Source organism: Psychrobacter sp. ANT_H3 (genome assembly GCF_027919975.1).
Lineage (GTDB): Bacteria > Pseudomonadota > Gammaproteobacteria > Pseudomonadales > Moraxellaceae > Psychrobacter > Psychrobacter maritimus.
This window is the reverse complement of record NZ_JAQISM010000016.1, coordinates 115,343-173,013: the sequence shown is the minus strand read 5'-3', so window position 1 is coordinate 173,013 and position 57,671 is coordinate 115,343. Positions and strand designations below refer to the sequence as shown.

The following is a 57,671-nucleotide window of genomic DNA, read 5'->3' as shown; positions in this document are numbered from 1 at the left end:
ACTTGCGATTTAGTATCGGTCTTGCTTTTACCGTCGCCCGTTTCTGCTTGCTGCTTTTCTTGCTCTAGTAGTTCAGGGACGAGCTCCGCAATCGCAGGCGTATAACGAATCAGCACCGCCTCTGCCAATACTTCCTGTTCAGAATTACTGGCGCGCATGGTTTCATAAAACACCAAAATGCCACCTACCGCTGCCAATAAACAAATCGGCAAAAATACCAATATAATCAGCTGACCATAAGCGCTACTGGTATCAAAACGTTTTTTGTAAGCCATGCTGGGTTTACTCTCCACTGATATTGGTGACAGATATTATTGGTGATAAATATTGTACGATGCGATTATGTGTTAATAATTGGCTAAACATTAAGGACAGGCCAGCAATTATAGCTTGAGATTATCTTAGCAGGATTCTATCAGGGGCGGTTAACCATTCGTTGGCTCATCTTCATTAACCAATGCTTATTAAGCAAGCGTTATTGCTCAACAAGCTGCGCCTCATATTTATGCTTAATAACTTATACATTAATGTAAATACACAAGGTTATAAACAAATAAGCTATCCTCAATAAAAATTTATGCATTAAGCGCAGCTGAAAACAAAATGATATAATGACGCAACTTTTTATTGCGTCACCCTCAATACCTGATAGTCATGAAGTACTGGCCTGTTAATGTCTTAGTACCTATCATTTAAACAGCGCCTATTAAAAACTTAATAATTAATAAGGATACCTTATGTCCGCTACGGCCCAGTCAAACGCCAATTTTATTACGCAAATCACTGACCTTGCCGATTGCGTAGGTCAGACGCCATTGGTTAAATTGCATCGTCTGCCTGAGCAAGAGCAGATTGCCAATGGGGCCGTGGTACTTGCAAAGCTTGAAGGTAATAACCCTGCCGGCTCGGTAAAAGACCGTCCAGCGTTTAATATGATTTATCAGGCTGAGCTGCGCGGTGATATTAAGCCGGGCGATATGTTGATTGAAGCCACCAGCGGCAATACCGGTATAGCTTTAGCCATGGTTGCGGCGATGCGCGGTTATCCGATGACCTTATTAATGCCAACCAACTCGACCCAAGAGCGTAAGGATGCCATGACCGCTTACGGCGCGACGCTAATCGAAGTTGATGAAGGTATGGAGGCGGCACGCGATATGGCGCTGCAGATGCAAGCGGATGGTAAAGGTATCGTCTTAGACCAATTTAATAATCCTGATAATAAACAAGCACATTATCTGACCACCGGCCCTGAGCTATGGGCGCAAACGGACGGTAAAATCACTCACTTTATCAGCTCTATGGGCACCACTGGTACCATCACTGGGGTGGCGCAATATCTTAAAGAGCAAAACCCTGCTGTTAAAATCATCGGTTTGCAGCCTGATGAAGAAGCGTCTATCGCCGGTATTCGCCGCTGGCCTGCTGCTTACATGCCGGGTATTTTTGAAGCCGACTTGATTGATGACATCATGGATGTCGATCAACATATCGCCGAAGTCTATATGCGCAAACTGGCCAAAACCGAAGGCATTTTTGCTGGTGTATCCTCAGGCGCTGCCGCATGGGCAGCCGTCGAAGTCGCAAAAGAAAATCCAGACGCGGTTATTGCCTTTATCGTTTGTGATCGCGGCGATCGTTATTTATCAACCGGCTTATATAATGTTATCGACAACGATGCTGACGACAGTAACGTGAAAGACAATGTAGATAGTGAAAAATAAAAAGTACGCAGTAGAAAGTCAGAAATAGAATGTACGCACAATGCAGCAGCATAAGCGAATAAATCATAAGCTCAGCAATGATAGTTTTATCAGTCATCAACCAAAGCCAATAGTTAGGTAGGATTATTTATGTCAAACGCTCTTTCGTCCAAACCTATCTTGGTCTTTGATATTGAGACGGTTGCCGATACCGAGGCTGCCCGCCGTATTTATCCGCAATTGGCTGAGCTAAACGATGCCGATGCCTTAAGCGCATTGACGGCGCTGCGACTCCAAGAAGCGGGACATGACTTTATGCGTTTGCCGCTGCAGCGTATTGTCTGTATTTCTGCCCTTTATATTAAAGACGGTCAATTTTCTTTATTTTCTTTGACGGCAGATAAGTTTAGCGAAAAAGACATTCTGAGCAAATTTTTCCGTGCATTCAGTGACCTTGAAAAGCTGCCGCAGCTGATTAGTTGGAACGGCTCAGGCTTTGATATTCCGGTGCTTATTTATCGCGCGATGCAGTATGACTTGGCAGCGCCGTGGTTATTTGAAGAAGGCGAGCGCATCAAAAACATGCGCTTTGATAACTATGTTAATCGTTTCCATACTCGCCATCTTGATTTGATGGACAGATTTAGCCAATACGGTGCCAGCCGCCGTGAAGCTATGGATGTCGTTGCCAGTCTTTACGGCTTACCCGGTAAGACCGATGTTGATGGCAGCATGGTTGGCGATCTGGTCAGCAATGGCGATTGGCAAACGTTGTCAATATATTGCGAATCCGATGTGATGAATACCTGGCTGATATATCTGCGCTGGTTACGGTTGACTGGTCAGTTATCCTCTCCAGATTTTGACGCGTGGCAGCAGCAAAGCCGTGATTATTTGGCAAATTATACCCAAGCAGATGGCAGCCCACGCCATCATGAGTTTATTGCCGATTGGTCATCTGCGCCTGCACCATAGCAGACATTTTTATATAACGGACGTATTTATAAAAACGTCTTTATAAAGATGGCTGTTTTAACAATTAACGTCTCACCCTCATTTATCGTTATTTATCATTTATCATTTATTACTTACTATTTATTATTTAAGGCAGGTTTATGCAACCCACCGATTCAAAAAACTCTACCATCTTAGATACCAGCCAACAGCCTAACGAGACTCAGACCATTACCATTCCGCCAAGTAAGAAAAAATCCAAGCCGTCATCAAAAACGCGGCGCCGTTTAAAAGATGCTGAGCCACTACCTTTTAATATCGATGGCTTGTCACATGATGGTCGCGGCGTTGCGGTATACGGCAATGGCTTTGGTGAAGCTGATGGCCATATCGAAGACAAGCATGGCAAAAAGATTTTTGTCAGCTTTGCGCTACCGGGCGAAAGCGCCTTAGTCAAAATTACCAATAGCCGTACCAGCTTTGAAGAAGGTGATGCGGTGAGCATTACTGCCAATCCAAACCCTGAGCGCGCTGTACCACCCTGCCCGCATTTTGGCGTCTGCGGTGGCTGTAATCTGCAACATTGGCAGCCAGAGGGTCAAATAAACTTTAAGCAATCTGTGCTTGCTGAGATGCTTATCCATCAAGCCAATGTCGAACCGGAGCATTGGCTCGCGCCGGTGGTCGGTGATCGTTTAGGTTACCGTACCAAAGCACGATTGGGCGTGCGTTATGTGGCCAAAAAAGAAACCGCCTTGGTTGGTTTCCGTGAGCGCTCAAGCAACTTTTTAGCAGAGTTAAATGAGTGTCATATCTTAGACCCACGGATTGGTTTTGAGATTGAAAACTTAAAAGCACTTATCAGCACCTTAGAGAGCCGTGACAAAATTGCCCAGCTTGAACTGGCTATGGGTGAAGCGATGCCGGAGCTACCCGATGGCAATCAGCCGGTTGCGCTTATCGTGCGTAATTTAGCGCCATTATCAGATGCTGATATCGAGAAGCTAAAAACGTTTTTTGCAGCGCGCAATTGGCAGTTGTATTTACAGTCAAAAGGCGCCGATAGCATTCAGCGTATTGCTTTGACGGAGAGTGACGATATGAGTGAGCAGTTTGGGCGCTTATATTATCAATTACCAGAGTATGATTTGACGTTTGAGTTTATCCCAACCGACTTTACCCAAGTCAATTTATCGGTAAACCGTCAAATGACCAAGCTTGCTTGTGATTTGTTAGACTTAAAAGCGGGCGAACGCGTGCTAGATTTATTCAGTGGTTTGGGCAACTTTAGCTTACCGCTCGCGCGTTTAGTTGGCGAAACAGGCTCGGTGGTCGGCGTTGAAGGCAGTGAAGCAATGACTGCCCGTGCGGCTGACAATGCTCGTCGCAACGGCATTAATAATACTGAGTTTTATAGCCAAGATTTAACCCAAGATTGCACCGATAAACCTTGGGCCAATCAAGGCTTTGATGCGTTACTTATTGACCCACCGCGTTCGGGCGCTTGGGAAATCATGCAATATCTACCGAAATTTAACGCCGAACGTATTGTCTATGTTTCTTGTAACCCTGCTACCCTCGCCCGCGATACCAAAGCCTTGTTAGAGCAAGGCTATCGTTTGACGCATGCAGGCGTGATGGATATGTTCTGTCATACCGGTCACGTTGAGTCGATCGCGCGCTTTGAAAAAGTTTCAGCTTAGCACTTGCTTTAAGCGACTAATCTTTCAAAGCATGGCTCTTTAAGCGTGGTTTTTCGAGCATGGCTTTTTAAGTGTGACATTTTAAGAAACATAACGCTCATTTTTAACCGCATCGCTTTATGCAAAAACGGATTAAGCGATAAGGTTAATAATGCTGTATGTTATCAACACCGACATGATCATTACAGAGCCTTGCTTGATTTGTCATTGCAAAATGAGATAATAATAACCAATATATTGAGGCCTTCTTAATCGAGATATCATGAGTCTTGGTACTCATGGCTCTATATGTTATTTATCTCTAACATTTTATAGCTGCTAGAAAAGGATTTTTAGCGGCTGAATTGATTTATCGCTGTTATTTGCCTATCGCAAAATTTAAGTCTGCGTGGCAAATGAGGCGCTAATCAATTTTGAATAGCTAAGAGGAGTGGGCTATGGTAAAAATTCGTGAAGGATTACCGCTGGTAGATGGACAAACCACGCAAGCCGATAGCGCAACATTGGCAGCACAACTGGTCGCGAGCCAACGCTCGCACCAGTCTGCCAATAGCTATGCCCAAATTCCACTCGATATCAAACATCAGCTTGCTACTCACAAGCTGCACACCACTTTTGATCGCTCTGCTCAGTATGCTTATCATAGCCATGACCCGAATCTTAAAGATGAGTATTTGGAAAATCAGCTTCTTGATGACAGCTCTACGCTTTCAGAAAAAGAGCTTGAAGCGATTGATTTAGATCAAATAAATATCGACGTCCCCACTTGGCTTGATAATGTCGCCAAGCGTATCGGTCAAGAGTCTGTACCCGATCTTGCCGCTGCTTGCGAGTTTATCCGCAGTCATATGAATACCAGTGAATCTGAGCGCTCAGGCGCTTACGTCACGGGTATTGCGATGACCGATATTTTGACTTACCTTTATCAAGATGAAGATGCGCTCGTCGCAGCGATGCTCTATCGTAGCGCCCGTAAATCGATTATCAGCTTAGCTGAAATTGAAAAAAAATTCGGCGCTGATATCTCAACCTTGGTCAAAGACACCTTGGCAATGGGTAAGCTGTCCGAGATTATCGAAAGCAATAAGCGCTTAGAAGATCACTTTGTTAATAACCAGCGTGATCAGCTATCGAATATTTATAGCATGCTTATCTCCGTCACCAATGATGTACGCGTTGTGCTGATTAAATTGGCTGAGCGGACTTTTGCCATGCGCGAATTGACCTTTTCTAATGAAGAGCGGCAACACCGTGTCGCGCGCGAGGTCATGACTATTTATGCGCCATTGGCTCATAGGCTCGGTATTGCTCAGCTAAAATGGGAGCTTGAAGATTTAGCGTTCCGCTATCTTGCTCCTGAGCGCTATAAAGAGATTGCTCGGCTATTATCAGAAAAACGTAGCGAACGTGAGTCTTACATTCAGCGTGTACAAGATAAGCTCAATGCAGCCTTAGCAGAAGCCGGTATCGAAGCCGAGGTTTCAGGGCGCGTTAAGCATATCTATTCTATTTACCGGAAAATGAAGCTCAAAGGCTTGTCCTTTGATCAGCTTTATGACATTCGCGCGCTGCGCGTTTTGGTCACCAACCCTTCGGATTGCTATCACGTTTTGGGATTGGTACATGGTCTATGGCGCTATATCCCTGAGCAGTTCGACGACTATATTACCAATCCAAAATCTAACGGTTATCGCTCACTACATACGGCAGTCATTGCCGAAAATAAATCGCTTGAAGTACAAATTCGTACGCATGAGATGCACTTTGAAGCCGAGCTTGGCATGTGCGCGCACGTCAACTACAAAGAAGGCCTGAAGAACAAAAAGGATAATTACCTTAACCAAAGAATCAGCTCATTACGGCAACTGCTTTCTATCAATAATGAGACGCGCAATCAGCCGCGTTCAGCATTATTAACCGGCGAAGAATTAGAAGAAATCGAGTTTGACGAAGAAGAGCAATTGGTTGATTTTGACGAGCTCGAGCGTATTTATATCTTTAGTCGTGATGGCGATATCACTGAGCTGCCAAAAGGCGCGACGGTACTGGATTTTGCCTATTATGTACACACGCAAGTTGGTAACCGTGCCCAAGCAGCGCGCGTCAATCAGCGTTATGTGCCACTGACTTATCAGTTAAAGACGGGCGAACAAGTAGAGATTATTACCAAAGCATCGCGTGAGCCGAACCGCGATTGGCTGGTCGCCTCGCTTGGTTATATTCATACCAACCGCGCGCGCTCAAAGCTGCGTCAATGGTTTAACAAACAAGACCGCGATAAGAATATTGAGATAGGTCGCCAAATGCTTAGCAAAGAGCTTGAGCGTTTATCGGTACATCCAAACAGTATCGATTTAAACGACTATACGCAGCATTTTAATGTCAATAATACCGATGATATTGTCGTCGGCTTGGTGACCGGCGATATCGGTCTTAACCAGCTGACCAGTCATATTTCTCGTCAGCTCCATCTAGAGCCGGAAAGACCTGAAGACGACTTTACCCCTAGCATTGACACTAGAGATGCCGGGAAACTTGATGCCTATAAAATTCATATCGATGGTTTGGATAATATCGAGATTAACCTAGCAGGCTGCTGTCATCCCGTCCACGGTGAACCTATCGCAGGCTATATTACTTTGTCACGCGGCGTCAGCGTTCATAATCGCGGCTGCCCTGAATATCTACGCTTGATTGAGCGCGACCCTGAACGCGAAATTGATGCTGCTTGGACCGTTAAATCGGGTCGTTATCAACCGGTAGATATTCATGTAGAAGCTTATGATAGACGCGGATTACTGCGCGATTTGACCCAAATTATTGATAAAGAAAACGTCAACATTCGTCAAGTTGAAACGTTAAGCAATGATGACAATATTGCCTTTTTAAAGTTTCATATTGAAGTCTCGGGGCTGGCCCATTTATCTAAACTACTGGCCAAACTTGAGCAGCAGCATGGTATATTACATGCGCGCCGCGCGGTTGCCTGACAGTTAAGCTAGCACAATTTTCCAAGAACACCTTTAATCCATAATAGAGTTTTCATAAGAAATACTATGCCTGAGTTACCCGAAGTAGAAACCACCAAAACCAGCCTTACGCCGCTATTAGGTCAGCAAGTCACCAATGTCAAAGTCTTCCAACCAAAACTACGCTGGTCGATGCCTGATGATTTGACTCAACTGGTTGATTACACTTTGGATAGCGTTGAGCGCCGAGCAAAGTATTTAATTCTGAACTTTATACCTCTTATTTCTGCGAATACCAACGCCTCTATCCAACCTGAGAACTTAGCCCCGCGTCAACTGTTGATTCATTTGGGTATGTCAGGTAGCTTACAGCAACACAGCTATGGCACTGATAAGCGTAAACACGATCATTTGGTAGTGACGTTCAGTGGTACTGATGATAGCCAAACACAGCTGCATTACTATGATCCAAGGCGCTTTGGATCGGTATTATGGTTTGATGATTATGGCCCTAAGCTACTAGATCATTTGGGTCCTGAGCCATTATCAGCAGAATTTACCGCTGATTATTTATATCATTTAATTCAACGCTCAAATAATCCAAATCCAACCCCTAATGACAGTATCGTTAATCAAAGCAGCAATAATCAAAGCAACCCTAAAAAAGCGACGGCCAATAAAACACCTAACAAGCAACCAATCAAACGCGCCATTAAATCCGTTATTATGGAACAACAAATCGTCGTCGGCGTTGGCAATATTTATGCGACTGAAAGTCTTTATTTATCAGGCATTCATCCTGCAACGCCCGCTCATCAAGTTTCTTATGAGCAAATAATGACTTTGGTTGACCATATCAAAGCAATTTTAAAAAAGGCGATAACCCTTGGCGGTTCCACCCTACGGGATTTTACCGTTGCTAGCGGCCAAACGGGTTATTTTCAACAAACCTTAAATGTCTACGGCAGGCAAGGCGAAACTTGTCCACACTGTGACACACTATTAGAAAACGTTAAGCTTAATGGACGTGCCAGTGTTTTTTGCCCTGCCTGTCAGCCAATCAATAGTAAATAATTCCTGCTTAATAAGACTATACAGGTTTAAAGCAATATCATTGCTTAGTTACTTTAAACTGCCTATTTATAGTCCTGCCTAAACTCATTTAGCATGACTCATAATAAAAAAACGCTCTGCTAATACAGATATCCTGCGCATTTTTGTTGCTTATTAGCCTACATCTTGCTTTAATAGTGCTAATATTTACATAAATAGTGCAAACCGTTTATTTATCTGTAATATTAAGAATAACTATCGTTGTCGCCTTATTTCTATAGGGAATTTGTCTCTGTGTGGAAATAGCAGCAGCTATTAATCATACTACTTATGAGTTTTAGGATATTATTATGAGTGCTCCAGCTAACATGAAACGCACCGCTAAATATAAGTTACTGACCATGATGGCAAGCGTAAGCTTAGTTTTTGCTAGCATGCAACCCGCTTTAGCAGCGATAGAAATTGATGAAACTGATTTTGGCCCTTCTTACGAGACCATGGCAGTAGACACGATTGTCGGTAAACCACTACAATTGGTAGCTGCGGTAGCGGGAACTGCCGCCTATATCGTAAGCTTACCCTTCTCGCTGATTGGAGGCAATGCAGATCAAGCACAGCAAAAGTTATTCGTTGAGCCATGGGATGCGATGGGACGCTGCTTAGGCTGTACGGTTGCTGAAGACAATTACTATAAATCACAAGTCGTTGATAATAATGTCGTGCGTATTGTTGTCGATCGTCCTTCAGAGATTCTAATTAATACCAATGACTATGTAGTAGTGACGCCATAAGTTATAAGCATCGGGCTTATCAATCGACAATAAAAAAGGCTAACTTCTCGTTAGCCTTTTTTATTGTCGTAAATAAATGATATGATTTTATTTTGTAATGTGAGTATTGCTCAGCTTAGCACTAATCTCACGAAGCAATTGCACCTCTTCTGACGGCTCTTCTATTGCTTCTTCTACCTCGTCTTCACGGCGTAATCTATTCACCATTTTGACCATCATAAAAATAATAAACGCTAAAATCAGGAAGTTAATCAATACAGTGATAAAACTACCATAGGCCAATACTGGCACACCTGCCTCTTTAAGCGCATCGTAAGTCATACCAACGCCTTCAGGTGCATCGCCTAACATGAAAAACATATTTTTAAAGTTGATTTCGCCGCCAGCAATAAAAGCGACGATAGGCATAATAATGTCTTCAACTAAAGAGGTCGTGATGGTCGCAAAAGCGCCGCCAATGATGACACCGACCGCTAGGTCCATCACATTACCTTTTATAGCAAATTCTTTAAACTCAGATACCATACTCATAATGTCACTCCTCAAAAGTCTTATCTATGTCAGATAAACCTATGGTCAGATAAACAGCCGAATAGTTAATCTCATTTAGAGACCGTCTCTTAAAAACCGTCTCTTAAAAGCTACCTCTTAAAAGCTACCTCTTAAAAATCACGTTTTAAGGGCAGCGTATTAAAAATGACGTAAGCAATTCTAAACAAACCAATCCAATTGATTAGCCGTATTATTATATATAAAAAACAGACATAAAAAAAGCAATATAAAGTGAACCATATTCGACTCACTCTATACTGCTGATTATAACTCTGACTTAATATAAATAAAGGAGATCTTTACCAATATCAAATACTTCTCTCAATTCTTAACAAAATGTATGATTAATATCATTTTTTGTCAATAATTAAGCACCTTTCTTACGACCGTGACGCTTACGCTCACTCTCAGTCAAGTAGCGCTTACGAAGACGAATGGCCTTCGGTGTTACTTCTACTAGCTCGTCATCTTGAATAAATTCAAGTGCTTGCTCAAGGGTAAACTTAACCGCTGGCGTTAGGGTTAGCGCTTCATCAGTACCACTGGCACGGACGTTGGTCAACTGCTTAGCAGTCGTTGGGTTAACTGCCATGTCATCGTTACGCGAGTTCAAACCAACGATCATACCTTCGTATACTTCTAGCTGTGGCTCAGCGAACAACTTACCGCGTTTTTGTAGGTTAAATAGCGCAAAACCTAGGCAAACGCCCTTCGCCATAGAAACCAAGACACCATTAGAGCGAGCACCAACATCACCAACTTTCTGTGGGCCGTAATGTGAGAAGCTTGACGTCATGATACCTGTACCTGAAGTTAAGGTTAGGAACTCAGAACGGAAACCAATCAAACCACGGGCAGGCATTGTCGCTTCGATACGCATACGACCTTTACCATCAAGCTCCATATTGGTCATCTCGCCTTTACGCAAGCCAACCTGCTCCATGATAGGACCTTGATGCGCGTCTTCGATATCAAAAACAACGTTTTCATACGGCTCTTGTAGCTTACCGTCAACTTCTTTAACGATAACTTCTGGGCCTGAAACACCCATCTCAAAACCTTCACGGCGCATGTTTTCAATCAATACAGACAGATGAAGCTCACCACGACCTGATACTTTAAATTTATCAGGAGACTCAGTGTCTTCTACACGTAGTGCCACGTTATGAATCAATTCACGCTCAAGACGCTCACGAATATTACGTGAGGTCACAAACTTACCTTCACGACCAGCAAACGGTGAATTGTTTACTTGGAAATTCATAGATACGGTTGGCTCATCGACAGTCAATGCTGGCAACGCTTCAACAGCGCTAGGATCACAAATTGTATCTGAGATATTAAGCGCATCGATACCAGTAATACAAACAATATCACCTGCTTGTGCATCTTCTACATCAATACGATCAAGACCATGATAGCCCATAATTTTTAGAATACGGCCATTACGAGTATCGCCATTTTTATCAATGACAGTTACTGGTGTATTGGTCTTTACTTTACCGCGCTGGATACGGCCAATACCGATAACACCAACGAAGCTGTTGTAATCAAGGCTAGAGATTTGCATACGGAATGGCGCTTCAGCATCAACTTGAGGAGGCTGAACCACATCAACGATGGTTTTAAACAGCGGCGTCATATCGTCCGCTAAGTTGTCTGCTTCTAAACCAGCAATACCATTCAATGCTGAGGCATAAACAACTGGAAAATCTAATTGCTCATCCGTCGCACCAAGGTTATCAAACAAATCAAAAATCTGATCCATTACCCAATCAGGGCGTGAACCTGGACGGTCAATCTTGTTAATAACAACGATTGGTTTTAGACCTTGCTCGAATGCTTTTTGAGTCACAAAACGCGTCTGTGGCATCGGGCCATCAACGCCGTCAACGACTAATAGTACGCAGTCAACCATTGACATAACACGTTCAACTTCACCACCAAAATCGGCGTGACCTGGGGTATCAACAATGTTAATACGGTATTCAGTGCCATCAGTATCATCTGTCCAGCGGATGGCTGTATTTTTTGCCAAGATGGTAATACCACGCTCTTGCTCAATATCACCTGAATCCATTGCACGTTCAGCAATGTTTGCACGATCGCCAAAAGTACCAGATTGATGTAATAGCTTGTCAACCAAAGTGGTTTTACCGTGGTCAACGTGGGCAATAATTGCAATGTTACGCAGGTGTTTGATATCGTTCGCCATATAAAATGCTCGTTTCGTCTTAAAAAAATGCAGTAGCAGTTAGCACCGCTGGATAAACTGTTACCACCAACCAAATAGACATGATTATTTTATGATTAAATGATTGCGCAATAGGCACAATCGATTAATATTATTAAAATCAAAGACCTATGCTGGTAAATCCATCGTACAGATAGCTATGCTAATGTACACTTTGTCAATTTACAAAGTGTTTGGGTCGTTAGTATAACATTATTGCATCATGATTTTATGCAATAACTTACTTTTCTCAACACATAAATAAAAAAAAGCCACCCAAAGGGTGACTTTTTTTGTAACTAATTACATTATAACATAATTAGTAGCTATTACTTATTGAACAACCATATCTTTAGTTTGTTCAACAGTCATGGTTTTGTCACCAGTGATGATGGCATATACACGACGGTTCATAGCGCGACCTTCTTCAGTGTTGTTGTCAGCGATTGGTTGGTCATAACCATAACCAACTGTTGATAGACGGTTTGGTGCGATACCAAATTCGTTAGTCAACATAGATTTCACTGCAACAGCACGGGCTTCAGATAGACGTTGGTTGTAACGTGCTGAAGGACCAGTTTTAGAAGCATGACCTTCTACGCGTGCTGTAGAGTTAGGATACTCACGCATCTTCTCTGCTACTTTAGCGATTTCTGGTTTGTATTGGTTTTTGATAGCTGATTTGTCGTTATCAAAGAATACACGTAGTTCCATTTTCAGCTCATCAGTAATATCTACTGGTACTGGGCAACCGCGCTCATCAACCACTACGTTCATTGGAGTGCCTGGGCATGCATCGATGCTATCAGGTACGCCATCACCGTCAGAGTCAAGATCAGACTCAACAACAACGATTGGTGGAGTTACTACGTTAGGCTCTTCCATTGGTGGAACAGCTACTGTAGGTGCTAAATGACCACCTAGTACAACTTCTAGACCGGCCAAAGCCATGCCTTCCCACCAGTTTTGGTCAAAGTTATGAATCGCACGAGCTTCACCACGTAAGCTTAGCGCATCATTGATACGATACATAGCACCTAGACCTAGGTTACCGATAGTATCTTTAGTACTTGTAACTTCGTTACCAGAAGCATCTTCGATTTCGATTTTAGATTGACCAGCACCAACTAATGCATATGGTTTAAATGCGTTATCAGTGTAGCCGCTGAATTCTTCAAAACCAATCAAGAAGTTACCAGAAATCATTTCTTGTTCTGTGTCTAAAGTTCTACCTAAGCTACTGATAGCATCAGTATTAGATACACCATACTCAACTTGGAACTGAGTAGAAGGCGTTAGTTCAATACCGAGTGCTGCACCAGTATATAAACCATTTTCTTTATAAAAGTTTTCGCCGCTTCCATTATAGTTTTCTAATAGCTCACGTTGCTCATCATCAGCGCCTTCGCTGTAATGATAACCAAGTAGTAATGGGCTAATAGTAACACCAGCGTTTGCTGCTAGTGGGGCCGCTGTGATGGCAAACAATGCCAAAGCAATTTTATTTAATTTCATGAACTTCCTCCAAAGGATAATTTTAGTAATGCGTTAAGCAAAACCGCTTCTCAAGATGGCTGAAAATAGACATCATTTACGAATTTGAAATTACAAAGCAAAACCAATTAAGAAGTAGCTTAGCGATTATCAATTCAGTTTACAACTTTTTTCGTTAACCAGCTACACATTATTACACGATAATGTCATAACTAAAACACATTAGCCAGCTTAACTTACTGAGAACTAACACACTTTACACTTTTTATCTTTTGTATGTTAGGTCGCAATAGGTGATGAAACGAATCATACCTATTGTTTGGCTTCATTTTAATACAAAACCTTAGTTTTCTCTATTGATAAAACTGCTCATTCACGAATTGAAACATTTTTTGACAGTAGACATATATTTAGTTTATATTTGCACTAATGAACATTTTTTCACTATTTAGCTAAGCACTTGAAGCTTAATGAAATATTATATACATCAATAATCTAGATTACGCATGATGCTGAATGTTAATAGTTAAGTATAAGCTGAACGTTATTATTGATATTAAAAATATTGATACTAGAAATCCTTGCTCAATGACCTCTCATATATTGCCATACCTCTTATATAGGTAGCAGTTCATCATGATGAAATCATATAAAGTCTTATCCGACAGACAAAAGCAATTTCAGCCAAAGAATGAGCGGGGTTTTACTTTATTAGAGCTGATAGTCACAATCGCAGTCTTAGCTATCCTAACAATGATTGCGACGCCTTATATCTTAGAGCAATTAGCTCGTATGGAAGCGAAACGTATTGAAAGTCAAATCAGGAATACGCTGACATTAGCAAAAGCTGAAAGTTACATAAGAAGACAAGACTTGCTGGTTTGCCTGTCTAACAATGGTGCTATCTGCGATAGAGACAGTTATAAGCAGTTATTATTATTCTTAGATAGAAACAATAATAAAAATTTTGATTTAGGGGTCGACGACTTGCTAGAAGAACAAGCCTTAGAGCCTAAATACAGTACATTATATCTACGTGTGGGAGATAAGCGCCATTACACTAAATTCTGGGGCGATAGCGGTAAGCCTCGCGGTCATTTCGGACATTTTAAATACTGTCCGACTTCTACCTACAATCATACCATGTATCAAATCTCCTTCAGTCAAGGTGGCCGTGTGACTTATAAACCTAATGCGAGCCACCCTACTGATTGCGGAAAGTAAAAAATGATAAGGTTAAAATAATTAAGCACTTTGATGCATAGCATTTTTCATCATAATCACCGCCTGCTCTAATCCAACAAAGACGGCATCGGCAATAAGCGCATGGCCGATATTTAGCTCATATATACCGTCAATTTGGGCAATTGCATAGACATTATCGCGCGTGAGGCCATGGCCTGCATTAATCAGCATATTGCTATTAGCATCTTGGGCAGTCCGCACCGCTTGCTTAATCCGCGTAAGTTCAGTATTCATTCGCTCGAAGTTACCGGCTAGACCTGCCTCAGCATAAGCACCTGTATGTAGCTCAATCGCATCGGCACCGCAGGTTACCGCTGCAGCAATTTGCTTAGCTTCTGGATCAATAAACAAAGAGACTTTAATACCGATTGCTTGTAACTTGGCAATATAATCCGTCAACCAAGGCATCTGCCCTGCAATATCAAGACCACCTTCGGTAGTCAACTCAGCACGCTTCTCTGGCACTAAGCATACCCAAAATGGCTTGACCTTGCGAGCAATCTCAAGCATCTCAGTCGTTGCTGCCATCTCTAAATTCATTCTTGTGGTCAGCTGCTCGGCAATCTCGTACACATCGGTATCTTGAATATGACGACGGTCTTCACGCAAATGAATCGTGATGCCATCTGCCCCTGCTTGCTCACATAACAGAGCGGCTACCAATGGGCTTGGATAGTTGACACCTCGTGCTTGGCGTAAAGTCGCTACATGGTCAATATTGACCCCTAATAGAGGTTTTTTTAAGCTGCTCTCTAAGGTTTGTGTTGAGTTAGCTGCCTGTACTGCCGTTATATTAGTCATAAAAAATCCTTTCAATAATATCCAGATCATTTACTAAAAAGTGGGGTATAAAACCTTTATAAACCCTAGGATTGATAGCGTTGTTGCTGCTGCCAAAGCAAACGACTTTGTAATGGTTGGTAGTCAAGCAGATGATCAATCAGTTGTCGATGTAAACGTGACCAAGTATTGAGAGTAACAGCAGATATGCCCTGCTCTACCATCACTAGAACCTCACTACCTTTAAAAACTGTTTGCGCTATTGCGTTTTCGTTATCATCATTATGAACAATCGCTACCAAGCCCACATCAGGCAAGAAGCGATACATGGCATTGGATTCAATAGGCTGATCTAGACTGTCATGTTTTAACGTTAAAGCAAAGCCCAACTCATTAAACAAATAGGTCTCAAACTGGCGCAAACACAAACGCAACTCGTCCGCAGTTAAAGGTTGCTTAAGCTGGTATAGGCTGTTTTGATAGTGTTGCCATAATACTGGCATAGGATCTTCAGTAGGTAATAGCCGCCATAATATCTCATTCAAGTAAAGGGCAGCATACTGATGTTGCCCACTAATACTCTCGTGGTGCAACGCTTCTGCTAGGTTTGCCTGACTGTCTTCTGGCGCTAAAAAATCTTGTGTTACAGAACCTTGAATTGAGCTTAATGGCGCAATATTAATCTGACTGAATGTTTTTAAATCGCGTTTACCAGTTGCAAAAAGTTGCAGTGGCATAAAGAGCGGCGCGCCTTTTTTGCCAATCCCGTGGATAACCCCATGTTGCTGAGAAAATAAATAGTATAAGGCGCGTTTTTCTTGGTAAGGACGCTGATGTAATAAATAACCGATTAACGCTTCATTACGCATGGATTATTACCTCAGCAATGATGATATAAATGCATGGCGACACAAATATATGACACCATGCCATTTCTGTTAAAGCGCTATTAATATCCTAAACTGGTCAAAGCACGCTCATCATCAGACCAACCACGCTTCACTTTTACCCACAGTGTTAACATAATTTTCTTATCAAACAGCTGTTCCATATCTTTACGCGCATCCATGCCCACTTGCTTGATACGCTGACCTTTATCACCAATGACGATTGCTTTTTGTCCACTGCGCTCGACATAAATGGTCGCATCGATAAAGGTACAAGCTTTACGGGGACGACCAGTTTTTGGGTCTATATGCGCCGCTTCGTCTTTAAAACCATCAATCTGTACCGTTAAATCGTATGGTACTTCATCGCCTGCACTACGCATGATTTTTTCGCGGATGATTTCACTGGCTAAAAAGCGCTCTGAGCGATCGGTAATTTGCTCGGTATCATAAATAGGATCAGCGATTGGCAAATGTGAGGCGATCACTTCTTGCAAACGATCTAAGTTTTGATTTTTTAAAGCGGAAACAGGGACAATATCAGCAAAATCGAAACTGTCACTAAAGGTTTCGATCAGTGGCAACACGCTGCCTTTATCTTTTAAAGTATCGGCTTTGTTAATTACCAATACCACGGTCAGATTGGTATCGCCAAGTTTTTGTAGTGTTAATAAGTCATCATCGCGCCATTGATCTGAATCAACAACAAATAAGACCAAGTCAACATCAACCAGTGCAGATACCGCGGCTTTATTCATGCGCTCATTGATAGCACGTACTTCATTGCGATGAATACCTGGGGTATCAACAAACACAGCTTGCATCTCATCGTTAGACAAAATACCGTGAATACGATGGCGGGTCGTTTGTGGTTTACGCGAGGTGATAGACAGTTTTTGACCCAACAAGTGGTTCATCAAGGTTGATTTACCCACATTCGGGCGACCAACAATGGCGACGTAACCAGTTTTAAAACCATCAGCCATATGGACATTGTTATTAGGTGAAAAGAACTCTTCAATAGCCGTATCATTTTCTAGCGCGTTGTCTTCTATTGCGTTACTTTCTAATGCATGGTTTTCTAACATAGCATCTTTTGTGCTATCAACATTTAGCTTAGTATCATTTAATCTAGCGTTATTTGATTCAGCATGGTTTTGGGTTGAACTGGTATTGGTGTTTTCGGTCATATTTTTGGCATTATCTTCATTATTTAATGGCAAGTCGTTGTGATTGCTCATGGGTTAATCCTATGGAGGTTGTCATCAGTCACGCCACTTAATTGCTGGTTTGAATTAAAGCGGCATAAATCTGATCGTGTTAAGAATATTTGGTATTTCGAATAATCATTTATTAAAACAAGCGAAAACTAAGTATTTAGGAAACTAAGTATTTAGAAAACTAAGTATTTAGAAAACTAAGTATTTAGAAAACTAAGTATTTAGAAAACTAAGTATTTAGAAAATGGACTTTAAAAATTTTGTTTGAAACACGTTTGAAAAATTAGCTATGAGCGTTTTTTAGGCTGACCTGGCAATTTATGCAATTGATTAATCATCAGCTCTGCCGCTTTTTGCTCAGCGATACGGCGACTTTCGCCCGATTCAGTAATATCAGGACAGTTATTAATATTTACCTGACAGCGCACCACAAAAATTTGATGCGGGGCATTGCCACGGGTTTCCATCAGCTCATAATGCGGCAAATCAAACTGCTTAGATTGCAACCATTCTTGTAAGCGGCTTTTGGCATCTTTGAGCGCTTTTTGATCATTAACATTATCAATGAGGTCACCATACCAAGACAGCACGCAATCACGGGTAATATCCATATCTTGGCTGTCTAGATAAATCGCCCCAATCAATGACTCGACGGCATCCGCTAGGATAGAAGCACGATTGCGCCCACCACCTTTACGCTCACCGACTCCCAATATCAATTGATTAGAAAGCTCTAGGTTTTGCGCAATAATAACCAGCGATTCTTGCCTGACTAAAGTTGCGCGCATACGGGTCAGACGACCTTCGTTTTGCGTCGGATAACGGTGATATAACGCTTCACCGACTATCATACCTAGTAGCGCATCGCCCAAAAACTCTAAACGCTCATAGTTTTTCTTACTATCAAACGAGCGATGGGTGAGCGCCAGCTTAGGCAGACTCAAATCATTAAATACATAACCCAACTTGCGCGTTAATATCGCTAACCGTTGAATAAATTCTGAGCTAATAATAAGCGTGTCATCAGACATGCTACTTTTTTGGTGATTAGGAACCGCCTGAGGATACTGCGAAGTTGGTTTCATGCGTGGTTTGTGATTATCCCTTTTGTTGCATTAATGAATATGAATTGTGACGAACTGGTGCTGCATTAAAATCTATTAAATTTCTTAAAAAAGTAAATATCAAGCAATAACCTTCACTTTTCTATGAAATAGAATGGTCATTATTCGGCTGTGGTTGCATCAATGTCGCCTTCGAAGCGATTAACGATATCGACATTACCAAAAAGTTTATTGGTGACTTCATACTGCTTATGAATAGCCAACTGCCCTGTTTTTTTATCTGTAAAGGTAAAAACCTCTTCTGCTTGCGTATCATAATTCGCATTAATAGACAGCTGTCTATTGACACGTTCAACAAACTGTTTGGCTGTTTCTTTATTGGCGTTGGATTCTTTAAGCTGCGCGCTTAACGTTTTAGTCAGCTGATAATCACCAATCTGCGCCGGTACGATAGCGACAATCAATTTTGCAGCCACACCCAAAACGATAATGATAAAAACAACACTAGTGACACTAGCACCGCGCTGCGAAGACAAACCAGATAATTGATGCACTATAATACCTCTCAAAGGGTAAATTACTTAAGTTGCTATAGATAAACCGCTAAACGTTCAAAAACTGTATTTTAATCTTACTTAATAACACCGTTTCTAAATCGATATATCTAAGTCAGTTAGCAGTTTATTAGATAGGCATAATATTAGCACAAACTATTATCGGTAAATCAATCTTTAGCGCATCGATGATATCAATCAATACTACCATTACGTTTAAAGGTCGGTAAGTTAAGACCGGGTGGCTTATGCATCCAGATATAGACCGCTTTACCGGCTAAATTGTCATCAGGAACAAAGCCCCAAAAACGCCCATCAGCACTACGATCGCGGTTATCACCCATCACAAAGTAATGACCTTCTGGTACGTTGATACGCCATTCTGTCCCTTCAGAACTTACTACTTCTGGCGATTCTTGCTGTAAAAATGGCGCATATTGTGCGCTATTCATATCTGGTAAGTAGCGAACCAAGTGTTTGTTATCCCCTTGAATCTCTTCAAAGTACTGCGCTGCGTTTTCTTCCTGTTGACCCATTTGTATAGCATTGTCTTCCGTCAAGACTTGGCCTGGTGCAATTTGTCCTGCTGGATATAACTGTGAGGTCAGCTCAGCATCGGCATCAAAATCTACCGCTTTGGTAGGAACTGGCGTGTCGTTAATCGCTAGCGTACCTTGATTATAACTGACGGTATCACCCGGCAGACCAATGACGCGCTTAATATAATAAATACTTGGATTTTCAGGATAGCGGAAGACCGCTACATCGCCATGTTCAGGCGCGCCTGTATCAAGCACCTTATTATAAGTGAGCGGCAGGCGCACACCGTAAGCATATTTATTGACCGCGATAAAATCACCGGTATATAGCGTTGGCACCATAGATGATGAAGGAATATTAAACGGCTCAATTAAGAATGAGCGCACAATCAACACCACCGCTAGCACAGGGAAAAAGTCATACGCCCAGCGCACCAGCAAGCTTTCTTGACCGCGGCCTCGTGTTTTACGTTGTTTGAGCGTCAGCTTGTCTAATAGCCAAATAATACCTAAACCAATGGTTAAAGGTACTAAAATCAAATTAAAATCAAAATCCATACTTATTTGCCTATTAGCGAGCTACTTATCTGCCAGTCTTTATGATTAATAAATGAGATATTAAAAAAAGATATTAAGACAGATGACGTTTGATCATTTATCGGTGATTTATTCAACTTGCAAAACGGCTAAGAAGGCTTCTTGTGGAATTTCCACATTACCCACTTGCTTCATACGTTTTTTACCAGCCTTCTGTTTTGAGAGCAGTTTTTTCTTACGCGAAACGTCACCACCATAACACTTGGCTAGCACGTCTTTACGCATGGCTTTTACCGTACTACGGCCGATAATTTGACTGCCAATTGCGGCCTGAATCGCTACATCAAACATCTGACGCGGAATCAGCTCTTTCATTTTGCCAACCAATGCATTACCACGGTAGCGTGCTTGGTCTTGGTGCACAATCATGGCTAAGGCATCGACTTTCTCACCATTAATCAGCACGTCAACTTTGACCAATTTATCCACCTGATAACGCTCGAAGTTGTAATCAAGTGACGCAAAACCGCGCGATACTGACTTTAGACGGTCAAAGAAGTCCATGACCACCTCGCCCATCGGAATATCAAAAATCAGCTGCACTTGACGGCCCATAAAACGCATATCAACCTGTACACCGCGGCGCTCGATACAAAGCGTCATCACGTTACCCAAGTAATCTTGCGGTACTAAAATCTGACAGCGGGCAATTGGCTCACGGAACTCTTCAATATTATTTGGCTCAGGCAATCTTGATGGATTATCCACATAGATTATTTCGCCGTTCTTCTTTTCAATCTCATAAATAACTGATGGCGCCGTAGTGATTAAATCCAAGTCATATTCGCGCTCTAAACGCTCTTGGATAATCTCCATATGCAGCATACCTAAGAAGCCACAGCGGAAACCAAAGCCGAGTGCATCAGAGGTATCAGGTTCAAAGAATAATGACGCATCATTAATCTGTAGTTTTTGCAGCGCTTCGCGGAATTTTTCAAAATCGCTAGAATCAACTGGGAACATACCCGAATAAACTTGCGGGGTAATCTGTTTAAAACCAGGAATACGCTCAACGTCAGGAGTTTTAGAATGGGTAATCGTATCACCCACGGGAGCGCCTGCAATGTCTTTAATACCGGCAATGATAAAGCCAACTTCACCGGCTTCTAAAATCCCTGTATCTAAAGGCTTCGGCGTAAAGACACCAATCGAGCTGACCAAATGCGCTTCTTTGGTCGATAAGATATAAATCTTATCGCCTTTTTTGACCGTTCCTTCACGGACACGTACGAGTGAGACCACGCCTAAATAACTGTCAAACCATGAATCGATAATCAATGCTTGGAGCGGCGCCTCACGATCGCCAGTCGGTGCTGGAATAAACTCGACCAAGGCTTCTAGCAGCTTATCGACGCCAAGACCAGATTTCGCTGATACGCGCGGCGCATCAACGGCATCAATCCCAATGATATCTTCAATTTCTTGAATCACACGTTCGGGCTCAACTTGTGGCAAGTCAATTTTATTAAGAACCGCCATTACCTCTAAGCCTTGATCAACGGCGGTATAGCAGTTGGCCACTGATTGCGCTTCTACCCCTTGCGCAGCATCAACGACCAATAGCGCACCTTCACAAGCGGCTAATGAGCGTGATACTTCATAAGAGAAATCAACGTGACCGGGCGTATCAATAAAGTTTAGCTGATAACGCTCACCGTTAGGATGGTCATAAAACAAGGTCACAGACTGGGCTTTAATAGTGATGCCGCGCTCACGCTCAATGTCCATAGAATCGAGGACCTGCGCCTGCATTTCACGGTCTTGCAAGGCACCGCACATCTGAATAAAACGATCGGCAAGGGTCGACTTGCCATGATCAATGTGGGCAATAATAGAAAAGTTACGAATATTGGCTAATGCAGTCACAAAGCGCCTACTAAATAATGGAGGATTGAATAACGAAAATAAATGCTGTCAGATAGAATCAATACAATGCTTACTCATACTTCGTATCAGCCAATACGCCAATAGTGTCGTAATAAGTAAAGAAATTATCGATGCTAAGGTAAAAGTTCATGGCGCTTATTACTACTTACTAACTCAATTGGTCAGTGATTAATACGCGCAGGCATGTGAGGGTATTCTAGCAGTTTTCCACTGTAAAGTAAGGCGATTTTATTAGCAAGATGTTGCGTGATACATGACGGCAATCAAGCATGATTAAAATACAAAAATACTTACTCATTGAGAAGTAAGATAAAGCCGCTGAGCTAGACGCCACTTGGCAAAAATCAGGCAAAAAAAAACCAATCACAGAATGATTGGCATTTTTAATACTGCTAGTCTTACTATAAATGGTGGCGATGAAGAGACTTGAACTCTTGACCTCACGATTATGAGTCATGCGCTCTAACCAGCTGAGCTACATCGCCATTTAAGGCTCGGTATAATACCGATAGAGATGACTATCGTCAACCCCTAATTATCGTTTTTTTGCAAAAAATAGGAATTTAATTCAAATTAATGGCAAATATACATAATACTAACGATAAAAACGAACAATAAAAAAAGTTGGTAGACCGATAAGCCGGGTTCTGTCGTGGACGATCATTCCTCTAGGCGTATCATCGCTGATACGCTCAAGCAACCTACCCGCATCGAACGCGGGCCGCGCCATGCCGATGCCTATTTGGTCTTGCTACGCGTGGAGTTTACCATGCCGTGAACTGTTGCCAGCCACGCGGTGCGCTCTTACCGCACCCTTTCACCCTTACCGATAATGTCTTGCGACACTAAAGGCGGTCTACTCTCTGCTGCACTGGTCGTCAAGTTACCCTGCCCAGCCGTTAGCTGGCACGCTGCCCTATGTAGCCCGGACTTTCCTCCCCTGCGCATCTGTTGCCAGTGTGCAGCGGCGATCGTCTAGTCTACCAAGCGCGCTAGTATAGCAAACCTAAAGGCTGCGTGGGAATGTCTTTTGTGCTTATTTTGAGTTTATACCAAATAATTCAAATAATGGCTTCAATAAAATGCTGCGGTAATATTAAATCACCATTTATTTCTTCTTCAAATTTATTTTTAGCTTGGCGTGACAGCTGTAACCAATGGGCATTTGGATAATCTTGCGCTAAGTGGTTTTTTAAATAATCAATCGTGCTATTAGCTATTTGCTTATCCGTCTGGGCAGCACTGTCATGAATATGGTTATAAATGACGCTATGTACCGTTAAGCCACGCGCGTTAATCGCCTCTAAACTCAGCAAGGTGTGATTGATACTACCAAGCCGACCTGATGTGACTAGAATAACCGGATAACCTTGAGTGGCAATATAATCTAAGGTTAATAGCTGCTCGGTTATGGGTACAAGCAAGCCACCTGCGCCCTCTAACAGCACCACATCGTAGTTTTTTTGTAATTGCTGCGTAGACTTAGTGATGACGTCAGGGTCTAAAACGGACTTGGCAATTTTCACTGCCAAATGCGGCGACGCTGGCTTCTCATAACGATACGGACAAGTGGTAAAGTCAAAATCACAAGGCTGTAGCGCTATATCCATTAATTGACGATGAGTAACAATATCATCGGCAATATTCATCTCACCAGTATCACAATTGACGCTAACACCTGTTTGTACCAGCTTTTGAGTGATGACGTTAATGCCTTGCTGCATCAGAGCTTTTGCTATCATGCCTGTGGCATAGGTTTTACCAATATCGGTATCAATACCGGAGATAAATAGCACTCTCATAGCGAGGCTCTATTGGTGGTAGAAGTTTGATTCAAATAAGCAGTGACGACGGTTAGTAGCGCTTGGCATAACGTCGCCAGCTCATCATCGGTAATGACGTAAGGTGGCATAATATAAACCAATTTACCAAACGGTCGCACCCAAATACCATTATCAATCAACAAAGATTGGAAAACTGGCATATCAACGGCTGTCTCTAGCTCAATCACGGCAACGGCGCCCAAACAACGTACTTCTTTAACGCCATCTAATGTCTCTGCAGGGGCGAGCTGTTGTTCCATCACGGCGTGCATATTTGCCGTACACGCTTCGATATCGTAGGACAGAATTAAATCAATCGATGCACAAGCAACGGCACAGGCTAGCGGATTACCCATAAAAGTTGGGCCATGCATGAGCGCCGGATAAGCACTGTCATGAATGGTATCAGCGACTTTGCGCGTACATAAAGTCGCCGCAAAAGTCATATAGCCACCTGTAAGCGCTTTACCAATGGTCATAACATCAGGGCTAATATTGGCATGTTCGCAAGCAAACAGCTTGCCACTACGACCAAAGCCTGTCGCGATTTCATCAGCAATCAGCAGCACGTTATGCTCATCACACAGCTGGCGCAATAGTTGCAGATATTCCGGACTATAAAAGCGCATCCCGCCTGCGCCTTGAATAATAGGCTCAATAATAAAACCAGCAAGCTGATGGCTATGTTTAGCAAAAAATGTCGTTAATTCATCACGCTCATTTTGTGTTAGCTCACGCTCAAACCCTAAGGGCGGTGCAGGCACGAAATGCTGCAAAGGCAATTGTTTACCATACAGGCTATGCATGCCAGCAAGCGGATCGCAGACACTCATTGCGTGCCAGGTATCACCATAATAGCCTGACTGGGTCGAGGCAAACTGGCACTTTTGCGGCTGCTGAGCAGCAATTTGATATTGCAGCGCCATTTTTAATGCCACTTCGACGGCAATGCTACCGCTATCGGCATAAAATATCGCATCGAGTCCAGCAGGAACGATAGCAAGCAGTTTTTTACCCAAATCTATGGCTGGCTGATGGGTTAACCCGCCAAACATCACATGCGCCATCCTACCCAACTGCTCAATCATCGCTGCATTTAACTTGGGGTGATTATAGCCATGTACACTCGCCCACCATGACGACATACCGTCAATCAGGCGTGTGCCATCTTTAGTGACGATATAAATACCTTCGGCATGGTCAATAACGATATTTGGATAGGTGGGCGGTAAACTGGCATAAGGATGCCAAAGGTGTTGCTGGTCGAAGTCGCTGGTAGCAGTATTGACAGTCATAGTACGCTCTCAAACGACAAGCATTTATTTTTAAAAAAGCGTATGGCAAGTTGAATATCCGTATTCGTCATATTATTCCTAGTGTTTAACACTTTCGTATATCGATAGCATAATCTGCAACGCATTACTGACCGGTAATGCGTTTGTATTTGGCGAGCAAATCACTCTCATTTTCGACATGGTTTGGGTCATGAGGAATGCAGTCAACCGGACAGATGACCACGCATTGCGGCTCATCAAAGTGACCGACGCATTCGGTGCATAAATCAGGGTCAATGACATAGATATCATCGCCCTCTGAGATAGCTTCATTGGGGCAAGCAGGCTCGCAGACATCACAATTGATGCATTCATCGGTAATTAATAACGCCATAAACTGCTCCTTATTTGCTAGCAGCTGATAATAAATGAGTACATTCGTTGTTTACTACTAAACTCAATCTTTAACATTCAGCCAATATTGAATGCTCACTTAGCGAAAGTTCATTTAGTAAACGCTCAACTTAGTAAGCACTTAACTTAGTAAATATTCAGCTAAATACTAACTACTGAGTTTTTGTATAAAGGCTTCTGAGACGCATGGTGGCACAAACTTGGTCACATCACCGCCAAGCTTGGCGATTTCACGAATCATCGTCGATGAGATAAACGAGTAATTCTGTGATGGCGTTAAAAATACCGCTTCAAAGTTTTCATCAAGCTCGCGGTTCATATTGGCAAGCTGAAACTCGTATTCAAAGTCTGACATGGCTCGCAAGCCGCGCAATACCGCCGTGGCGTTCTTTTCGCGCATAAAGTCGACCAGTAAACCTTCAAAGCCAATCACCGACACTTGCGGTAAATCAGCAAATACGGTCTCGACCAAATGAACGCGCTCCTCAAAATCAAACAACGGCTTTTTATGATGTCCTGAGGCAACCGCGATGACCACCTCGTCGAACAGTTTCGTCGCCCGTTTAACCAAGTCTACATGACCATTGGTAATAGGATCGAAGGTACCAGGGTATAAAATCTTAGTATGCAGTTTTGATGAAGTAGCAGAAAGGCTCATAACAGGACTAATATGGTTAATGGTAATGCCCCATATGCTAGCAAATTTTACTCAAACTTAATACTTATCTGCTACATTTGTCCTAACAGTCGATTTACCTTTTCGCCGTCTGCTTTGCTACAATAGTCGGTTCGACTCATCCCTTTTGCTCCGCTTGATTTGCCATGCTTGATATGACAAACCAGCATGACAAAAAAAATCCCTATTAAAGGGTTAGGATGAGGAATAGTTAGACCGGGACACTGTATGTTGAAGCGATACGAGAACAAGATATCCAAAAACAATATATTAAAGTCCTTATGGAGAAATTATGTCAAAAAAATCAAAAAAACCTGACAATCAAATTTGCGCCAATAAAAAAGCTCGTCATGAGTATTTTATTGAAGAGACGTTTGAAGCAGGTCTATCGTTACAAGGTTGGGAAGTGAAGGCCATTCGCGCCGGTAAAATGACCATTACTGAAGCGTATATTATCTTTCGTAATAATGAGGCGTTTTTGTTTGGCGCCCATATTCAGCCGCTGCTCTCAAGCTCAACGCATGTGAGCCCTGATAGCATTCGTACCCGTAAGCTGCTGCTCAATCGCCGTGAAATCGAAAAACTCATGGGTGCGGTCAATCAAAAAGGCTATGCTTGTGTGCCGTTATCTTGCTACTGGAAAAACTCTTTGGTGAAATGCCAAATTGCCTTAGCCTTAGGTAAAAAACAGCATGATAAACGTAAAACCCTTAAAGACCGCGACTGGGAACGTGATAAGCAGCGTGGCTTTAAACAGCATTTAGATTAAAAGACGCTATCAGCGATTGATTTTAATCTAATGTAAAAAGGACGATTCAGCATACTGTTGAATCGTCCTTTTTTATTTGGCAAATAAATTAAATCAATTTAGTGCATCTATTTTCAAATTGTTTGGGCTATTTTATTAAACTGCGACTGCTTATGAGCGCGGCGTAGTTGACGGATACCATGCACAATTAAGCAAGCTATACCCAGCCATATCAAACCATAGCTATAAATCATCGCTGATTCAAAGGGATTGCCCAATATCGTAATGGCCAAGATAAATAATAAAGCGGGCTCTATATAACTCATCATACCGTAGACATTGACGGGGAGCATTTGACTGGCATCGACATTGGTTTTCATCGCAATCACACTAAGCACGCCCAGTCCTGCCAGCATCATGATAAAAAAGCCAGAACCGCCAACTATTTCTAAACTGCTCGGTGCGAATAACCATAGATAAGCTAAAGCAAAAGGTGCAAAGATGGTCAAATCAACCAACAATCCAGTAATCGCGCCAATACCTTGCAAGCGGCGCAAAATATAATAAATAGGATAGCTGCCGCAAACCCATAACGTCGCCCACGATATGCTTTGGGTGCGCACAATCTCACTGCCCACACCGACAGCGGCAAATGCAACCGCCAACCATTGCAGACGGCTTAATTTTTCACCAAAAAGAACACATCCAAATATAACCATCATCAGTGGAAACAGAAAATAACCCATTGCCGTTTGTACGCCTTGGCCATTTACTGGTGCCCACATAAACAGCCAAAACTGACTCAAAAATATCGGCGTTGGCAATAATAACCAAGCCCACTGCTTAACGGTTTGGAGTGTTTTTAACTTATTAATATGCAAACCCAAGCGCCCACTAGTCACAAGATAGCCGATTAGCGCGGCCCACATTGCCAGCATCCGCCAGATAAAAACTTGCGTACCAGATAACGGCGCTAAAAAACTGCTATAGGCATAAAGCACACCAAACAACAGATTTGATAATATCGCCAATGCCACGCCCATAATTAGCGTGCGCTGTTGTTTGCTGCCAGCTGTCCACACCGCAGGCAATGGCAGACGCGAAACCGTATTTTCTAGCGTATTAGCAAAAACATGAGATAGCGTTGAGTGAGACATAGTAAACACCGTAAATATAAATAAACGTTAGATAACCCAACTGCTTTTTATTTTGCTTGCCGGTTTGGATTGATAGGGTGTATTTTACGGTGGCATAAAGAGAAATTATCTCTATATAGACATATTCGTGAGTAAAACTATCTATTTTATGATTAAATTATGACTATTTTCTTATATTCATAATTTATAACGATAATATTTATAATAGATTTTAAATAATTATGATTTTTTAGAGCTAAATGCTATGAGCCATATTTTAGACGATACCGATAAAGCCATTTTAAATTTGCTACAGGACGATGCGAGCTTACCGTTAAAAACGGTGGCAGAACGCGTGCATGTCTCTATCGCTACGGCTCAGCGCCGCATTCAGGCATTGATAGATAACGGAATAATTACCAAACAAGTCGCTATCGTTGACCCAAATAAGGTGGGTTACGGGCTTACGGCGGTGGTAATGATAGAGATGTCGCGCTCCAATACCTCGATGCAGCATCGATTTGAGCGCTTAATGCATGATCAGCCACGGGTGATGAGCTGTTATGAAGTGTCGGGCGATGCGGATTTTATGTTGATGGTTAATGCTAGAAACATGAATGACTATCATGAATTTACGCGTAATTTGCTGACTTACGAGAACAATGTGCGTAGTTTTAAAAGCCAGTTTGTGATGAATTTCACGAAGAGTGGGACAAAGATTTTGTTGGATTGATAGCGATTAAAAAATGAATAGTAAGGTTAGCTTTTAATCGCTCTTAAATAAAGCAAATACGGCACAGCAAAAATAACAGCCAATAGCCCATAGAACGATATAATTAATAAGAATGAGCCGAAATCAATACCGCCTTTACTCAAATTCATCAAATACTCAAATGTAATTAACGCCATTCCAGCTACTGGGGAAAAAAGCGCCACTAAAAGATGTTTGACTGTGAATGATTTACTTCGATATAAGCTGTTTCTTTGAAAACTGACCACTGCTATCAAGTGAATAATGGATATTAACGGCATAAAAAATACCAATAACAGCATCGCAAGCATGATGTTTCCTCATCAAGCGGATTATTAATGTCTACTATATCGCAGTTTTTACTACGTGTTTAATTTTATTGTCTACTATCAATTACTTATCTTCTTATTAGTACTAATCAGCACTCACATCCTGAGCGTAATTCATGTTAAAATGAGCGCTTTTAAATGAGCCGTTGTTAATGAATAACAATAACGGCTATTTTTTAGTGCCATTTTTCTAATTAACAGGTCCGCTCATGTCTGCCGATACCATCGCCCGTACCGCCTTTAAACAAGGCACCAAACCACTTTACGACTACGACAAACATTGGGCGAGCTGCTACGAGCCTGCGCCTTATTTGCCGATGAGCCGCAAAGAGATGGACGATTTGGGCTGGGATGCCTGTGATGTCATCATCATCTCAGGCGATGCCTATGTCGACCATCCAAGCTTTGGCATGGCGATTATCGGCCGCTTATTAGAAGCACAAGGCTTTCGTGTCGGTATCATTGCCCAGCCAGATTGGAAGAGCAAAGACGCCTTTATGGAGCTTGGTAAACCGGTTTACGCGTATGGCGTGACCGCTGGCAACATGGACAGCATGATTAACCGATATACCGCTGACCGCAAAATCCGTAGCGATGATGCGTATTCGCCGGGTAACGTGGCTGACAAACGCCCTGACCGCGCAGCCATCGTTTATAGCCAGCGTTGCCGTGAAGCTTACCCTGATGTGCCAATTATTTTAGGTGGCATCGAGGGCAGCTTACGCCGTATCGCCCATTATGACTATTGGTCAGATAAAGTCCGACGCAGTATTTTGATCGACGCCCGTGCCGATGTCTTATTGTATGGTAACGCTGAGCGTGCCATCGTCGATGTGGTACATGGTCTCTCAAAAGGCTATACGTTTGAGCAAATGAGCAAACTGCGCGGTACAGCGTATTTATTGACCCCGACTCGTCGCCATTGGCAAGCAGGCATGACCGAAGTTGCCAGTAATGATGTCGATACCGTCGGTCGCGTCGATCCAATTATCAATCCATACGTGATGACCGAAGACGTTGATAGCTGCAAAATTGAACAAGAAAAGCCATCTGACTCACCGGTCGGACAAGCTATGACAGGCATGTCCGCGCAGTATCAGGGCTTTGTTGCAGAACCTGTGACCAATAAAGTATTGAATGCTGAGCAAGTGGACGAAGAGACGCAAGTGGTACAAATGCGCGGCTTTAATAAGCCGATGACGGCGCGTAAGCATAAAATTAAAATGCCGCCGCGTGAGCAAACCGTTATTCGTCTGCCGGATTACGAACACGTCAAATCTGACCCTGTTTTGTATGCGCATGCCAGCCGTATCTTACACCTTGAGACCAACCCCGGTAACGCGCGGGCTTTGGTGCAGCGTCATAGTAGCGGTGCCGGTAATTCGCATACCTCGATTGACGTTTGGCTCAATCCGCCACCGATTCCGCTTTCAACCGAAGAGATGGATTACGTCTTTGATTTGCCGTATGCACGCCTACCGCATCCAAGCTATGGCGATGCGCGCATCCCTGCTTATGACATGATTAAATTTTCAGTCAATATCATGCGCGGCTGTTTTGGTGGTTGTACGTTCTGCTCGATTACCGAGCATGAAGGTCGTATTATTCAAAACCGCTCAGAAGAATCCATCTTGCGTGAAGTCGAAGCGATTCGTGATACTGCGCCGAACTTTACCGGTGTCATCTCTGACCTTGGTGGTCCAACGGCCAATATGTATCGCCTGAACTGTAAAGATGAAACGATTGAGAAAAACTGCCGCAAGCCGTCTTGCGTCTATCCTGATGTTTGCGAAAACCTAATTACCGATCACAGTAATTTGACTCAGCTATACCGTAAAGCACGTGATATCAAAGGCGTGAAGAAAATCCTTATCGCCTCAGGTTTGCGTTATGACTTGGCGATTAAAGACCCTGAATATGTCAAAGAATTGGTCAGTCATCATGTCGGTGGTTACCTAAAGATTGCCCCTGAGCATTCAGAAGAGAACGTTTTATCAAAAATGATGAAGCCGGGTATGGGCAATTATGATAAATTCAAAGCCATGTTTGAGCAGTACAGCCAAGAGGCTGGCAAAGAGCAATATCTGATTCCTTACTTTATCGCTGCCCACCCCGGCACCAAAGATGAAGATATGATGAACCTTGCGCTTTGGCTAAAAAGCCACGGCTACCGCGCTGACCAAGTACAGGCGTTTTATCCAAGCCCGATGGCGACCGCGACCACCATGTATCATACCCATAAAGACCCGCTGCATAAAATCAGCCGTGACGAAGGTGACATGGATATCGTCAAATCTGGCAAGCAACGTAAATTACATAAAGCTTTCTTACGCTATCATGATCCAAAAAACTGGGTACTATTGCGTAAAGCGCTGCAAGATATGGGACGCAGTGACTTGATTGGTAAAAACCGTGGCTGCTTAATTCCGCCATTTAATGCCAGTTTAGAGGGTCGCGATGCGGCGCAAGACAGCTATCAATCGGCACGTAAAAAGAACAGCCGCTTGGGTAATGACTCAGTGAAACGCAGCAATAATAGTCCTAGCGCTGCAAAAAATGCCTCAGGTAAAAACACTTCTGGTAAGAATACCAAGAAAGTGAGCAAAGGTAACTTTCAAACTCAGCATACTGGTCTGCCACCGCGTAAGACTAAATAAATTAAATAGCTGTCAGTTAAATAGCTATTAGTAATTGCTGCTAAATAAGTTAGAAATTTTTAGTTAAGCTCAAACCAAAGCGCCTATCGGCTCAGCAGTCGATAGGCGCTTTTTTATATTCTTGATATTTTATATTTTTGATAAAAGTCGGCTGACTTCTTCGCCTATTTCCATAGCTATATATTTGCCGCTTCACTAATTTAAGCTTAGCTATTTTACAAAGGCTGTTAAGTGCAGCGTTACATTAGTCAGTGTTTTAGTAACTTAGTGAACACGTAACAAACAATTTCTAACATTATGCGGAAAGCCTTTTCGATAACATATGCGCTATATGCTTAACGCATAGTGAAAAAATACATTGTTCAAAAAGCATAGTTTAAAAAAGTATAGGTAAAACGCCTAGTTAAAAATAAATACATTATAAATTATATAATTTTGGAGAAAACCATGAATACATTAACCAAATTCGCTGTTGCCCTACCTACTCTTGCTCTACTAAGCGCATGTGCGACTACCGCGCCTACTACCCCAAATAAAACCCCAGCTTCAGAAAGCGTGACCGATGTCGCTTATGACCGTATGGCGCCAGCACCTTATACTTGTACTGATGGCAGCAAAATCTTGGCAAAACAGTCAATCAATAAAAAACAAGTCATGCTAGACGCGACGTTGCCTAAAGTGAACTGGGCAAATCAGCCAATTATCCTAAATGGTGGCGTCCAAGGTGATACCGCAAGCTATGTCAACGAATCAAACTCTGAAGTCGTCTATGCATGGCATATGAAAGGCGACAAAGGTATCTTTGCGATGAAATGGGCTGACGGTAAAGAATACCAAGTAAACTGCCAAATCTAAGCAGCTGATATAGACATTAAAACTAAAGCATAATAATTATTAAACAGTCATCAAACGGTGGCTGTTTTTTTATGGCTGTAAGCTTAAAAACATCCTTGCCAATACGTTTTTTTTATCCCAGTTGTCTCTCGTTTGATAATAATAAGAAATAGCCTTTTGCAGCATTTAGCTAGAGAAGCACGCTGAAAGCTGTCAAAATAGCCCATCTATAAAAATAGCTTATGACTCATAAATAAAGAGGATAACTCAATGATAAAGCGTTTATTAAGTATGATGATAATGGCTAGTGCGGGTATGTTGGCGCTAACAGGCTGCGATAATAGCGCTGACAATTCTAATAGCACTGATAGCGTTGATAGTTCTGATAAAACTTCTGTAACAGCAGCAACATCTGAGGCGGCAAAAGTTAATACTATCGATTGGTCATTGGTCGCAAGCGGCGAAAAAGCTGTTGACCCTGCCAATTATAAATATCCGTTTGCGCTCGATAGCCAAAACGTACGCGACTATGCGGAATATTTCGATGTGGATAATGCCACCGCGCAGCACAATCTGACGATAAGTATGGCAAGCAATGAAGCGCTGTCAAAGCTGCTCGATCAGCTTAGCGATAGCTATACCTCACATGAAATCATTGATAGTAAAGAGATGAAGCTTGTCATCCATACCACGCCTGATGTCGCTGCCAGTCGCTATGATTATGTACTGTCAGATGACTTTGCGAAAGGGCTAGTATTGCCGATTGAAATTAAGCCAGATGGTAAGAAAAGTGATGTGAAGGGGCATGGAGAGGTGCAAGAATAGTTTAATTTGTAGGGTGCGCCCTGCGCACCGATAAAATATCAAAATTCATACGGCAAATACAAATGTCACAATACATCCGCTCACACACGAAAGGCGCTACTTACTTTTTTACTTTGGTGTCATACAATCGAAGAAACATACTGTGCGAAGATGACTTCTTACAAGCATTTAAGAAAAGTATCAAACAGGTACAACAACAATATCCTTTTGAAATTATTGCATGGGTGCAACTACCCGATCATCTACACTGTATTTGGAGAATGCCTACTGACGAGGCCAATTATAGTATGCGTTGGTCGCAGATCAAACGCTTAACCACCCAAGCTTGTCCGCAATATCATTTACCAATAGATGATTTAAGCCGTTCAAAAGTTAAAAGAAACGAAAGAGGTATTTGGCAACGGCGATTTTATGAGCATCAGATAAAGGATGAAGTTGATTTTATAAGACATATGGATTATCTACATTTCAATCCTGTTAAACATGGATTGGTTGGTAAAGTGTCGGAGTGGCCATACTCAAGCTTTCATCGTTATGTGAAGCAAGGTGACTACTTAGTAGATTGGGGCGACAATGATCTTGAATTTTCATTCAGTTTTGTTGATAGGTTAGAGTGAGCTATATTTAATGGTGCGCTAGGCGCACCCTACACTAACTGCTGCGTGGGGCGAATTATAATCAGCTGTCTCGACTGTAGCCTTAATATTTTGGCTCTACCAATAATAAATCTTTCTCAGGATCGTCGAAACGTCCAAGAGTTAAAGTAGAAGATACCTTTTTCGCATATAAAAAATCTAGAATTTGTTCAGGCATTTGCATTGGTCTTTGACTTTCATATTTCCAACCCTCAGATATAAGTAAGCTCAAATCTTGTGTTATATCATGATTACTGTTTACAAGGTAATATCTGTCAGTAGATATTAAAGTATCAATTAGATCACAATGACGCTGGAGATCAAATTTTAACCAAAAGAACCCATGTATTACATTTTTATCAAGAATATAATTCTCACCCTTATTTGGAATAGTATAATCACTGATAAGTAATTTTAATGCTTCTTCTTCCCATGTTTTATTCTTGAGTAGCCATACTTTGGATTTTCTATTTACTATTTCTGAACGTGAAAATAATAAGTAACTCTGTAATAAATCAGGAGATGCACTTAGGAAGTTTATAAGATATTGCCACAAATGCTTTCTACTATTTCTATGTAACTGATTCGCAAATAAAGTTCCTTTAAAACTTTTTTCTTCATTACAATCAAGGATGAAGTAGTCATTAGATAAACAAATATTGTTTATATGAATAGGCATAACTTTCATTCCAGTATTAATACTATATTTCTTTTTTTGGGTTAGCTTTATCTGGTGCGCTGGATGCACCCTATTTTACTTACAACTGAATCGATGACATATCATTAAAGTTTCTTCATCAGGTTCATACTTATACGTGGTGACTATCACGTTAGGTTTGTTTAGCTTTATTTTGAAAGTATTCATATCGCTACTACCGGTAATTGATGCATTATGAACCACTATATCATTACTTTGAAATAATACTTCGACCGATGGTTGTATTTGATTTTCTAGCTGATTACTAAGTGCTATATTTTGAATATGATCTTCAACATAAAAGTCTACACTTGCATAAGACCATCTTATTAAATAGTGTTCATTTTCACACTCTTTAATGATCATTTGCATAGGTTCATCACCTAAAATCAATATTGGGCGATTATTGACTGATATTTTATCGATGTATTCAGTAATTTCACAGGATTTATCATAGTCTGAATCCGCTTCATCAAATTGTGACCCCTCCGTACCTAACCATTTGTTCAGATACTTTTGATCTTCAATAACAAAAATCTCTCCTATTGGTTGTGACCAAGTCATTTTTTCTCCTTACTTGATGTTTAAGTAGTTGTAGGGTGCGCCCAGCGCACCAATGCATGAATATGAAAAATTGGATTAAATGCAATTATCTACGTAAATTATTTAACGTTCGATTACTCATCATACAATACTTTAAACTCGGAAATCCGTTTCTTAAGGGTGCGCTGGGCGCACCCTACTCAAAAATATAAAAAGTACTTATTCTTGCGCGAATCAGTAAAGCAACCGTAATTCTCTGCTAAAGCTTAAGATGAAAACTGTACGCGAGGGACGAGCGCCGAGTGAACCATTAAAGAAAGACGGCTCATGACCCGCATATTTGCCCACTATTAAAGCAAGCGATGCTGAGGCCATGCTTTTCCGTTTCTGTCTTTTTCCTCTTTTAATGGCAAGGACTTGCCCTACTCCCTAACCAACGCCAAAAACTCTTCTTCACCCACTACTTTCACACCCAATTTTTCAGCTTTAGCCATCTTCGAGCCAGCTTTATCACCTGCCAGCAGCGCAGTGGTTTTTGCTGAGATACTACCTGAGACTTTGGCACCGAGCGCTTGCAGTTTGGCTTTGGCTTCATCACGCGCCATGCTATCAAGCGCGCCCGTAATGACCCACGTTTGCCCATCGAGCGGCAATCCCTCTGACACCACTTGCTCAACCTTATCCCAGTGCACGCCCGCTTCACGTAATGCGGTGATGACTTCGATATTATGCGGCGCGCGGAAGAATTTATAAGCAAGCTCAGCGGTGATTGCGCCAACGTCAGGCGTTTGTAGGAGCTTGTCGATATCTGCTGCCATTAGGCTATCAAGGTCGCCAAATTGCTGCGCCAAATTCTGTGCTGTTGTCTCACCGACACCGCGAATACCGAGCGCATAGATAAAGCGTGCCAGCGTCGTCTGCTTACTCGCTTCAATGGCGCTGAGGATATTTTGTACCGATTTCTCCCCTAGTTTTTCAAGCGTAATCAGCTCGTCTTGATGCTTGTGCAACTGATAGATATCGGCGACGGTCTTGACCAAGCCGTGCTCAAAAAAGCTAATCAGCCAACTTGCGCCTAAGCCATCGATATCCATCGCTCGACGTGAAACAAAATGAATAAGCGCTTCTTGCTGCTGCGCAGGACAAAACAATCCGCCCGTACAACGTGCCAACGCTTCACCTTCAGGCAATACCACAGGCGAGTCGCATACAGGGCAAGTCGATGGCAATTTAACAGATTCTGAATCTGCTGGACGCTGATCTGTCCAAACGCGGGTGACTTTGGGGATGACATCGCCGGCACGGTGGACGCTGACCATATCGCCTGCGCGCACATCTAAGCGCAGAATTTCACCAAAGTTATGCAAGGTAACATTGCTAACGGTAACGCCGCCGACTTTGACTGGCTCTAACTTACCAACTGGGGTGATTTGTCCGGTGCGTCCGACTTGCCATTCGATATCGTTTAGACGCGTCATCACCGTTTCGGCAGGGAATTTATAGGCGGTTGCCCAGCGCGGCTCACGCGATAAAAAACCAAGCTGTTGCTGCAATGCCAAGTTATTAACCTTGATGACCATGCCATCAATTTCAAACGGCAGTTTAGTACGTGTTTCAATCATCGACTCATAATAGGCTTGTGCTTCGCGTGGGTTTTTTACCACTCTCACCGCGCTGACGCTAAAACCAATGTCACCAAGCCAAGCCAATGCGGCTGATTGGGTATCGATAGTCTCAGGTAGACCTTGATTGACTGAATAGCAGTAAAATGCCAGCGGACGGCTAGCAGCAATAGCGGGGTCAAGCTGACGTAAGCTACCAGCGGCGGCATTACGTGGATTGGCAAAGGTTTTATCGCCTTTTTCTTCCGCTAGGCGATTCAGACGCTCAAAGCCGGCTTTTGGCATCAGCACTTCACCACGCACTTCTAACAACGGAATATCGCTTGCCGCAGTAAGCCAAAGCGGCAGATTGCGAATGGTTTTGGCGTTTTGGGTGATATCCTCGCCCGTTTGCCCATCACCGCGCGTCACCGCTTGGGTAAATTGCCCATAAGCATATTTGAGTGACACCGCCAAGCCATCAAGCTTTAGCTCCATCTCATACTCAGGATTTTTCTGCGCGTCATTAAGCCGATCATTGACGCGGCGCATAAAGGTATGCAGCTCGTCATAATCAAAGACGTTGCCCAGTGACAACATCGGAATATCATGGGTAACTTGGGTAAAGGCTGACAGTGGCATATCGCCAACTTGATTGATTGGGCTATCCGGCTGTATTAAATCGGGATACTCTTCTTCAAGCTCTAATAAAGAGCGACGCAACTGATCGTATTCGCTGTCTTCTAAAATCGGATTGTCGAGCACATAATAAGCATAATTATGCGTCTTTAAATTATCAATAAGCGTGCGCATTTGGGTGACGATAGCAGCATCATTGCTTGCAGATTGTGCAGTATTACTGTCTTTATTCATCTCGTTATTCATGTCTTTAGAGGTAAGCGGTGCGATAGGATCAGTCATAGTCGGCGTCTTTTTTTTGCGATTCAAGATGCCGATATGATAGCAATTTTGTAGGATGCTCGGATATGATTTTGTAGAAAACTAATTCTGTTGGAAACCAATTCTGTTGAAAACCAAGTTTATAGAAAATCAGGCGAATGAAACGCTTATAAACCAAAAACTAAAAAAGGCAAATAACGTCAATCGCTATTTGCCTTTAGAAGTAATTTTAACTGTTTAGACTTTAACCTTCATAATCGCGAACTTGGTTACGCAATTGCTGCTTGTATTCAGGGGTGATTGGTTCGTTCTCTTCATCGAGCATAACGGCGTCCAAATCACTTGCCATCATATACGCGATGCTCATCATACTATCGAAGCTACGCAGCGCTTGTGGATGCGGCAAGGATAAGAAAACCACCACGCCGTTATAAGTATTGGTCGCGACGCTATGCGGGTCAAAAGGTGCGATACCACTATCAGTAATGCCCATCATACTAAACCACAGCATGCCAGTGCCGTCTTTTTGCTCATAGCGATGGAACATATTCATCGCGCCATAGCGTAGACCGTATTTATCAATTAACGCTAGTAAATCGCGACCACGGATAATTGCGGCTGGGCGGTCACGGTATTGGTGCGGCAAGATAGTAATATTGATGTTGTCTTTGGCGTTGATTAACGGACCGTTTTGCGCTTCATCAACCGGCTCTGAGAGATGCTGATCGAGTATCGGACTATTATTATCAAAGCTTGGCTCGTCTGCGGTATCAATCACTGGCATCAGGCTGTCGGTTGCAGAGACCAAGCTTGAAAACGCATCTGGCTCTTGTTCGATATTCATCTGCTCAGCAGTAGATACAAACTCGCTATCATCGGCATGCTGCTGCTCATTTTGCCAGCGCGCATAGTCGGCGTCATCTATCACGTCGTTATTAGCGTCATTAACATCATGGCGTTCAGCCGTTAGCTGTGCATCGACATGGGTATGAGACTGGGTCAAAGGTTCTTCTTCAACGACTGCATCCAAATAACTGCGATCAGGGCCGATGCTGGTTTCGCCCGCGACGGTGTCGTCTAAGTCTGGCTGATCAACGATATTGCGCTCGTGGCGCGGTATGATTGGGATACCGTTTTTATCATAATTGACCGCGGCAGCCTCAGCAGTTCTGCGACGCTTAAAGCTGCGAATGACCATAAATAGCCCTGCAAGCACGATAAATGCGGCAATGGCGATTAATATAAACTGGATAGCGGTCATGAGAAATACATCCTAATATATGACAAAAGGGAAGATATAAGAGTGAATAAATGGCAATAGTCTAGCATGGCTGATTAATATCGTCACCATATAGTCATCGTTTATCATTAGCCCGAAATATTTGCGTGACTTTATATTCTAGCCCTAACTATACCACTAGCAATGGCTGCCAGTTATCAATTATTTTATTACTGGGCTGATCTTAATCAGAAAGGTAACGCGCGGCTTCATCGAGCGAGACGCTGACCAAGGTAGAAATACCTGCGCTTGGCATGGTAACACCTTTTAGCTCATCGGCAATCTGCATCGTCAGCTTATTATGACTGATAAAAATAAACTGTAAGTCGTCTGCTAACTCATGAATGAGGCTAGTAAAGCGGGCGACGTTGGCATCATCAAGCGGCGCATCGACTTCATCAAGCACACAAAACGGGGCCGGATGCTGCTTAAATATCGCAAAAATCAAGCTTAGCGCGGTCAAGGTTTTCTCACCACCTGACAGCACAGCAAGGCGACTATTGCGTTTGCCCTTTGGTTGCGCCATTAAAGTCAGCCCTGCCCGCCACTGCTCTGACTTTGGCGCATTAGCAGGCATATCGTCAGTATTGAGCGTTAAGCTTGCTTGCCCGCCACCAAAGACTTTGGCAAATAAATTGGCAAGCTCGCTATTGACCGCCTCAAGCGTCTGCATAAATAGCGTCTTGGTGGTTTCATCAATCGAGGCAATCGCCTCCGTTAACGTCTCCATACTAGCAGCAATGTCTGCTGTCTGCTGCGCGAGTGGCTCTAAGCGCTCATTAACTTCTGCCAATTCTGCTACTGCAGCGAGATTGACCGCGCCAATTTTACTGAGCTGCTGCTCAAGCTTTGCGCGCTCAGATTCTAATTCTGCGATTTTGTCTGGACGCACACGGCGATCATGAGCGATAAAATCCGCCAATAAGTTTGAGACGCTCATCACTTGTTGCTGATGCTGGGGCTGCTGCGCTATATCCGATTGCGCTTTATATTTATGGCTGACTTTATAGTAAGCATCTAGCGCTTCTTGCGTATGAGTACTGGCATCGTCTAAACGCGCCGCACTTAAGGCCAGCTCGGTGGCGAGGCGGGCAAGCTCACTTTGCTGCATTTGCAAGGCGTTTTGCAAACTGTCTAGCTCGACCTGTTGCTGACTATATTCTTGCTTAAGCACCGTTAATGCTGCCTCGCGTGTCGTTAATACTACTTGCTGCTCATCACGTGCTTTCTGTGCTGTTTGCAATGCTGCTTGTAGTGCGGGCAGTTTGTTTTGCTGCTGCTCATGACGCGCTTTTAAACTGTGCTCGCTTTGTAGCGATTTTTCATGCTGCGCAGTTGCCCGTACAAGACTACTCACACTATGTTCTAGACGCATCTCACTTTTTTGAATACGAAGTCGCAATGCTTGCCAAGCGTCATCATCCGTTTGGCGCGCACGATTTAGCTCACTACGCTCAGACTGCAATTGCTGACTTAATGCACGAGCGTCGGCTATTTGCGGCGTCAGCGCTGCTATCTCGCTTTGGATCTGCTGCTGCTCATGATTTAGAGCCTGCTTCTCTTGCTCTAATTCTTGTTGTTCTTGCTCAAGAGCGACTTTATCAGCATTTAGACGCTGGCTGTCCGCTTGGATGCGCTCAGCATTGGCGCGCTTAGTGGTGAGCTGTTGCTGATATTTATGTTTATCGCGGGTTAATTGCTCAGCTTGCGCGCGCGTTTCTTCTAAGCTGACCGTCAGAGCATCATAGTTGCGTTGATTCTCAGCAATAGCCTTTTGCTGATTTTGGATTTTGATCTCAAACTCATCAAGCAGATTTTCTAACGCTTGCAAACGGCTGCGCTGCTGTAAACGCTGGCTTAAGAATTGGCTATTGCTCTCATTTTGACCATTTTGCGCATCAGCAAATTTACTGAGATTAATCGTACCCTGACGACTGATAAGCCAACCGTCCGAGGTTAGTAAAATGGCTGATGATGGCAGTGCTTTTAAAATCTTAGCCAAGTCTTCTAACGTTTGCTGAGTATTCGTTTTAGATTGCACAATATATAAATAGCATTGCTGCCAAAGCGCTAAGTTAGGGGCAGTAATCAGCTCTGATAAAGGCAGTATTTTATCAATTAAAGTATCTGGTAATTCGCTAATAAATAAATGGTCTTTAATCTCGCTTTGCTTAGCAGATAGCCACAAGCTATGACCAGTTTCTACTAGAGGCCTCTTTTTCGTACTACTATGCGCATTTTGCGCAGTCTGATAAGTAAATAAATCTGTTAAGTCATGCTCAAGCACTTGCCATAAGCTGTGCGGTTTCTCAGAATCATCACTCACGTTATCAACGCTTGGCTGCATGGTTTGGTTAGAAACCAGCACATGACTATCCAACCATAATGCCAATACGCTATCGAGTAACTCGGCATGCTGTTGCCCTTTTGCGCTTAGCTCAATCTGCTCACGTAAGGTGGTAATTGCCAATTCGTTATACTCGCTGGCTATTTCGCCCTCTAAATCACTTTTAGCATTAGCAGTCTTTGTATTAACAAGCGGTTGCGATTTTGGGAGTGGTTTAGGATGTAATATCTGATGTAGAGTATCGTACTCACCTGCTAAGACTGCGTGACGTTTCTCATCCTCGCTTAACTCGCGCTGCTGCGTGTTTAGACGCTGCTGTAAATCATGCGCTTGCGGTAGTAGCTCAGACAGGCGTTCATCCACGCTGTCTTGTTGGCGTTCAATCTGTTGCAGCTGTTTATTTAGCTCAGTAACTTGTGTCTCTAATGTGCGCTGTAAATTGTTCGCATCTGTATTACCTTGTAAACCAGCGCTCTTAACTGGTGATAGAAACTGTTGTAATTGCTGCCATAAATCCTGCCAATTTTGCTGGCGACGCTGCCATTTCTCATGGTTTTGCTGCTGGCGTTTTTGCGCTTGGTTATTAATGGCTTGCTGCTGCTCAAGCGTACGCGCATTATCTTGCAGGCGTGATAGCTTATTTTGCGCGTCATGGTAGGCGCGCTGTAATGGTTGCTCGTTGCGTTTATGCGAATCGCGTTTACTATTAAGCTCATCTAGTTGCGGGCGCAGCTCTTCTAGCACATTATGCTGCTCAGCCTGCTCGCTTTTTAAGCGCTCAATCTCAGCCATCGCTTGCTGACGCTGCTGCTCTAAGCTGGCTAGTTGCTGTGCGATAATGTTTAGTTGTAATTTGGCATCGCTAAGCTCATGCTCAGCTTGTTGATAGCTTAGCTGCTGCTGATAATGGCTACTTTGGGCATCGTCTTTGAGCCACTGCTCTTGATTGATATGGGCAGAAAGCTTATCTTGCTTAGCTTTTAGAGTCTCATAGCTGGCTTGTAGTGTGGCGACTTCATTAGCGCTACGCTCATGGGCGATTTTTTGCTGCTGCTGATTATGCTTTGCTTGATATAACTGCTGAATGGCAAGTTGTTGTTTAATATCAGCAAGTGTTAACGCTAACTCTTCGTAACGCTCAGCACTGGCCGCTTGCTTAGATAAGCGTTTTTGTTGGCTGACCAGCTCGCTTTGCATATCATGCAGACGTGCTAAATTGTCCTGCGTCTTCTCTAGCTTTTTTTGCGTCTCGTCACGGCGCGCTTGATAGCGTGAAACCCCTGCCGCCTCTTCGATAAACTCACGCAGCTGCAACGGGCTAGATTCAACAATACGCCCAATCATGCCCTGCTCGATGACCGCATAACTGCGCGCGCCAAGCCCAGTTCCCAAGAATACGTCGACCACATCACGGCGACGACAGCGCGTACCATTGATAAAATAATCCGAGCGCCCCTCCAAATTCACCTGACGGCGGACGGACAGCTCTTGATAGAGATTAAACTCATGGCGAATACCAGTCTGCTCGTCTTGCGTATGCTCAAAGGTCAGCTCAACACTGGCGACACTTTTGGCCGCTTTATCTTGCGTACCGGCAAAGATAACATCACTCATCGCCCCGCCGCGTAATTGCTTGGCGGAAGTTTCGCCCAGCACCCAACGAATGGCATCGATGACGTTGGATTTGCCGCAGCCGTTCGGCCCAACGATGGCGGTGATGCCATGGCGGAAAGTAAAAGTCGTTGGATTGGCAAAGGATTTAAAGCCTGCCAGCTTGAGAGATTTTAGACGCATGAAGGATCAATAAACTTAGCAAAAACAGGCGGCTATTCTACCTCAAATTGTGCTAAATTTTTAGGGTTTGTGACAGATGCTATAATATGGCTTAAAATCAATATCATTAATTTAAACACTAAAAATTAAGAGAATTAAAATGACTGATTATAATCCGCAAGAACTACAACAAAAATATGAAGAATGGTGTGAGCTACATCGTAAACAGCTTGAGGCGCAGCAGCAGTTTTTGCAAGCTGAAACCTTGCTAAATGAGCTGAAAGATTACTATCTAAATCCGCAATGGATGGCGGATCGTGAAGCGGATCTGCCAATTGAACACTCAGGTAAAGAGCACTCTATCTTTAGTGAAGATGCGCTATGGAATATGCTCACTGACCGTGACGAGCTGGCACGACGGTGGATGCGTTTAGGGCTAGATGCTATTGATAAGAAATAGGCAGCTATTTCATCTAAAGTCGTAATGAGCTTTAGAGTTAAAGTCATAAGTGCATAAACGATTTTGATTGAAGACTTTGATTAAATCCTCGCAATAGTTTTTGCTCGACTTGGCAAACCTCATTTTCATTCAAATAATGATTATTAAACTCAATCAGTGACTGCCAAGAGATACTCGCAACTTCTAAATGGGCAACTACTTCCAATAAATCAGGCTGTAATAAGTGTTGGTATTTTTCTGGCTTGCTTTGACACATAGCTATTTCTTGATTAATTAGGCTTTGCTTATCCTCTTTTATAATACTGCCGCCGATAAACAGTAGTAAAAACTTTGCACCTTTATCAATGAAGCCTATTTCTAATAAATACTTGTACATTAAGCAGTATTTTAATATTTGGTCAGCGTTTTTCTTGCCATTAAGCTTCAATTCATTGGCGATCAATATATTCGCCTGATGATTGTAAGACAGATTATCCATGAACATAGCTTTCAGTTCAGTACTAAATTCAAAGATGCCGCTATTGCCGTGTGTTGACCATGAGCCACATTGTTCAAATTTAATGAATTGCCCATAAAATAGGTTTAGATAAATGTCACTACATAAACTGAGAAAAATATCGAACTCTTTATTTAGATAATCCTCAGAAAAGAACTTTACGCGGCGCACCGCTTCCCTAGCATTACAAATACCTATCGTTTGCGTTGAATAAGTCTCTAATTGCTCAGACTCACTCATTTTTTGATTCAAGTTTTTACTAACAGCTTGCTCGATTTCTTGCAAGCTCTTATCTTTCAGCTCTGGAACCATTGTCCATTCAATAATCTGTCTTACATATTGCTTTTTGCTAATACCAAGAACACGTTGCGGTTCCCATACTAAAAACTCTACCATATTAGATAAACCAGTTGTCCATGGTATTTCATCCTTTAGATGGCTGATTGAGCCAAATACACGGCGATATTTTTCTGCAGCTTTCATCCAATAGTATTCCTAAGTTGGCGTTCTAATTTCTATTTGAATTTGAGACTATTAAATCACCCCAATTCCACTTAACAAAAGCTGCCCGCCCGCAAACAATAGCAAAACGCCAAAGGCACGCTTAAGCGTTAGCGCAGGTAATACATGAGCAAGCTTGGCACCAACTTTTGCCATCGCAAAGCTAGCAACGGAAATGCATAAAAATCCTGTGATATGGACAAAGCCTATCGTACCCTGAGGCAAATTGACCACGTCTTGACCGAACCATGCAAAGCCTGCCGCGCCAGCCAACGCAATAGGTAAACCACAAGCAGCTGAAGTGCCGACCGATTGTTTCATCGGTAGCCCTGCCCAATTTAAAAACGGTACGGTCAAACTGCCACCACCAATCCCAAAAATAGACGATGCCATACCAATGCCCGTACCCGCGCCAAACTGCACACCAGCGGACGGTAACGGCTTACCCAACTGCTCTTTGTTAGAGAAGAACAGCATTTTTAACGCGACCAATAACGCGCCGACACCGATAATCGCTTGCAATACCTTACCGTCAATCATATCGGCAATGCCTGCCCCAACCAAACTACCGATAACCAAGCCCAATGCCATTTTGCGCCATACTTCCCAGCGTACACCGCCGCGCTTATTATGCGCAGTTAATGAGCTGATCGAAGTCACTACAATGGTCGCAAGTGATGTGCCAATCGCCAAATGCGTCACCACTTCAGGAGGGAAATGATACGCAGTAAAAATCCATACCAATGCTGGCACGATAATCATGCCGCCGCCGACGCCAAACAAACCTGCGCTGACCCCAGCAAACGCCCCTGCAATGACAAACCACACATACAACATCATAGTACTACCTTTTATAATGGTTATTTTTAGATGATAATAACCAGCGCCTGCGCGTCATTAGTATTTAAGTCGTGACAATTCTGCCGATGGCTGTCATTTTTAAAATTGCCTTAGTATATCAAATGCTATCTTAAAGACTCGATTAAACCTTATATGAACTACAGCGACTAAATTTATGCCGTTATCTATATCTATGCCGTCACCAGTCAATTATTCTGTCCATTTGCCTGAGCTTACCCATCGTCATGTGACCAGCAGCGCTTCTACCAATAGTGAGCTGATAGACGCTGTGCAAGATGCTACGCTTGACGCTACTGAGTTGCATCTATTAACGGCTGAGACCCAAAGCGCAGGGCGTGGACAGCGTGGTCGTTCATGGCAATCACCGCGCGGCAATGTTTATCTGTCGTTATATCATCCAGTACACATGCCCATTAGCGGTTTATTATCGTTAATTATCGGCGTCGAGTTGGCAAAAATGCCTATTATCCAAAGGTTAAATGAACAATTACGCGCGCAAAGTTTAACCCCTATCGGCGTAAAATGGGCCAATGATTTGGGCTTTTATCAAAATTTACCTGAAGCAGATAAAGCTGAACCAGACACACAAATTATTCAACTTAATAAGCTTGCTGGTATTTTAATTGAACCTGTGTGGAAGGCAGGAAAATTGGTCGGCGTGGTCATGGGCGTTGGATTGAATGTACAAGCCACGCCAAAGCTAACCGCACAAACTTGTGAAGGCATGAGCTATCAAGCCATTAGCTTACAAGATATTTATGGAATGCTGGTGTCAGATAACGCGAACAGTCTACCAACCTTACAAACGCTTTATCAACAAATTAGTGAAGCGTTACTGGCGGCTATGTCCCGCTTTGAGCATTTTGATATCGAAAGGCCAACTGGGCATACTTACTATTTAGATAGCTTTTTGCAAGAGTTTGCGACGATGGATGCACTGGCAGGTCTGCGATTACGTGTCAGCCAAGACCATGATGATAATTTGCATGTCATCACTGGTGACGCCTGCAGTATTGATACAAACGGCTGTTTGCAATTGCGTGAAGATAACGGTAAGATTTCTGCGCTTTTTACCGGTCGTATTGATGTGATTCGTGAAGCTTAAACCACATACTTAACGATCACCATATAAAGGGATTTTTATGCTCTGGTTAGATCTTGGCAATACCCGTCTTAAATACTGGCTCACCGATGATATCGGGCAGATAGTCGCGCACGATGCCAAGCAGCATTTGCAAGCGCCTGCCGAATTACTCATGGGTTTGACCGATCGTTTTGAGCGTTATGCGCCCGACTTTATCGGCATATCATCTGTACTGGGTGACGAGTTGAACGTAAAAGTATCAGAGACTTTGAGTCGTCTAGATATTCCGTTTGAGTTTGTCCATGTTGATGCGGCACACCCATTGATGCGTAGCGCCTACAATGACAAGCAGCTCGGCTGCGATCGTTGGCTACAAATGCTGGGCGCAGTTGATAAGAAAAAGCGTCAATGTGTGATTGGTTGCGGTACAGCTGTAACGATTGATTTGATTGATCACGCTGAGCATTTAGGCGGTTATATTTTCCCAAGCATCTATCTGCAACGTGAATCACTATTTTCAGGCACCAAGCAAATCACCATCTCTAACGGTACGTTTGATAGCGTCAGTCAGGGCACCACCACGCAAGATGCGGTCCATCGTGGGATATTATTATCCATCGTTGGTGCCATCAATGAGATCAGTAACCGGCATCCCAACTTTGAGCTCATTATGACTGGTGGTGATGCTCATATCATTGCGCAACATATTAATCGTTCAGTGCGCCTGCGCGATGATTTATTATTAAATGGTTTGGCACGTTATTTTGACCATAGTAAACAGACATAGTGTTTTGAGCGTTTGTATAAATAAAAAAAGCAGTACGTTTTAAGCGTACTGCTTTTTTATTATGGCTTATTTGACTCAAAACCGATATAGAGTGCTAATGGGTTGAGTTTTTCGCAGCCTCTTTCACGCCTGCGAACAGCAAGTAAGAAAAATTTTGCCCATTAGCACGAGGATATTAATGTATCCATTTTATTTCGAATTTACTATCTAACGAACCCTCAATAATTTTTACTTGGTCTCGTTAAACAATTCACGACCGACCAACATACGGCGAATCTCACTGGTACCCGCGCCGATTTCATAGAGCTTAGCATCACGCCAGTAACGACCAAGTGGATACTCGTTGGTATAGCCATTACCACCAAAGATTTGAATGCCCTCGCCTGCCATCCATGTGGCTTTTTCGGCACACCATAAAATCACACTGGCGCAATCTTTACGTACTTCTCTACTATGACCAGCACCGCGTTGATCGAGCATATCCAAATTCTTGCCAACGGTGTATAAGAAGCTACGACCTGCTTGCAGGATGGTATACATGTCCGCGACTTTACCTTGGATGAGTTGGAACTCACCAATCGCTTGACCAAACTGCTTACGATCATGGATGTAAGGAACGACATTGTCCATCACTGCTTGCATAATACCGATAGGACCAGCGGCTAATACTGCGCGCTCATAATCAAGCCCACTCATAAGTACTTTGACGCCTTCGTTTAGACCGCCTAAGATATTCTCTTTAGGGACTTCAACATTATCAAAAGTCATCTCACCAGTATGACTACCGCGCATGCCGAGCTTATCGAGCTTTTGCGCTGTACCAAAGCCTTTCATGCCTTTTTCCACGATAAATGCCGTCATGCCTTTCGCGCCCATTTCGGGATTGGTTTTAGCATAAACCACCATCACGTCCGCATCAGGACCATTGGTAATCCACATTTTGCTACCATTCAACACGTAACTGCCATCTTTTTCTTCGGCTTTTAGCTTCATACTAACGACATCTGATCCCGCACCGGTTTCGCTCATCGCCAGCGCACCAATGAATTCACCACTAATGAGCTTAGGCAGATATTTTTGTTTTTGTTCCTCTGAGCCATTACGTTTGATTTGGTTGATACACAGATTAGAGTGCGCACCATAGCTCAGCGCTACAGAGGCAGAAGCACGGCTAATCTCTTCCATCGCCACCATATGAGCAACGTAACCCATGTTAGAGCCGCCGTACTCTTCAGGAACCGTGATGCCATGTAGACCTAAATCACCCATTTTTTGCCATAAATCCATTGGGAACTCATCGCTGCTGTCAATCTCAGCGGCACGCGGGGCGATTTCTTTTGCTGCAAACTGCTGCACCACATCACGTAATGCGTCGATATCTTCGCCAAGCTGAAAATTCAATCCAGGTAAACTCATAACCATTCCTTGTATTTTGATGTTTTAAATTTTGAATTTTGAATTTTAATCTGTTTTTTTAAAGCCACTGTGTTTTTAATGCAATTGGTTAAGCCTGACGTTTATTGATGATAGCACGCGCTACGCTTGACCCATTGCGGCGACCGAGAAAGTCACTAATACGCTCGCCAGCTACGACAAGTCTATCCAAGTCAATACCGGTGCTAATACCCATACCATGCAGCATATAAACGACGTCTTCAGTTGCGACATTACCCGTTGCGCCTTTGGCATACGGGCAGCCGCCAAGTCCAGCCACTGAGGTATCAAATTCACTGACGCCCATTTGTAAAGCGGCTAAAGTATTACTCACGGCTTGACCATAAGTATCATGGAAATGACCTGATAGCATGCTGATATCAGCGTATTCCAGTGCGGCTTGTAGCGCGCGCTGCACTTTGAGCGGCGTACCAACACCAATGGTATCAGCAATACCGATCTGCTCTGAACCAATCTCAACCAAACGCTTAGTGACATAAGCCACTTGGCTAGGATCAATCTCGCCTTCATAAGGGCAACCGACCGTGCAAGAGATAACGCCTCGCACTTTGATACCTTTTGCTTTTGCAGCAGCGGCAACAGGTGCAAAACGCTCAATACTTTCATCGATACTGCAATTGATGTTTTTTTGGCTAAAGGTTTCACTGGCTGAGCCAAAAATTACGATTTCATCAGGACGATGATTGATCGCATTTTCAAAACCACGCATATTGGGCACGAGTACCGAATAACAAACATCGGCATGGCGTGTGGGCTCTAAAGCTTCGAGCAGTGCGCTATTGTCGCCCATTTGCGGCACCCACTTTGGCGAGACAAAGCTGGTCGCTTCGAGTTTTTTGATGCCTGCTGCGATTAAATCGTTGATCAGCCTTTGTTTAACCGCAGTCGGTACCGTCATTGCTTCGTTTTGCAAGCCATCACGTGGACTGACATCAACGATGGTGACGTGCTCTGGATACGAATGGCTCATGGTTATTATCCTTTCATTGTTCTTATACTTCAGTTGTTAAGCTTCGCTAGCTACTGTGTCAATACGCAGTAACTCATCACCATCAGCAACCGAGTCGCCCGCCGCAAATAACAACTCTGCTACCACGCCATCAGTCGGTGCGGTAATGGTATGTTCGATTTTCATCGCTTCGATAACGGCAAGTGGCTCGCCTTTTTTCACGCTATCGCCGACAGCCACTTTAAAGGCAACGACCTGCCCTGGCATTGGTGACTTCAAACTACCGACCGCTGCAGACTCTTCGCCCACATGTGCCATAATATCAATTAGCGTAATCTCGTCCCGACCGCTATCTGTGAACACATAAACGGTCTCATTATGTACCCAACTTTGAGCACTAATACGTGCGCCTTCTAACCATAAAGTATGATTGTGTGCGTCACTGCTGGCGTAGCTGACTTCACTTTCATAAACACTCTCTGTCTGAGCGGCTACATTGACATTATCTTGAGTGTCGTTACTCGCGATCTCTTTTTCAATGACCAACGTAAAGCTGCTGGTATTTTCAGCACCCTTTTTACTATCAGAATAATGGGCATTGTGCCAATTGCTAATACGTGCTTGGTACGCTTGCTCATCATAAACCAAGCTAAACGATCTTGTGTAATCGCTATAAGCACGGAAACCGGTAGGCTTACTAAATGGATCTGCATCTGCGTCTTGTGCAATCCCTTCACTGGCAAGCTGCTGCGCGATAGCAGTAACAGCAAGCGTCGATAACTGCAGCGGATGCTGATTAAACAGCTCGTCCGCCTCACGCTCTATCAACGCCGTATCGAGATTGGCTTGGCTAAACGACTCAGTATTGAGAATATAGCGCAAAAACGCCACGTTAGTCGGCAAGCCAACAATACGCGTTTGTCCCAATGCGCGATCAAGTTTCGCTAATGCTTGCTCGCGAGTGGGCGCATGAACGATAAGCTTTGCAATCATAGAGTCGTAGAATGGGCTAATCACATCGCCCTCGCGTACCCCATCATCGATACGTACATCGGTACCGCTTTTATTAATAACAAAGGTACTGTGCTCAGGCTTTTGATAAGTAAATAAAGTGCCTGTCGCAGGTAAAAAGCCATTGTCAGGGTTTTCTGCACAGATACGCGCTTCAATCGCATGACCATTAATCGCCAGCTCATCTTGCTGCTTAGGTAATGGCTGACCCGCGGCGACCAAGAGTTGCCACTCGACCAAATCGACACCAGTAATGGCTTCACTAACCGGATGCTCAACTTGCAGACGGGTATTCATCTCCATGAAATAAAAGCTCATAGAACCTTCGCGCTGTTCAACGATAAACTCAACGGTACCTGCACCAAAATAATTGACCGCACGCGCCGCTTCAATTGCCGCTGTGCCCATCGCCTCACGCATGGTAGCGTCAACACCTGGAGCTGGCGCTTCTTCTAATACCTTCTGATGGCGGCGTTGTACCGAGCAATCACGCTCAAACAGATGCACATAGTTACCATGCGTATCACCAAATACTTGAATTTCGATATGGCGTGGTTTTAGGGCGTACTTTTCAATCAATACTTGGTCATTGCCAAAACTGGTAATGGCTTCGCGGCGACATGAGTCCAACAGGTCAATAAAATCGCTGCTCTGCTCAACGATACGCATGCCTTTACCGCCACCGCCCGCACTGGCTTTAATCAGCACAGGATAGCCAATGCTATCAGCTTGCTGTTTTAAAAACTCGGCATCTTGATTGTCACCATGATAACCTGGTATCAGTGGCACACCAGCGGCTTCCATCAAACGCTTGGATTCAGATTTGCCGCCCATCGCGCGAATAGCATCAGCGGATGGACCAATAAAGATCAGTCCTGCATCTTGACAGGCTTGCGCAAAATCGGCGTTTTCACTTAAAAAACCATAACCGGGGTGAATCGCTTGTGCACCAGTCTGTTTAGCAATCGCAATGATAGCGTCGCCTTTAAGATAGCTGTCTTTGGGAGACGATCCGCCCAAATAAACCGCTTCATCACAGACAGCGACATGCTTGGCCTCACGGTCAGCATCAGAATAAACAGCGACGGTGTTTACACCCAGACGCTTGGCAGTCGCTGCAACACGGCAGGCAATTTCACCACGGTTGGCGATTAGAATTTTAGAAAACATAACTATCCCTGTAACTTATCGTTTTTATTTATCGGCTTGACTATCGTTTTTTGCTACTAGTCTGTCGTTAACCAACTTGGTTTACGCTTTTGCAAAAAAGCTTGCACGCCCTCTTTACCTTGCTCTGATGAACGAATATCAGCAATACCTTTGACGGTATCGGCAATCAATTCATCGGTAATGGGTGCGCCCGCTACTTCATGCAATAAGCGTTTGCATGTCTTAACCGCATCGGGGCTGTTTTTGACCACTTTATCGCAAAACGCCGCAACGGCATCGTCAAGCGACTCTTCGCTGACGCGTTCATGGATAAAGCCCAACTGACGCGCCTTTTTAGCATCGAATACTTCCGCACTTAAAAAATAGCGCTGCGAAGCTCGTGCGCCCAATGCCTTGATCACATAAGGGCTAATCGTTGCAGGGGCTAATCCCAAACGCACTTCACTCAAGCAGAAATTGGCGATTCTCACCGCGATTGCTACATCACAAACGGCGACCAAGCCCATACCACCTGCATAGACATCACCTTGTATAGCAGCTATCGTTGGCTTAGGACATTCATAAATGGTCTTAAGCATTTGTGCCAATTTGTCCGCGTCCGCTAGATTTTCCTTATAGCTATAATCCGCCATGGCACGCATCCAATTAAGGTCGGCACCAGCACAAAACGCTTTACCAGCAGCCGCTAACACAATGACTCGGACGTTATTATCAGTGCCAAGCTTGTTAAATACTTCCGTTAGCTCGGTAATCATTTCGTCGTTAAAGGCATTGCGTATCTCAGGGCGATTTAACGTCACTGTAGCCTTGTGCTGATCGATATCGACCAATAGGCTTTTATAATTATCAGACTTTTTATCACTGTCTTTTTTCATAACTTTCTCTATATTTTTTATGTAGGTATCTTTCTATAGGTATTTAATCAAACTTTCAGTCAATCCATAATAATATTAATACAAGGAAACCGAATGCAGATGTACAAATCGTACTTCAAATGAGGATGACGCAGTAGTAAATTATTATGGGCAGACCTTAAAACCCTTACATTCTAAAGACACCAAAACTTGTTTCTTCAATCGGTGCGTTGTGAGCCGCACTAAGCGCTAATGCCAGTACATTACGGGTATCGGCAGGGTCAATCACCCCGTCATCCCAGAGACGTGCTGTCGCGTAGTATGGGTGACCTTGCTCTTCGTACATATCAAGAATCGGCGCTTTAAAGGCAGCTTCATCTTCCGCACTCCATTCCTCACCTTTACGGTCGAAATTGTCACGCTTGACGGTCGCCAGTACCGAGGCGGCTTGCTCACCGCCCATCACCGAGATACGCGCATTTGGCCACATCCATAAGAAACGTGGGCTATAAGCACGGCCGCACATGCCGTAGTTACCGGCACCGAACGAGCCACCGACAATGACGGTAAATTTCGGCACTTTCGCGTTGGCTACTGCCATGACCATTTTGGCGCCATGACGGGCAATCCCTTCGTTTTCGTATTTACGGCCGACCATAAAGCCGGTAATGTTTTGTAGGAATATCAATGGGATTTTACGTTTACAGCACAGCTCAATGAAATGCGTGCCTTTTTGCGCCGACTCACTAAACAAGATGCCATTATTGGCGATGATGCCAACTGGCATACCTTCGATATGAGCAAAACCACAAACCAGTGTCGTACCAAAACGTGCTTTGAATTCATCAAAGGCACTGTCATCGACGATACGAGCGATGATTTCTTTGATATCAAAGGGTTTGCGCTTATCGGTTGGAATAACGCCGTATAACTCTTTGGCATCATAGCGTGGTGGAAGCGGTTTGATTTGATTCGGAATTTGCTTGGCAGGACGATTGAGATGGCTGACGATATTGCGGGCAATCGATAATGCATGAGTGTCGTTCTGCGCCAAATGATCGACCACCCCTGACAGACGGGTATGTACATCGCCGCCGCCCAAATCTTCAGCGGTGACTTCCTCGCCTGTTGCTGCCTTTACGAGTGGTGGACCACCCAAAAAGATGGTGCCTTGATCTTTAACAATAATAGACTCATCACTCATCGCTGGTACGTATGCACCGCCCGCCGTACAGCTACCCATAACCACAGCAATCTGTGGAATGCCTGCAGCACTCATATTGGCCTGATTAAAAAAGATACGGCCAAAGTGCTCTTTATCAGGGAATACGTCATCTTGGTTGGGTAAGTTAGCGCCGCCTGAATCCACCAAATATACACAAGGTAGGTTGTTTTCTTGCGCAATTTCTTGTGCACGTAGGTGTTTTTTGACCGTCATTGGGTAGTAAGTGCCGCCTTTTACCGTGGCATCATTACAGACAATCATACACTCAGTGCCATTAATACGGCCGATACCCGCAATCACGCCAGCCGCTGGAATCTCTTCGCCATACATATCATGCGCTGCCATTGGCGCGACCTCTAAAAATGGCGTACCGACATCAAGCAAACGCTCGACACGCTCACGAGGTAGTAGCTTACCACGTGCTAGATGCTTAGCTCGTGCACGCTCTGAACCGCCTTGAACGACTTTACGCAAGTGCACATATAGGTCATCGACTACCGCTTGCATGGCGGCACTGTTTTGCTGAAATTCAGCAGCGTTTGGACTCAGTTTACTGGTTATGATAGCGCTCATGATATCCCTTTTCTTTGATGCGTAAATGCGAGTAGCTTTTTTATGCGAGTTATTCTAACTGCTATTTATTTTAAGCGTTACTCACATGATTAATCCGTGATTGTCAGGTCTGGTTATTTCATACCTGACAAGCAAGCTTACTATAAGCCTAGCTCTTCTTTCATTTGTTCGATAATTTTATATTTTTGAATTTTGCCAGTGATGGTCATCGGGTATTCGGTCACGAAGCGATAGTAGGTCGGTACTTTATAATGAGCGATATGCTCGCTACAGAACTGGCGCACTTCTTCTTCAGTCAGGCAATCTGGCTCTTTAGGAATAATCCATGCCGCAAGCACCTCACCATAACGCTCATCTGGGATGCCAACGATTTGCACATCACGAATCTTTGGATGACGATAAAGATAGTTTTCAATCTCAACTGGATAAATATTTTCGCCGCCACGAATGACCATGTCTTTACTACGACCAACGATTTTGACATAGCCATCTTCGTCCATGGTGGCCAAATCACCGGTATGCATCCAACCATCTTGAATGGCTTCGCGGGTTTTAAAGCGACTGCCCCAATAGCCTTTCATCACTGAATAACCACGGGTCAGCAGCTCGCCAGTTTCACCTAAAGGTACAATCTCACCCGTTTCGGTATCGACGACCTTAACCTCAAGCGCAGGTTGCACCAAACCAACGGTCGATACTTGCTTCTCAAGTGGCGTATGCTCATTGGTCTGGCAGGAAACGGGACTGGTCTCAGTCATGCCATAAGCAATGGTGACCTCACTCATATGCATCTTATCAATGACACGGCGCATCACTTCAATCGGACAGCTAGAGCCGGCCATAATGCCAGTACGCAAAGTCGATAAATCAAAGTTTTCAAATTCAGGGTGGTCGAGCTCGGCGATAAACATCGTCGGTACGCCATGCAGACCCGTACATTTTTCTTCTTCGACGGCTTGCAGGACTGACAATGGCTCAAAACCGTCGTTCGGATAGACGATACAACCGCCATGCGTCAGAATCGCTAAGTTGCCGAGCACCATACCGAAGCAGTGATATAAAGGTACTGGAATACACAGTCTGTCTTCCTCAGTGAGATTCATGGCCTCACCGATAAAGTAGCCGTTATTGAGGATATTGCGATGGCTTAACGTCGCACCTTTTGGCGTCCCGGTCGTGCCACTGGTAAATTGGACGTTAATAGCATCCGTGTTTTTAAGCTGGGCTTGACGCTCAGCAACCCGTGGATCATTGGCATCGCCTTCCGCCATCCAAGCAGAGAACTTCTGCATAAAACCAAACTCTTCATCAGAGTTTGGCTCATCAATCCAAATGATGCGCTCAATGGTTGGAATCTCGACCAAATCAAGCTGAGTATAATCTTTATGATAAATTTCAGGACACAGCTCACGGATTAGACTGGCATAATCACTGCTTTTGAAATGGCGCATGAGCACGAGTGCTGAGCAGCCCAATTTATTTAAGGCATATTGCAGCTCAAAGGTACGATAGGCAGGATTGATATTGACGAGGATAACGCCGACTTTCGCCGTCGCTAGTTGCATCAAAAGCCATTCAGCATTATTGTGCGACCAGATACCGATGCGATCACCAATCTCAAGACCCATCTCAATCATACTACTAGCCAGCTGATTGACATGCTGTTGTAGCTCACGATACATCCAGCGGATATTTTGATGGCGCACGACCAGTGCTTCGCGCTCAGGATATTTTGATACAATCGCATCAAAGAAATCACCGATGGTTGCCTCAATCAGCGGCACATCAGGGCCCTTGTCATAGCTTTGGGTAAGTGGCGCATTTGCTGAGCGTGCACCCATATTGATGCTGGGGATATTATTTAGAATGGTATCGAAGTCAGAAACTTGAGTCATAACGAGTCCTTTCGTTTTACTTTTTATGTTGCTAATGAGTCGCCTGTCACCCATTCATTGTTCCTTGAACAGGTCTTGACGAGCGTTAGCTACTATACCGCCTTAAATCGAAGGCTGTCAATAATAGTAATACAATATGTATCATTTAATTAGTTACTAAAAATAATCGCTGAGTAAAAGATAGCATAAAAGCATGACAAATATTTGACACAAAAAAGCCAGTTATGCATTTGCTGCATAACTGGTTTTTTGATGAGAGTTAATTTTCAAACCTATTATTAGAATTAGACAACAAACTCTAGATTTAGATAATATTTAGCCCTCTAACGATTAGGCTTTAACCATTGGCGGCGCTTTAATCGTTACCGTCGCGCTGACTGCATTATTCTCATCAAGCAATTCCATAATAAGCTCGTCATCCGTTTCAGTGATTACTTGCCAATTACCAGCAGCCTGCGGTACGCCCGTTGCCATCACCGATATCGCTTTATTTTTTAAGCGAATCATCGGCGGCTTATGCTCATAACCGCCGTGTTCGTGACCCAAGATATCATCAGCAATCGTTGCCGCCTGCGCGCGCAGTGGCGCGACATAACGGCAGGCAACGCCATTGATAGACATACAGTCGCCAATCGCATAGATATTATCAGTATTGGTACGCAGCGTTGGCGCATCGACCACGATACCGGTGCGGCGATTGAACTCAACCCCAGCAGCTGCTGGCAATTTATCATCAACCGTCAGACCCGTACTGGCAATGACATGGTCAACGATTAATGGTTCGAGAGGCTGAGCAATATTACTGTCGGTAGCTGCTGCGACCGGCTCATAGCTGACTTGCAGCTTACCATCATTATTACGCATGACATTAGATACTTGATAA

The 57,671-nt window shown here is 43.5% G+C and carries 47 protein-coding genes, 1 tRNA gene and 1 other RNA gene (2 of these 49 running past the window's edge); 16 read left to right on the top strand and 33 right to left on the bottom strand.

Translation table 11 applies throughout. The annotated features are described in order from the left end of the window. On the bottom strand, nucleotides 1–275 hold the 5' end (the start) of the coding sequence (locus PG901_RS09775) for an ATP-binding protein (RefSeq protein WP_201625068.1). The gene continues 3,253 nt to the left of window position 1, outside the view; only the first 275 of its 3,528 coding nucleotides appear in the window; its start codon is at nucleotides 273–275; its stop codon lies beyond the left edge, outside the window. A gap of 462 nt (nucleotides 276–737) precedes the next feature. Here PG901_RS09775 and cysM point away from each other — a divergent pair, with 462 nt between their 5' ends. The 6 genes from cysM (at nucleotide 738) to PG901_RS09745 (ending at nucleotide 9,173) form a co-directional block, all read left to right on the top strand. After that, a complete protein-coding gene (gene cysM / locus PG901_RS09770; protein ID WP_201625069.1) occupies nucleotides 738–1,724 on the top strand; it encodes a cysteine synthase CysM in 987 nt (328 codons plus the stop codon). A gap of 129 nt (nucleotides 1,725–1,853) precedes the next feature. Next, entirely contained in the window at nucleotides 1,854–2,678 is an 825-nt protein-coding gene (locus PG901_RS09765; protein WP_201562211.1) for a 3'-5' exonuclease, read from the top strand. A 140-nt stretch (nucleotides 2,679–2,818) separates the two neighbouring features. Further along, entirely contained in the window at nucleotides 2,819–4,360 is a 1,542-nt protein-coding gene (rlmD, locus tag PG901_RS09760) for a 23S rRNA (uracil(1939)-C(5))-methyltransferase RlmD (protein WP_201625070.1), read from the top strand. A 437-nt stretch (nucleotides 4,361–4,797) separates the two neighbouring features. Beyond that, complete coding sequence (locus PG901_RS09755) at nucleotides 4,798–7,350, top strand: RelA/SpoT family protein (protein ID WP_201625071.1); 2,553 nt, start codon at nucleotides 4,798–4,800, stop codon at nucleotides 7,348–7,350. Nucleotides 7,351–7,416: 66 nt separating this feature from the next. Next, on the top strand, nucleotides 7,417–8,403 hold the full coding sequence (mutM, locus tag PG901_RS09750) for a bifunctional DNA-formamidopyrimidine glycosylase/DNA-(apurinic or apyrimidinic site) lyase (RefSeq protein WP_201625072.1): 987 nt from the start codon (nucleotides 7,417–7,419) through the stop codon (nucleotides 8,401–8,403). A 329-nt stretch (nucleotides 8,404–8,732) separates the two neighbouring features. Next, nucleotides 8,733–9,173, top strand: coding sequence for a hypothetical protein (locus tag PG901_RS09745; protein ID WP_201625073.1), 441 nt, complete (start codon nucleotides 8,733–8,735; stop codon nucleotides 9,171–9,173). A gap of 87 nt (nucleotides 9,174–9,260) precedes the next feature. Here PG901_RS09745 and mscL read toward each other — a convergent pair whose 3' ends face one another. From mscL to PG901_RS09730, 3 genes are all read right to left on the bottom strand, one after another. Further along, nucleotides 9,261–9,704: a large conductance mechanosensitive channel protein MscL gene (gene mscL, locus PG901_RS09740; protein ID WP_201619862.1), complete on the bottom strand. Its 444-nt coding sequence runs from the start codon at nucleotides 9,702–9,704 to the stop codon at nucleotides 9,261–9,263. A 388-nt stretch (nucleotides 9,705–10,092) separates the two neighbouring features. Beyond that, a complete protein-coding gene (gene typA / locus PG901_RS09735; protein WP_201562223.1) occupies nucleotides 10,093–11,940 on the bottom strand; it encodes a translational GTPase TypA in 1,848 nt (615 codons plus the stop codon). Nucleotides 11,941–12,291: 351 nt separating this feature from the next. Next, nucleotides 12,292–13,473, bottom strand: coding sequence for an OmpA family protein (locus PG901_RS09730; protein WP_201625074.1), 1,182 nt, complete (start codon nucleotides 13,471–13,473; stop codon nucleotides 12,292–12,294). A gap of 615 nt (nucleotides 13,474–14,088) precedes the next feature. Here PG901_RS09730 and PG901_RS09725 point away from each other — a divergent pair. Next, nucleotides 14,089–14,676 (top strand): pilus assembly FimT family protein, encoded by a 588-nt coding sequence (locus PG901_RS09725; RefSeq protein ID WP_201625075.1) that lies wholly within the window; start codon nucleotides 14,089–14,091, stop codon nucleotides 14,674–14,676. Nucleotides 14,677–14,697: 21 nt separating this feature from the next. Here PG901_RS09725 and PG901_RS09720 read toward each other — a convergent pair whose 3' ends face one another. The 13 genes from PG901_RS09720 to coaD form a co-directional block, all read right to left on the bottom strand. Continuing rightward, a complete protein-coding gene (locus PG901_RS09720) occupies nucleotides 14,698–15,498 on the bottom strand; it encodes a pyridoxine 5'-phosphate synthase (protein ID WP_201625076.1) in 801 nt (266 codons plus the stop codon). Nucleotides 15,499–15,563: 65 nt separating this feature from the next. Continuing rightward, nucleotides 15,564–16,346, bottom strand: a complete 783-nt coding sequence (gene recO / locus PG901_RS09715) for a DNA repair protein RecO (RefSeq protein WP_201625077.1) — start codon at nucleotides 16,344–16,346, stop codon at nucleotides 15,564–15,566. An 80-nt stretch (nucleotides 16,347–16,426) separates the two neighbouring features. Continuing rightward, the gene (gene era, locus PG901_RS09710) at nucleotides 16,427–17,605 is read right to left on the bottom strand and encodes a GTPase Era (protein ID WP_201625078.1); all 1,179 of its coding nucleotides are present in this window, start codon (nucleotides 17,603–17,605) and stop codon (nucleotides 16,427–16,429) included. Between the two features lie 266 nt (nucleotides 17,606–17,871). Continuing rightward, nucleotides 17,872–18,669 (bottom strand): ribonuclease III, encoded by a 798-nt coding sequence (gene rnc / locus PG901_RS09705; protein ID WP_183619926.1) that lies wholly within the window; start codon nucleotides 18,667–18,669, stop codon nucleotides 17,872–17,874. A 140-nt stretch (nucleotides 18,670–18,809) separates the two neighbouring features. After that, nucleotides 18,810–19,202, bottom strand: a complete 393-nt coding sequence (locus PG901_RS09700) for a DUF4845 domain-containing protein (RefSeq protein ID WP_227692310.1) — start codon at nucleotides 19,200–19,202, stop codon at nucleotides 18,810–18,812. Between the two features lie 194 nt (nucleotides 19,203–19,396). Next, nucleotides 19,397–20,299, bottom strand: a complete 903-nt coding sequence (lepB, locus tag PG901_RS09695; RefSeq protein WP_201625079.1) for a signal peptidase I — start codon at nucleotides 20,297–20,299, stop codon at nucleotides 19,397–19,399. A 108-nt stretch (nucleotides 20,300–20,407) separates the two neighbouring features. Next, nucleotides 20,408–22,204 (bottom strand): translation elongation factor 4, encoded by a 1,797-nt coding sequence (gene lepA, locus PG901_RS09690; protein WP_201562237.1) that lies wholly within the window; start codon nucleotides 22,202–22,204, stop codon nucleotides 20,408–20,410. Nucleotides 22,205–22,633: 429 nt separating this feature from the next. Continuing rightward, nucleotides 22,634–22,710 (bottom strand) — tRNA-Met (locus PG901_RS09685). 135 nt (nucleotides 22,711–22,845) lie between these two features. Beyond that, nucleotides 22,846–23,212: RNase P RNA component class A (rnpB, locus tag PG901_RS09680), an RNA gene on the bottom strand. 74 nt (nucleotides 23,213–23,286) lie between these two features. After that, nucleotides 23,287–24,027: a dethiobiotin synthase gene (bioD, locus tag PG901_RS09675; RefSeq protein WP_201625080.1), complete on the bottom strand. Its 741-nt coding sequence runs from the start codon at nucleotides 24,025–24,027 to the stop codon at nucleotides 23,287–23,289. Continuing rightward, entirely contained in the window at nucleotides 24,024–25,343 is a 1,320-nt protein-coding gene (gene bioA, locus PG901_RS09670; protein ID WP_201625081.1) for an adenosylmethionine--8-amino-7-oxononanoate transaminase, read from the bottom strand. Before bioA ends, bioD begins: the two co-directional genes overlap by 4 nt. A gap of 124 nt (nucleotides 25,344–25,467) precedes the next feature. After that, complete coding sequence (locus PG901_RS09665; protein ID WP_201562243.1) at nucleotides 25,468–25,716, bottom strand: YfhL family 4Fe-4S dicluster ferredoxin; 249 nt, start codon at nucleotides 25,714–25,716, stop codon at nucleotides 25,468–25,470. 168 nt (nucleotides 25,717–25,884) lie between these two features. Next, on the bottom strand, nucleotides 25,885–26,394 hold the full coding sequence (gene coaD, locus PG901_RS09660; protein ID WP_201562245.1) for a pantetheine-phosphate adenylyltransferase: 510 nt from the start codon (nucleotides 26,392–26,394) through the stop codon (nucleotides 25,885–25,887). A gap of 310 nt (nucleotides 26,395–26,704) precedes the next feature. Here coaD and smpB point away from each other — a divergent pair, with 310 nt between their 5' ends. Further along, a complete protein-coding gene (gene smpB, locus PG901_RS09655) occupies nucleotides 26,705–27,181 on the top strand; it encodes an SsrA-binding protein SmpB (RefSeq protein WP_201562247.1) in 477 nt (158 codons plus the stop codon). Between the two features lie 113 nt (nucleotides 27,182–27,294). On the opposite strand, the gene rarD is transcribed toward smpB, so the two are convergent. Then, nucleotides 27,295–28,317 carry an EamA family transporter RarD gene (rarD, locus tag PG901_RS09650; protein WP_271134323.1) on the bottom strand — a complete coding sequence of 341 codons (1,023 nt, stop codon included), beginning with the start codon at nucleotides 28,315–28,317 and terminating at the stop codon, nucleotides 27,295–27,297. A gap of 244 nt (nucleotides 28,318–28,561) precedes the next feature. Here rarD and PG901_RS09645 point away from each other — a divergent pair, with 244 nt between their 5' ends. After that, nucleotides 28,562–29,029, top strand: coding sequence for an Lrp/AsnC family transcriptional regulator (locus PG901_RS09645; RefSeq protein ID WP_201624753.1), 468 nt, complete (start codon nucleotides 28,562–28,564; stop codon nucleotides 29,027–29,029). Between the two features lie 26 nt (nucleotides 29,030–29,055). Here PG901_RS09645 and PG901_RS09640 read toward each other — a convergent pair whose 3' ends face one another. Then, nucleotides 29,056–29,358, bottom strand: a complete 303-nt coding sequence (locus tag PG901_RS09640; RefSeq protein WP_201624752.1) for a hypothetical protein — start codon at nucleotides 29,356–29,358, stop codon at nucleotides 29,056–29,058. Nucleotides 29,359–29,585: 227 nt separating this feature from the next. Between PG901_RS09640 and PG901_RS09635 the strand changes: the two genes are divergently transcribed. From PG901_RS09635 to PG901_RS09620, 4 genes are all read left to right on the top strand, one after another. Then, nucleotides 29,586–32,033, top strand: coding sequence for a YgiQ family radical SAM protein (locus tag PG901_RS09635; protein ID WP_201624751.1), 2,448 nt, complete (start codon nucleotides 29,586–29,588; stop codon nucleotides 32,031–32,033). A gap of 447 nt (nucleotides 32,034–32,480) precedes the next feature. Further along, nucleotides 32,481–32,888, top strand: a complete 408-nt coding sequence (locus tag PG901_RS09630; RefSeq protein ID WP_201562257.1) for a hypothetical protein — start codon at nucleotides 32,481–32,483, stop codon at nucleotides 32,886–32,888. Nucleotides 32,889–33,137: 249 nt separating this feature from the next. Beyond that, complete coding sequence (locus PG901_RS09625; RefSeq protein WP_201624750.1) at nucleotides 33,138–33,692, top strand: hypothetical protein; 555 nt, start codon at nucleotides 33,138–33,140, stop codon at nucleotides 33,690–33,692. Between the two features lie 62 nt (nucleotides 33,693–33,754). Continuing rightward, nucleotides 33,755–34,309, top strand: coding sequence for an REP-associated tyrosine transposase (locus tag PG901_RS09620; RefSeq protein ID WP_201624749.1), 555 nt, complete (start codon nucleotides 33,755–33,757; stop codon nucleotides 34,307–34,309). A gap of 82 nt (nucleotides 34,310–34,391) precedes the next feature. Here the strand turns inward: PG901_RS09620 and PG901_RS09615 are convergent, their stop codons facing one another. The 5 genes from PG901_RS09615 to PG901_RS09595 all read right to left on the bottom strand — a co-directional run bounded on the left by PG901_RS09615 (nucleotide 34,392) and on the right by PG901_RS09595 (nucleotide 43,488). Then, nucleotides 34,392–35,006: a hypothetical protein gene (locus PG901_RS09615; RefSeq protein WP_201624748.1), complete on the bottom strand. Its 615-nt coding sequence runs from the start codon at nucleotides 35,004–35,006 to the stop codon at nucleotides 34,392–34,394. Between the two features lie 75 nt (nucleotides 35,007–35,081). Further along, complete coding sequence (locus tag PG901_RS09610; protein WP_201624747.1) at nucleotides 35,082–35,588, bottom strand: Imm21 family immunity protein; 507 nt, start codon at nucleotides 35,586–35,588, stop codon at nucleotides 35,082–35,084. A 401-nt stretch (nucleotides 35,589–35,989) separates the two neighbouring features. Next, a complete protein-coding gene (gene ligA, locus PG901_RS09605) occupies nucleotides 35,990–38,089 on the bottom strand; it encodes an NAD-dependent DNA ligase LigA (RefSeq protein ID WP_201624746.1) in 2,100 nt (699 codons plus the stop codon). A gap of 223 nt (nucleotides 38,090–38,312) precedes the next feature. Beyond that, a complete protein-coding gene (locus PG901_RS09600) occupies nucleotides 38,313–39,329 on the bottom strand; it encodes a cell division protein ZipA C-terminal FtsZ-binding domain-containing protein (RefSeq protein ID WP_201624745.1) in 1,017 nt (338 codons plus the stop codon). Nucleotides 39,330–39,531: 202 nt separating this feature from the next. Continuing rightward, nucleotides 39,532–43,488: an AAA family ATPase gene (locus tag PG901_RS09595; protein WP_201624744.1), complete on the bottom strand. Its 3,957-nt coding sequence runs from the start codon at nucleotides 43,486–43,488 to the stop codon at nucleotides 39,532–39,534. Between the two features lie 139 nt (nucleotides 43,489–43,627). Here PG901_RS09595 and PG901_RS09590 point away from each other — a divergent pair, with 139 nt between their 5' ends. Continuing rightward, entirely contained in the window at nucleotides 43,628–43,927 is a 300-nt protein-coding gene (locus tag PG901_RS09590; protein ID WP_201624743.1) for a DUF4298 domain-containing protein, read from the top strand. A gap of 43 nt (nucleotides 43,928–43,970) precedes the next feature. On the opposite strand, the gene PG901_RS09585 is transcribed toward PG901_RS09590, so the two are convergent. Beyond that, nucleotides 43,971–44,906 (bottom strand): hypothetical protein, encoded by a 936-nt coding sequence (locus PG901_RS09585; protein WP_201624742.1) that lies wholly within the window; start codon nucleotides 44,904–44,906, stop codon nucleotides 43,971–43,973. 51 nt (nucleotides 44,907–44,957) lie between these two features. Beyond that, nucleotides 44,958–45,761 carry a sulfite exporter TauE/SafE family protein gene (locus PG901_RS09580; RefSeq protein ID WP_201624758.1) on the bottom strand — a complete coding sequence of 268 codons (804 nt, stop codon included), beginning with the start codon at nucleotides 45,759–45,761 and terminating at the stop codon, nucleotides 44,958–44,960. A gap of 178 nt (nucleotides 45,762–45,939) precedes the next feature. On the opposite strand from PG901_RS09580, the gene PG901_RS09575 reads away from it, so the two are divergent. Next, entirely contained in the window at nucleotides 45,940–46,890 is a 951-nt protein-coding gene (locus PG901_RS09575; protein WP_201624741.1) for a biotin--[acetyl-CoA-carboxylase] ligase, read from the top strand. Nucleotides 46,891–46,927: 37 nt separating this feature from the next. Beyond that, nucleotides 46,928–47,656 (top strand): pantothenate kinase, encoded by a 729-nt coding sequence (locus tag PG901_RS09570; protein WP_201624740.1) that lies wholly within the window; start codon nucleotides 46,928–46,930, stop codon nucleotides 47,654–47,656. A gap of 228 nt (nucleotides 47,657–47,884) precedes the next feature. On the opposite strand, the gene PG901_RS09565 is transcribed toward PG901_RS09570, so the two are convergent. From PG901_RS09565 to PG901_RS09535, 7 genes are all read right to left on the bottom strand, one after another. Beyond that, on the bottom strand, nucleotides 47,885–49,072 hold the full coding sequence (locus PG901_RS09565; RefSeq protein WP_201624739.1) for an isovaleryl-CoA dehydrogenase: 1,188 nt from the start codon (nucleotides 49,070–49,072) through the stop codon (nucleotides 47,885–47,887). An 88-nt stretch (nucleotides 49,073–49,160) separates the two neighbouring features. Further along, a complete protein-coding gene (locus PG901_RS09560; protein ID WP_271134322.1) occupies nucleotides 49,161–50,081 on the bottom strand; it encodes a hydroxymethylglutaryl-CoA lyase in 921 nt (306 codons plus the stop codon). Between the two features lie 36 nt (nucleotides 50,082–50,117). Then, on the bottom strand, nucleotides 50,118–52,241 hold the full coding sequence (locus PG901_RS09555; RefSeq protein WP_201624737.1) for an acetyl/propionyl/methylcrotonyl-CoA carboxylase subunit alpha: 2,124 nt from the start codon (nucleotides 52,239–52,241) through the stop codon (nucleotides 50,118–50,120). Nucleotides 52,242–52,297: 56 nt separating this feature from the next. After that, entirely contained in the window at nucleotides 52,298–53,116 is an 819-nt protein-coding gene (locus PG901_RS09550) for an enoyl-CoA hydratase/isomerase family protein (protein WP_201624736.1), read from the bottom strand. Nucleotides 53,117–53,282: 166 nt separating this feature from the next. Continuing rightward, nucleotides 53,283–54,893 (bottom strand): carboxyl transferase domain-containing protein, encoded by a 1,611-nt coding sequence (locus tag PG901_RS09545; RefSeq protein WP_201624735.1) that lies wholly within the window; start codon nucleotides 54,891–54,893, stop codon nucleotides 53,283–53,285. A gap of 140 nt (nucleotides 54,894–55,033) precedes the next feature. Further along, nucleotides 55,034–56,788, bottom strand: coding sequence for an AMP-binding protein (locus PG901_RS09540; protein ID WP_201624734.1), 1,755 nt, complete (start codon nucleotides 56,786–56,788; stop codon nucleotides 55,034–55,036). 330 nt (nucleotides 56,789–57,118) lie between these two features. Then, a protein-coding gene (locus tag PG901_RS09535) for an FAD-dependent oxidoreductase (RefSeq protein ID WP_201624733.1) crosses the window boundary here: on the bottom strand, nucleotides 57,119–57,671 show its 3' end. 680 nt of this gene lie beyond the right edge of the window; only the last 553 of its 1,233 coding nucleotides appear in the window; the start codon falls outside the window, past its right edge; it ends in the stop codon at nucleotides 57,119–57,121.

Coding starts and splice junctions, on each gene's coding strand:
- PG901_RS09665 (WP_201562243.1), bottom strand. CDS start 25,716: ATGGCGTTATTAATTACCGATGAATGCATCAATTGTGATGTCTGCGAG.
- PG901_RS09555 (WP_201624737.1), bottom strand. CDS start 52,241: ATGTTTTCTAAAATTCTAATCGCCAACCGTGGTGAAATTGCCTGCCGT.
- PG901_RS09755 (WP_201625071.1), top strand. CDS start 4,798: ATGGTAAAAATTCGTGAAGGATTACCGCTGGTAGATGGACAAACCACG.
- PG901_RS09620 (WP_201624749.1), top strand. CDS start 33,755: ATGTCACAATACATCCGCTCACACACGAAAGGCGCTACTTACTTTTTT.
- PG901_RS09545 (WP_201624735.1), bottom strand. CDS start 54,893: ATGAGCGCTATCATAACCAGTAAACTGAGTCCAAACGCTGCTGAATTT.
- ligA (WP_201624746.1), bottom strand. CDS start 38,089: ATGACTGATCCTATCGCACCGCTTACCTCTAAAGACATGAATAACGAG.
- rarD (WP_271134323.1), bottom strand. CDS start 28,317: ATGTCTCACTCAACGCTATCTCATGTTTTTGCTAATACGCTAGAAAAT.
- typA (WP_201562223.1), bottom strand. CDS start 11,940: ATGGCGAACGATATCAAACACCTGCGTAACATTGCAATTATTGCCCAC.
- era (WP_201625078.1), bottom strand. CDS start 17,605: ATGAGCAATCACAACGACTTGCCATTAAATAATGAAGATAATGCCAAA.
- smpB (WP_201562247.1), top strand. CDS start 26,705: ATGTCAAAAAAATCAAAAAAACCTGACAATCAAATTTGCGCCAATAAA.
- mutM (WP_201625072.1), top strand. CDS start 7,417: ATGCCTGAGTTACCCGAAGTAGAAACCACCAAAACCAGCCTTACGCCG.
- cysM (WP_201625069.1), top strand. CDS start 738: ATGTCCGCTACGGCCCAGTCAAACGCCAATTTTATTACGCAAATCACT.
- PG901_RS09570 (WP_201624740.1), top strand. CDS start 46,928: ATGCTCTGGTTAGATCTTGGCAATACCCGTCTTAAATACTGGCTCACC.
- PG901_RS09610 (WP_201624747.1), bottom strand. CDS start 35,588: ATGACTTGGTCACAACCAATAGGAGAGATTTTTGTTATTGAAGATCAA.
- mscL (WP_201619862.1), bottom strand. CDS start 9,704: ATGAGTATGGTATCTGAGTTTAAAGAATTTGCTATAAAAGGTAATGTG.
- PG901_RS09725 (WP_201625075.1), top strand. CDS start 14,089: ATGATGAAATCATATAAAGTCTTATCCGACAGACAAAAGCAATTTCAG.
- PG901_RS09635 (WP_201624751.1), top strand. CDS start 29,586: ATGTCTGCCGATACCATCGCCCGTACCGCCTTTAAACAAGGCACCAAA.
- rnc (WP_183619926.1), bottom strand. CDS start 18,669: ATGAAACCAACTTCGCAGTATCCTCAGGCGGTTCCTAATCACCAAAAA.
- bioA (WP_201625081.1), bottom strand. CDS start 25,343: ATGACTGTCAATACTGCTACCAGCGACTTCGACCAGCAACACCTTTGG.
- PG901_RS09745 (WP_201625073.1), top strand. CDS start 8,733: ATGAGTGCTCCAGCTAACATGAAACGCACCGCTAAATATAAGTTACTG.
- PG901_RS09580 (WP_201624758.1), bottom strand. CDS start 45,761: ATGTTGTATGTGTGGTTTGTCATTGCAGGGGCGTTTGCTGGGGTCAGC.
- PG901_RS09625 (WP_201624750.1), top strand. CDS start 33,138: ATGATAAAGCGTTTATTAAGTATGATGATAATGGCTAGTGCGGGTATG.
- PG901_RS09595 (WP_201624744.1), bottom strand. CDS start 43,488: ATGCGTCTAAAATCTCTCAAGCTGGCAGGCTTTAAATCCTTTGCCAAT.
- PG901_RS09540 (WP_201624734.1), bottom strand. CDS start 56,788: ATGACTCAAGTTTCTGACTTCGATACCATTCTAAATAATATCCCCAGC.
- recO (WP_201625077.1), bottom strand. CDS start 16,346: ATGCGTAATGAAGCGTTAATCGGTTATTTATTACATCAGCGTCCTTAC.
- PG901_RS09615 (WP_201624748.1), bottom strand. CDS start 35,006: ATGCCTATTCATATAAACAATATTTGTTTATCTAATGACTACTTCATC.
- PG901_RS09645 (WP_201624753.1), top strand. CDS start 28,562: ATGAGCCATATTTTAGACGATACCGATAAAGCCATTTTAAATTTGCTA.
- PG901_RS09630 (WP_201562257.1), top strand. CDS start 32,481: ATGAATACATTAACCAAATTCGCTGTTGCCCTACCTACTCTTGCTCTA.
- PG901_RS09565 (WP_201624739.1), bottom strand. CDS start 49,072: ATGAGTTTACCTGGATTGAATTTTCAGCTTGGCGAAGATATCGACGCA.
- PG901_RS09730 (WP_201625074.1), bottom strand. CDS start 13,473: ATGAAATTAAATAAAATTGCTTTGGCATTGTTTGCCATCACAGCGGCC.
- PG901_RS09575 (WP_201624741.1), top strand. CDS start 45,940: ATGCCGTTATCTATATCTATGCCGTCACCAGTCAATTATTCTGTCCAT.
- PG901_RS09585 (WP_201624742.1), bottom strand. CDS start 44,906: ATGAAAGCTGCAGAAAAATATCGCCGTGTATTTGGCTCAATCAGCCAT.
- lepB (WP_201625079.1), bottom strand. CDS start 20,299: ATGGATTTTGATTTTAATTTGATTTTAGTACCTTTAACCATTGGTTTA.
- PG901_RS09550 (WP_201624736.1), bottom strand. CDS start 53,116: ATGAAAAAAGACAGTGATAAAAAGTCTGATAATTATAAAAGCCTATTG.
- rlmD (WP_201625070.1), top strand. CDS start 2,819: ATGCAACCCACCGATTCAAAAAACTCTACCATCTTAGATACCAGCCAA.
- PG901_RS09765 (WP_201562211.1), top strand. CDS start 1,854: ATGTCAAACGCTCTTTCGTCCAAACCTATCTTGGTCTTTGATATTGAG.
- coaD (WP_201562245.1), bottom strand. CDS start 26,394: ATGAGCCTTTCTGCTACTTCATCAAAACTGCATACTAAGATTTTATAC.
- PG901_RS09720 (WP_201625076.1), bottom strand. CDS start 15,498: ATGACTAATATAACGGCAGTACAGGCAGCTAACTCAACACAAACCTTA.
- bioD (WP_201625080.1), bottom strand. CDS start 24,027: ATGAGAGTGCTATTTATCTCCGGTATTGATACCGATATTGGTAAAACC.
- PG901_RS09600 (WP_201624745.1), bottom strand. CDS start 39,329: ATGACCGCTATCCAGTTTATATTAATCGCCATTGCCGCATTTATCGTG.
- PG901_RS09640 (WP_201624752.1), bottom strand. CDS start 29,358: ATGCTTGCGATGCTGTTATTGGTATTTTTTATGCCGTTAATATCCATT.
- PG901_RS09590 (WP_201624743.1), top strand. CDS start 43,628: ATGACTGATTATAATCCGCAAGAACTACAACAAAAATATGAAGAATGG.
- PG901_RS09560 (WP_271134322.1), bottom strand. CDS start 50,081: ATGAGCCATTCGTATCCAGAGCACGTCACCATCGTTGATGTCAGTCCA.